Origin of the sequence: Microcoleus sp. F4-D5, assembly GCF_036704885.1 — a bacterium.
Lineage (GTDB): Bacteria > Cyanobacteriota > Cyanobacteriia > Cyanobacteriales > Microcoleaceae > Microcoleus.
In genome coordinates this window covers 57,672-115,342 of record NZ_JAUBSX010000011.1, presented here as the reverse complement: position 1 = coordinate 115,342, position 57,671 = coordinate 57,672, and the positions used below count along the sequence as shown (strand labels likewise).

Genomic DNA, 57,671 nt, shown 5'->3' with positions numbered 1-57,671 from the left:
CTCGTAAGGTGCGCCGAAGAGCACCCTACAACTACTCTTGGTAGTTATAGGTGGGTTTTACAGAACGGAAAAATAAAACAATGGCAAAACGGCAGGGAAAGAGCATAAAATCAAAAATTTACCGCTACTTGTGGCTGCTTTTTTTGTGTGTGAGCTTTCTGTTAGTTCCGCTCATCAAAATAATCGCTGCCGATACGCCATTTCCCCCACCCGCCCCTATTGAAAATAATGCTACTTTTGGAGCAAGAATTCAAAGGACAATGGGGCTACTTGCGACTAGCACTCCAACAGAACGCCGGCAAGTGCGTATCCTATTCTACGGTCAATCCATCACTCAGCAAGATTGGTGGAAAGATGTAGCGAAGGATTTGAGACAGCGATTTCCCTATGCAGATTTGATTGTGGAAAATCGGGCGATCGGAGGATTTTATGCCCCTATTTTAATCCGTCCCAGCGAACACGATTTGTATCCTTTTTATCCAGATTTGCTAATTTTTCACGTCTACGGAGGCGGTGAAGATTACGAAGCCATAATTGCCAATGTCCGCAGCCGCACTGCTAGCGAAATACTCTTGCACTCAGACCACATCGATTGGATGCCGACAGGCAGCAGCGACGACCCAGAACAAGTAAACAGATACGAATGGCACAACACTCATTCTACTCAATGGCTGCCTGAGTTGGCCGATAAATACGGCTGCGAAATCGCCGAAATTCGCGAACCTTGGCGCAGGTATTTGAAAGATAATCGCTTGCAGCCAAAACAGCTATTGAGCGATGAAATTCACCTCAACGATTGGGGAAATTTTCTGCTAGCTGCTTTGATAAAACCGCACCTGCGATACAACCCAAATTCTCCTCAACCGCAGCACGATTTAGTGAAAACCTATACAGTTGGCAGCGATGTTAAGTGGCAAGATGGGAAGTTGGTTTTAGAATTTGAAGGAAATAAAATAGATGCGATCGCCGATCCAACCTTCAACGGCAACGCAATTTCTGCTAGAATTGCGATCGACGGCAAAAAACCCTCAGAATTCCCTGAACTTTACAGCATCACCAGACCTAGCGTTAGTCTTGGCGTCGCTTGGCCGGCTATTCTCCAAGTATCCAGCCAAAAACCGCTAATCGTCGAAGATTGGAAAGCCGTAATTACTGAGATTAACAGCGACGCCAGCAAGTTTAAATTTGACGTTGTAGGTTCTAAAACAGGTTACGACGGCAGCGGTACAAACGGCGAACTTTTTATCTCAAACTCTGGCCGCGTCGTGATTGAAGCGAGAAACTGGTGGCTGAAAAATGCCTATGAATACTCTAAAAAACAGACGCCTAAAGGCTTTGAGATTTCCTGGCAGGTGCGGCCGATGTTTGTTGATTCATACGTTCCGCCAAAGATTGCAGATTCAAGCCGCGAATACCCTACAACATTAGCTCAGAATTTGAGCAACTCCAAACACATCCTCGAAATCGTCCCCGAAACTGACGGGAAAGTTCCAATTAAAGCAATTCGAGTGTATCGCCCTCCTTTCTCCAATCTAAAGTCTCAAGTTGAGAGTTTTAAACCGCAGATATCAGCGGATGAACGCTGATGAACGCTGATGCAAATTTATCAGAGTTTATTTGCGTTCATCTGCTGTTAAAAAAATCTTCATATTATTTTATAGCAATCCTGGTAGCAATCGGGTTGATGATTGTTCAAACCCTTAATATTTAAGCATCTTGAACGAAAGCATCCAGGATACAAGCCCGCGGATTCATCCGTCCAGAAATAAAAAACCTGTATCCCAATACGCTTGGGTTAGCGCTTTCAGACGAATTTCATTTCACGCATTTATGAGAGTTCCCGACTTGTGAAAGGAAATCAGATTATTCTTATCTGAACCGTATTGACGTGTATCCGATGAAACTTGCCCCCCGAGTTTACCCCTGGGGTCAATGCTTCAATTCTTTAATCTAAAATCTAAAATCTAAAATCTAAAATCGATTGACTCCGGCTATAATCGCCAAGATTATCAACTTTTCGGAATCCCCAACTCGTGAAATATCAACAGCGATAAAAACAAATCCGCGACAAAAATAAACACCCAAGAAGTTACCACCGCCGCCGTTGCAGCTTTGCCTACTCCTTTACCTCCGCCCGTCGTCGTCAAGCCCCAACCGCAACCGACAAGGGCAATTATCAACCCAAAAATAAAACTTTTAATCGCCACAGTTACTAAATCCCAAGGCCCCAAAAAAGTCCGCACCGATTCCAAAAATACCGACGGTTCCAAATTGTAAAAATTAACCGCCACAAACAGCCCGCCCAAAATCCCCACCGCTACCGCAAAAATTGTTAAAATCGGCAGCATGATGCAGCAAGCTATCACCCTCGGCACTACTAAATAATCAACCGGATTTGTTCTCAACATATACAGGGCGTCTATTTGTTCCGTCACCTGCATTTCTCCAATCTCCGCCGCAAAGGCAGAACCTACTTGTCCCGCCACCACGCCCGCCGTTAAAAGTGGTGCTAATTCGCCGCAAAATGCCATAGCAAAAGCACCTCCCACCGCCCCAACCGCCCCAAAGCGAACCAATTCTCTGCCGGATTGAATGGTAAAAATCATACCGGCAAAAAGGGCTATTAGCAGCACGGAATGCAAAGAACCCAGGCCTACTGTTACTAAATGTTCCATGATTTGGCGGCGGTCAATTTTGCCTTGGAGTATGCGCAGCAGCACTTGGCCGCCCAGGAACAGCGTCACTAAAAACCGCTGAAACCACCTGTTATTGAAGGTTTCATCTAGAGGTCGATCGTGTTCTTGGTATTTTTTAACCAATGACTGAGGGCTCGCGATTAATTGCAAACAGGGCGAAGAACCGCCACCTACAGATTTTTGGCAATCCTACAGCAATTATTCCACGATTTGTCAACATATATTTTCAGTCTGCCTGCCCTGCAGTTGGTACGCTATACTTTTTTAGATTTGAGATTGGCACTGATTGATTCTGCGGTAATCATCACTAATTTCCAAATCTCAAATCTCAAATCTCAAATATTATGACTATTCGGCAAGCAACAAGTCGATAAACTTATCCAACTGTTCATTATATTTTTCGGCTTGATCCTTGCCAATTCTCAGCAGTTCCGATATCTTCTCTTCCGAGGCATCATCCATCGGCAGCGGTTGTTCGCGGTTCAAATCTGGACTAATTCTCAAATATTGATTCGGTCTTTCAACCGCATCATAAATTTGGATTATTTGATAATTTACAGTTTCAGCAACTCCGGTCATCATGATATTAATCAAAGGCTCAACCCACTCAACTTGACCCCAATTTTTCACTTCTTCGTAGGGGAATTTTTTCTGAGCTTCTCCCGTCCCCAAGGATAAAATTACCATATCTTTTGCTGTCGGGCCTTTGTCGCGGCGATCGTCTGGAATTCTGAATTTATTTCTAACTTCTGCATAGGCACAAAGTGCCGGATTGTTTGCGAATACTCCCCCGTCAATTAAAGCGTAGCGTTCGTTAGTCAAAGAGTAGATTTTTGGAACTTCAAAATAAGAGGGAGCGGCAGATGTGGCTCTGGCTATATCTCTGATAAAATAGTCTTCTGCTGGATATTGTTGAGCATCTATTCGATCGAAAAAGTGAGCTTTTCTCCTTTCGATGTCGTAACTGGAAATTAAACAAGGTTTTAGCAGTTCGCTGAGTTTGCAATCTCTAAAGTTTTCCCAAAATAATTTTTCTAAGCGATCGCTCGCATATTTCTCATCTATCAAACCGTCTATAGATCTGAGTTTTTGCCAAAATGAACTCTTAAAAACGTCGCGGCCGCTTTTAATCGAAAAATTAACGGCGTCTTGGGCAGACCACCGAGGTCTGCTGGGATTTTCAGGATCGGGACACAAATAGATGCAAGTTAAAATTCCTCCCGCACTCGTGCCGGCGATTAAATCAAAATAGTCAGCTATTCTCGCATCTGGGTTGCCGCTTTTCTGTTGCAGCTTTGACTCAATGGTAACTCCTACTTGCGCGGGGATAATTCCTCTAATTCCGCCTCCATCTATGGATAAAATTCTGGTATATTTAGCCATAATAGTTGTCTGTATTGTTGTCTATTCTCGATGTTTGGTCGCTTCCTAATTTCAAATCCCTAAGCCTCGCAATTCCTGCACCGCTCAATCTCTACTCTCAAATCTCAAATCTAAATTTAATTGGCGGGCTGCGATCGTATAGCGAAAAATGTATTCTACAATTTCTACGTAATTGTAGGCAGCCGCTGGCGAGTCTGCCCAGACTGTGATCCCGTGATCGCGAATTAACAAAGCGGGTACAGAGGGCGCACAAATAGCAAAAAATTCGCAAATTTCCTTGGCTATTTTAGGGACTTCCAAATAATTTGCAAATAGGGGTATCGCCACCTGCGGGTTTTCCTCCCATACCCCCAAACCTTTCAGCATTTCGATCGCGGGTAAAGGCACTGCATCTCCTGTTGTTAGGCGAGAAACTAAATTTGCCTCGATGGAGTGCACGTGATAGCAAGCTTTAGCGTCTGGAAAACAATTGTAAACGGCTAAATGAATGCTGGTTTCGGCCGAAGGGCGGCTGTCGGGAACAGGTTGCTCGACAATTGCGCCGTCTGAGCTCATTCTGATAAAATCTTCTTCAGTTAACTGCCCTTTCGCGCGACCGCTAGCAGTAATCCAAAAACTGCCATCTGGTAAGCGGGCTGAAAGATTGCCAGCAGTACCAACCATCCAACCGCGATCGTAAAAATGTTTTGCTGCTGCTATTAAATCCGATCTCAAATCGCCGCTCATTCTTTACAAATCCTCAGCTTTTAATCTACTTTTTACGTTAATTAGGAATTGCGCTGGCTTATCTAAACGCAGGGTGCGCGCTGCAGACCTTATATAAAATCCGGTAGCATCGGACTTATATGCACGGGGGCGGGTTTATTATATTGTCTGTTACGGGCAATTATTGTTGGTGAACCCGACCCTACAAAATTTAACATCATACAATACCGATGCAAACGGAATTTATATTACCTGAGAAAGGCGATAGTTTCATTTCCATTTCTCGGACAAACTTTCCAACACATCAAAAAAATTATCCCATTTAGTATAAGGCTTTTGTTGTTCGTCTAGATACTGGGCAAGCCGATCGCGCGCAAACACCGACGAAGCCTGCAAAGCCATATTAAAATCCGTCAGCGAATCTCCGATTGCCACCTGTTCCTCGGCGGGGTGCTGCCCCATCACCCGCACCTTAGACACCAATTCCTCATCTCCTTCAAACTTAGAATTGACTTGCAAGTGAGGGCCGCTAGCGTCCACATCCACAGCGTAAATAACCCTCGCCCGGTGTACCAAATCGCCCATTACCGTCTCTACCATGACCCGAAGACCGCCGGACACGATCGCAAAATCTACCTTTTTCTCGTCCAAAAAATCCAGCAATTCCAACAATCCCGGCCGCATCAGCCTTCCCCTAGAAAACTCCACAATTTCCCCGTAACATTCCGAGGGAATAGACTCTAGTATTTGCCGCACTCCCGATCGCAAACTCAGCCTTCTAGCGTATATTTCAGGCATCAGTTGAGACGACAATTCCGGTGCGAAATGCTTGAGCATTGCCACAAAAGTTTCTTCAACGGTTATCGTCCCGTCAAAGTCGCAGAATACCACCCGTTGCTGACTGTTCGGGATAGTAGATTTTTGCTTGTTATCGGTCATTGCCAGTCGCACCTTTCGAGAACGGGAAAAGTTTACACAATTCATCGTACACTGTCGAGCGACTGAGCGCGACGGCTAACAACTAATAGCGACACCCTGTTTGTTGGCAATTGCCCGCAGGATTTTATGCAGTTTCTTCGAGAGAATCGTCGAGGGAATCTTCGAGAGAATCGTCGTCGAGAGAATCGTCGTCGAGAGAATCTTCGTCGTCGAGAGAATCTTCGAGGAATGCTTCTACATCCTCCTTTGGGTTTTTTGTCTTTTGAGGGTTAGACTTAGCCGGCAAACAGATTAAATTATCATCCTCAGTATTAATCAAACCTTTGGATCGCAACTTACCCATCAGCCGCGTCACCGTCACCCGCGTTGAGCCGATTGCGCTGCCAATTTGAGCGTGAGTCAATGTCCAAGGCAGCCGGTAGCCCCGAACCACATCCGGTTCGCCCTCACCTACGTAAGGTTCGCCGAACTCTTCGATTAACAAAGTGAGAAATCCCAGCAGTCGGTCGATCGTCCGGCGCTGCCCCAAAGTGCTCAGCCAGAGAAGTTTCCGCTGGTGCTGGTAGCGAAACGCATCCAAAATTTCCCTGCGAAAGTGAGGCCAATTATCCAAGTCGTGCCAGTACATCCACACTACGTGAGTTTGATCGGCATGGGCGTAAGCTTGGAGAGTAAACGGAGACTGAGCAACCAGTTCAAAAGGCTGACCGGCGCCGACGAAGCCCAAAAAAGCTTCTTCTGTAGTTTTGTCAGCAGATTTTGACTTCGCCCCTGCGGCGCTAACTTGAGCGCTGCCTACGAGCCGCACAGAACCTTTCTGGACTAAATACAGCAGTCCGGGTCTTGCGGGAATCCGCTCGTCTTTGCTAAAAGTCCGGCAGCGGTAGTGTTCCTGGGCCCAGTCGATAATTCGCTGCCAAGTGATAAAAGGTCGATCGATAGTCTCTAGAGGTGTGGAAGTTGATTGCATAGGTGAGGCTCTGGGATATATTTAATCAGTGAGAAAAACGGTTTTTGCTAGCAGCGCGATACAAAGTGAGACAGCCAACCCCCGATCAAGCTTGCACGCTTCTTAACTGTGCTGATTTTTCTTTGTTTTACCGAAACATTCAATGTAACAAAAAATACATCAAAATGGTATAGATCGGCAAAAAATTTGTCGTAAATTTATTGTAGTATTTAGCCCAAAAATCGCTATAGAGCAGATTAATTCGATGTAGCCCCGTCCGAGGGAGTCGATCGAGCATCTCTGACATCAGCGGTTTAACGTACAACAACAGTGCAAGCGGTAACAGTCAACCGCCCCTGTTACCGCAGGATCGGCCGATATGGATACAGCAAATATCTCGCAGTGCCCAGAACTTACAGTGAAGTGTTTCTTGTTTTCAAGGTTCCAAAGGGCGATCGCCCAGCAAGAAACACTAGGGAAAATTCCGTTAAATCTCATAGGTGGCACCATTCTCAAGAACAGGCAAGATGCCTGTTTTACAACAAGTGAATTTGATTGTGGGGTGGGCATCGAGCCCGCCCAAGATGCCTGTGAACCGAAGAGTGAATTTGATTGTGGAACAGGCATCCAGCCCGCCCATAACAAACTGATTGAGAATGGTGCAATATTTCCGTTAAATCGGAGTAAAGATAGCGCGCGGGTGCTGTACGTGTCTGCGATCGCCCTGAAATTGGCTAAAACTTGGCAGCAGACACCGCAGACAATCGCGGCACAGTTGGCCGAAACTCTCAAACCGCTGTGCTACCCAGATTTCGCCGTTAAAGTCGCGCCGGCGGGAATTATTGAGTTGGAGTTGACTGATGCAGGTTTAGCCGTCTGGTTGCAGCGTTTAGCTCAAACCAACCTCCCAGTTCCAGAATCTAGAATATTATCTCCTGTTGTGTCAGCCGATCGGCTGTTTCCCATTCAGTACAGCCACGCGCGCTGCTGTTCACTGCTGCGAATGGCCCACCGCGATCGGATAATTGCGATCGCCCAGCCCGATCTCGCTACAGCGCCGCAAATTTGGTTGCTGGCGAGTCCAAATCCTATCCCTTGGATTGACGAGGGCGATCGACTGCGGTTAGTGCATCCAGCAGAACGCAGTTTAATATCGCAACTGTTAACAGTGTTAGATAATTTATATCCTAATTTTGACGTAAAAAAACTCGAAAAACCAGTAAATTATTTCAAATTAGCCAATAGTTTGAGCGAAGCCTTTCAGATTTTTTACAGCCAGTGCCGAATTTGGGGAGAAGTTAAAACAGAACAGCCAAAACTCGCCCAAGCCCGATTGGGTTTAATCTTAGCAAGTCAATCTTTGTTGCGCTCGATGCTCGAAAATTTATTTAACGCTATTGCTCCTTTAGAACTTTGAATTAGTCCGAATCAAAAAATACTAATCCCAAAAATAGACTATTTTACTGTATTTTTGGCGCTGGTTACTGACTATTTTAACTTGGGAAATCGCACCGATCGAGGTGTTATTTTTTTCAGCTTAAATGAATCTCAAACAAATCGCGAGAGCCAGTAACTCTTTGACCGAGAAATCGCAGCAGGGCGATGCAGTTTAAAAATGTGTGAATTTTTCGCCAGCGCAGCGATAAATCCCGATCGATTTCCGGCGTAATTGCCCAGGAAAAACCTTTAACAGTGCCGCAGTGATGCCGTAATAAAAATGAGAAACCAGCCATTCATCCTCCCTGCGAAAAATCGCCTCTTGAAATCCGCAAACTACCAAACTGGCACCATTCAAAGCGGGAAATACTCCCCGGCAAAGTTTCTCTCTTGCTCGATTGAAAAATCCCAAACAAGCAATTTTTCCGGCAAAGATTAGTATAATGTTTGCCCCTTGCATCGGCGATTGGCTCCACAAATCCTTCTCCACAATACTGTTAAAATAAATAGAGTAGGCAAGGGCAATTAAGGTAACTTCGACGATCGCACCAGTGAGCAATCTGCCCAATTTTAGGTGTTCCGGGGCGACAACCGGGGGAATTTTGCTTTTGCTACCGCCAGCGGTTTGCAGCCGCTGGCGAGTCTGTCACGCGCCATTCACAACAGTGCCAATAATAGGGAACGCTACCGCTACTGCGAGGGCTGAATGGACGAGTGCCATTACATCTTCAAGTTCCAAATTGAATTGCTTGTTTATAATGCCTACTATAGTTTAATCCCTTGCAGGGAATACTTGCTCGCTGCTAACTTCTGCGATCGGCAATGTTACTGTAAATTTGCTACCGACTCCTTCGGTACTGGTAAATGTAATTTCGCCACCATGCAAATCAACGCATTTTTTGACAATGCTCAGCCCTAGTCCAGTACCGGGAATTTTAGTGACATTTTTAGCCCGGTAAAAAAAGTCAAATAGCCGTTCTTGGTCTTCAACAGGAATACCAATGCCTGCGTCTTCTACCGAGAAAGCTACCTCGGTTTTGGTGACTTTCATTTCAAGAGTTACTTGACTATTTGGGAGGGAATACTTAATAGCATTAGATACCAAATTCATCAAAATCCGCCGGAGCAAGCTTGGCTCCAAACACGCAGTCGCAAAGGGGCTGTGATTGACAAAAATCAGCCCCACCTGAGAATTTTCAGGTTTCAATTTCTGGCTGTTCTGAAACTCTTCTACTACCTCATTACAAAAGCTTCCTAAGTCTAGCGGGATGATGCAAAACGCCACTTTCCCAGACTCAACTCGGTTGATGAGCAGAACATCGTCTAATAACAAATTTATGCCTTTTGCTGCTGCTTGAGTTTTGTCTATAAGTTCTTGTTTTTTATCGTCAGTGAATTTCAATTTATACTTAGTAAGAAGTTGTGTAGTACCAATGATGAAGTTCAAAGGATTGCGAACGTCATGGGATATCATGTACAATAAAGATGTTTTGCTCTGGTTAAGTTCTTGGGCTGTTTGCAGGGAGCGATCGAGTTGGTCGTGAGACAATTTTAGGGTTAAAGATAACTGCCGCGATCGCAACAAAATTTCCACCCGCGCTTGCAATTCTATCTTCTCAATCGGAGCTAGAATTAAATCATCTACTGTCTGCCAGAGAAATTGCGTTGCCATCCCCACATCCGACCGCGATGTAATTAAAAGAAAAGGCAGAATAACCGGATGTTCGGCTTGTTTTTTTTGGGCCACCCACTGCCAGTGGCGTTTGAGGGCAAGACCGTCAATAATACCCATGCCAAAGGATTGATTGAATTGCGATAAATCGTCAATTTCATTAGTTGAATTGGGCAGCAATACCACGTAATTAACTGCTAACCATTCTAACAAGAGGCGGCGATTTTCTTTTTGTTCGACAAGCAATAAAATTTGACTCACGGAGGTTCTCCTAGCAAGCTGTGAACAAGGCTTAGTAACTGTCTAACGGCCAAAGGTTTTATTAGTATACTGCGAGCACCGTGGTGTAAGCTTTCCTGCTGAATCACAGCGCTTTGTTTGGGCGAAAGTATTAAAAAAGGGATTTGGTGACTTCGCAGTTGTTCGCAGCAATCCCAAATCCGGCGGTCGAAACCAGAAATATCTACTAAAGCTATCCCAATGTTATGAGGCGGGTCGATCGCCAGTGCAAACTCCTCAAAGCTGGAAGCCATCATTGTCTGGTATCCTTCTTTGTGCAGAAATTGCGACAGCAGTTCCAAATTGCGCTGGTTGCGATCTACCGCCAGAATTTTTGAATTGCTAATCATCCATCGATTTTAGATTTTAGATTTTAGATTTTAGATTTTAGATAGAAGTAGGGCGCTTGTGGGCGCACCGTTCCCGTCAACTTAAGGTTAAACGTAGTATCTTCTGTTTGAATCACAATCGTCTCCCTCCCCCATACCCCCCTTAAAAATAGGGGGACAAGAGATATCAAAGCCCTCTTTTTAAGGGGGATGCGAGGGGGAGCGAGACTGCGATACAAATGAGAGAGACAGATTCTACTAATAAATTAACATTAAATTATGCAATAAACTAACTATTTCAAAATTAGCCTGGATCAGCCCAAAAAAAGCAGAAATAGCCCCGCTTCAATCTTCACTTTCTACATCCATCCAGAGCGGCGCAGCGCTCAAAATGCCGCGCACTCGCCGTATTGGTTTGCTGACTTTGATACCGTAGCGAGTAATATCGAGTTCTCGCAAACTTTTCTCGAAATTGCTGACTCGTTTTTTAATGACTCCGATCGCCTTGCAGATTTCTGTTCCAGCCGACAACTGATGTTCCAGGTAGCGTATAAACACGAGACTATCCGCCAAATAGCTAATCCCGACCTCGGTCATTCGGAAATCTCCAGCAAGAGTTTCTATTTCATTAATGAGAATTACCGTGACTCCCATATTCTTCAAATATTTGCACAAAGCGTGCAAATTGCTAACCAAATCTTGCCCCCGCATCGAAAGCTGATAGCCAGAAATACTGTCAATCATCACAATCCGCGTCTGACGATCCTCCACCTCTATGCGTACCATATTGGCAAACTCATCAGGCGAGTACAGCAAAGGTTCCACAGGTATCACCGAAAGACTTCCTTGCTCGATCATCTGCTGAACCGGTATGTTAACTGATTCGCAGCGGTGCAGCAGAGTAGAAGTTGACTCCTCAAAAATGTAAACTACCGATCGCTCTCCCCTTGCGGCTGCTTCCTTCATAAACTGAATGCCCACCGTGGTTTTTCCCACACCGCTAGGCCCGCTAATCACCGACACAGTACCCCGTTCCAATCCACCGTGCAGCATTTCGTCCATTTCAGGAATCCCCGAAGAAATCGGCTCCGAGATAAAATCCTGTTGATAATTATCCGGCAGCAGTCGCGGAAATACCTGCATTCCTGTCTCGCTCAAACGCAGCGAATGGCGGCCGTCCCGGAAGTTGGAACCCCGAAACTTGGTGACAGACACGGTGCGCCCTTCAGGCAGCAGTTCTAAATAAATTACTCCGTCGCTGATGAATTGTAAATCATCATCCGGAGCACTTGATGTGCCTTCGGAGGTGAAGACTACCGTCGCCCCCCCTTCTACTAAAAAGCGCAGAAAAGATAGAACTTGTTTGCGGAATTGGAACTCGTCTGTAGCTAAGTAGCGGAATTGAGTAATCGCATCCAAAAACACCCGCTGCGGTTTGACAGCTTGTACCTGTTCGATAATTTTTTGCGTAGTCGGTTCTCGTTCTACCTCGGAGGCGGAAAAAATGTCGTAGGTTTGAACTTCGGTAAAAAATTCTGAGGAGGGGCTCAAATCGAGGAACGGCATCGCTTCGATTTCAAAACCGAGCCATTGAGCATTGGCGCGCAGTTGGGCTTCCGGTTCTCCTAAAGTAATGAACAGCACCTTTTCTCCCAGAGCCACACCTGCAGCCAAAAAGTGAAAGCCCAGTGTAGTCTTGCCAGTACCCGGGCCGCCGCGCACCAGATAAGAGCGCTGAGGTATTAGGCCGCCGCCAATCACTTCGTTGAGACCGGTAATTCCTACTGATAATCGGTTTTCTGACATTTGTTTCTTCATGCTTACAATATCGCGCCCTTCTTAATATTTAATAGTTTTAGGCAGTCATTTGATTATTTGTTTTACCGGGCGTCTGATAACCTGAATGAATTTTTTTTCTACCGAAAATTACGTTAGCACACAAGAATTAGAAAGCCTTGTCGGCGCTTCTGGCATCTGTCTGTGGCAAGATACAGAGCTATTTTGGCAAGAACGCATACAAAAAGCTGTTGCCGCCGACAGAAAAGTAGATTGTACCCTTTATCCGAATACTCAGGAAGAACTCGCGGCTGTCATTGCTTGGGCTGTGCAAAATCGCTGTGCCGTCTTGCCTTGTGGCAGCGGCAGCAAACTTGATTGGGGCGGTTTAGTTAAATTAGACTTCCCTAGAGAGAATTCACTCCCAGTGGGTCTTTTTAAGGGAGATTTAGGGGGTTCTTCTGATGCAGCGGGGCTTGTGGCTGTCAGCACTTCGCGCCTCAATCGACTTGTACAACACGCTGTGGGCGATTTAACGGTGACTGCAGAAGCCGGGATGAAGTTTGCCGACTTGCAGAAAATTTTAGCCGGAGCAAATCAATTTTTGGCGATCGACCCAGCTTATCCACAAGAAGCAACCTTGGGCGGCATTGTCGCTGCTGCTGACGCGGGTTCCCTGCGCCACCGCTATCGGGGCGTTCGCGATATGCTGTTGGGAATTAGCTTTGTGCGATCGGACGGTAAAATTTCTGTAGCCGGAGGTCGAGTTGTTAAAAATGTCGCCGGCTACGATTTGATGAAACTGTTTACCGGTGCTTACGGCACATTGGGCATGATCGGTCAAGTAACTTTCCGAGTTTATCCGCTGCCGGAAGCGTCGAAAACCGTAGTGCTCGCAGGAGAAACTAATGCTTTAGCTCAAGCAGCTCAAATCTTATTGTCTTCTGCTTTGACTCCGACAGCCGTTGATTTGCTGTCACCTGATTTAGTAGCAAAATTAGGTTTAGGAAAGGGCAAAGGATTGATAGTAAGATTTCAAAGTATCGCAGAGAGCGTTAAAGAACAATCAGCCCGCTTGCTGCAAGTTGCCGAAAAGTTGGGTTTGCAAGCAAATATCTGTCGCGACAATGATGAGAATCAATTATGGCAAAGATTGCCAGAAACAGTCTGGAATAGAGCCAACTACTCAGCCATTATTTGCAAAATAGGAGTTAGACCGTCGGAAGCTGTCAAACTACTTGAGGAATTCCCCGTACAAGACGCTTTGATTCATGCAGGTAGCGGTTTGGGGGTTTTGCGGTTTGAGACTGCGACGGCCGAAACACTGCTGCAAATACGCAGAGGCTGCGAAGCGAAAGGCGGTTTTCTGACTGTTTTAGCTGCGTCGAACGAGATCAAGGAACAGTTAGATGTTTGGGGTTATACTGGAAGTGCGATCGCTTTAATGCAGCGGATTAAACAGCAGTTTGACCCGGAAAATCTTTGGAGTCCCCATCGTTTTATATGCGGTATTTAGTTTAAAGTTTTTAGTAAGGAGTTCAGTTTTTATTCAATCCGGGTCTAATTCATTTGTCAACTAAATTTTTTTTACGAACCGCTTTCGTCGCGTTAGCGCTAGACCGCGAAGGAAGAGAAATGAAGGGAAGTGTTTGTTTGTTTGACGGATCTGTGCTTGCTATGAATAGCAACCGCGCCCTACCGTTAGGATATTCTTGATTGTTGAAACATAGGCAGTCGATTGCTTCTAACTTCTCGACTGATAACCAGGCTTTATTACTTTTTCCTTGTTCTTTCTTTCTGTCATATATGCAAACTTCAGAAAAATCTCAAGTTCCCAGCGACGATTTAAGACCTGCCAAATCCAGCAATTTTTTAGCACAAAATCCCCACTTAGAAACCCTTGAAATCCCGGGTTTCGATGCCAAAAATCCGCCCGACCCGAAATTAATCGATACTTGCGTTCACTGCGGCTTTTGCTTGTCAACTTGTCCGAGTTATCGCGTACTCGGCAAAGAAATGGATTCCCCCAGAGGCCGCATTTATTTAATGGATGCAATTAACGAAGGCGACGCACCTTTAAACAAAGCAACGTCACAGCATTTCGATACTTGTTTGGGCTGTTTAGCTTGCGTTACAGCTTGTCCGTCTGGAGTTCAATACGACAAATTAATTTCTGCAACTCGCCACCAAGTTGCCAGAAATCAGGAACGCACTTTTTCCGACAATGTAATTCGGACTCTGATTTTTAATCTGTTTCCTTATCCTCACAGATTGCGGCCTTTGCTTGTACCCCTGTTTATTTATCAAAAATTAGGACTGCCAAAACTTGTCCGCAAAACAGGTTTGCTGAAAAAAGTATTTCCCCGATTGGCGGCTATGGAATCTATTTTGCCGAAAGTTACTGTTGATTCTTTCCGCGATAATTTGCCAGAGGTAATTCCGGCACAAGGGGAGAAACGCTATCGAGTCGGCGTGATTTTAGGCTGCATCCAGCGGCTGTTATTTTCGCCAGTTAATGAAGCTACGGTGCGAGTTTTGACGGCTAACGGTTGTGAGGTTGTGATTCCTAAAAGTCAGGGATGCTGTGCTGCTTTGCCAGAACACCAAGGCCAAGCGGAACAGGCGAAATCTTTGGCGAGACAAATGATTGATAGCTTTGAAAATACTGGCGTTGATGTGGTGATTATCAACGCTGCTGGGTGCGGTCACACTTTGAAAGAATACGGTCACATTTTAGCAGATGACCCGGATTATCGGGAGAAAGCTGATAAATTTGCTGCTAATGTGAAGGACGTGCAAGAGTTTTTGGCAAGTGCGGGAATTACGGCGAAACTCAATCCTTTGATCGAGGGAGATTTGACAATAGTTTATCAGGATGCTTGTCATTTGTTGCACGGGCAAAAGATTAGTTTGCAGCCGCGTCAGTTGCTGCAACAAATCCCTGGGCTGAAGTTAAAAGAACCTGTGGATGCGGCTTTGTGCTGCGGGAGTGCGGGGGTTTACAATATGCTTCAGCCGGAGGTTGCTGATGAATTGGGACAGCAAAAGGTGGAGAATTTGCTGAATACTGGGGCGGAGTTGATTGCTTCTTCTAATCCGGGTTGTTCTTTGCAAATTAAGAAGCATTTGGAGTTGCAGGGAAAGCAAGTTACTTTAATGCACCCAATTGAGCTTTTGGATTATTCGATTCGCGGGGTGAAGTTGCTGAGGAAGTAGTTTTGTAGGGCGGGCGGTGTCTGCCCTATTTTCGATGCTGAGTGAGATTTTTTTTAATGAACCGCAGAAATTCACAGGCGTCCCGCCTGTTCCACAGAGGGGCCAGAAGAATGAGAAAGAGGAAGAGGTTATTGTATTGAGAAAGGTCGTGAAGCTTAGCTATCCTCCAGGGCATCGCACTTCTCACCTTTCCCACAAGCTTAAATTAAATTCAACAGTTATTCACTCCGGACAACAGTTATGGTAACTCAACTCAAGTCCCCTCAAAAACCTGATGTAATTTAGCCCGACAGCGACGGCAAACCTCTGTCAGATAATACTAAATAATTTCGCTGGATACTGATCATCCAACAAAATTTAGCGCGGCTATTTGCCGATGACCCGAATGTATTTGTCGCGGGCGATTTGCTGTGGTATCCCGTCGAAGGAGATAACAAGATTCGCGTCGGCCCGGATGTGATGGTAGTCTTGGGCAGACCGAAAGGAGATAGGGGTTCTTACAAGCAGTGGGAAGAAGAAAATATCGCGCCGCAAGTAGTGTTTGAAATTCTTTATCCCGGTAACAGGCTAACAGAAATGAATAAAAAACAGGTATTTTACGATCGCCACGGGGTAGAGGAATATTACCTGTACGACCCGGAACGCAACGATTGCAGCGGTTGGATTCGTTCACGGGGGCGTTTGGACGTAATTGATGCGATCGAAAATTGGGCCAGCCCCCGACTCGGCATTCGCTTTGATTTGTCGGGTGAAGAGTTGCAAATTTATCGCCCTGACGGCGAACCGTTTGCAAGTTATGAGGAGGTTTCTCGCAGGTTGGAACAAGCCGAACAGCAGGCACAACAAGAACGGCTGCGGGCCGAACAAGCCGAACAGCGGGCTGCTGTCCTAGCAGAAAGACTGCGATCGATGGGGATCGATCCGGAACAATTGTAAACTAGATGGGGGAAAAGAGCGATCGGGCTACATTAAGCCGTAACGTGCAGACTGTGCACCCTCATAATTAATATCAAACTCGGTTAATTTCACATTATATTTGTAAGGACGCGGCATTGCCGTGTCCCTACCCGTAGGTTATTTTTTCCCCTCTTCTAACCTCAAAAAATGCACCTGTCCAGAAGCTTCCGCCGCCACAATTGTCACTCCATCCGGTGCAATAGCACAAGATTTCAAAGCACTATCTCCCCTGAAACTAGCAATTACTTCTCGACTTAACAAATCCCAAACTTTGAGAGTATTGTCATCCGAAACAGAAATCACCTTATTTCCCACAGTCGCCAGAGATGTTACGGCATCGTCATGACCTACCAAAGTAAAAATTTCTTTTCTACTTGACAAATCCCAAACTTTCAGATGGTTTTCCCGCCCGCCAGAAATCGTCCATTTGCCGTCTGCGGTAACTGCCACAGCATTCACAAAACTCTCATGACCTTTGAGAGTGAAAAGTAGATTTTTGACGGCTAAATTCCAGAAATGTGCCAAAATATTCTTTTCTTTCCCCAAACTCCAAACTTTCAGAGTTTGGTCGCCGGAAGCCGAAATAATCCGCTTGCTGTCGGGAGTAACTACCACAGCTTTTATCCCGTCCTCATGACCTAAAAAACTAAAAAGTTCCTCTCCTGTTTCTAAACTCCAAACTTTAATAGTTTTGTCTCCCGAACCCGAAATTGCCATCGTTCCGTCGGCCGTAACTGCCACAGAATTTACCCAGTCTGTATGACCCATGAAAGTAAAGATTTCCTTTCCGGTTTCAAGATTCCAAACTTTCACAGTTTTGTCGCCCGAACCCGAAACTACTCGCTTGCTATCTGCTGTTACGGCGATCGCTTTTACCCAATCTTCATGTCCGGGAATTGTAAAAAGTTCCTGTCCGTTTTTGAGATTCCAGACTTTAATGCTGTTGTCTCCTGAACCGGAAATCGCTTTCGTACCGTCCGCCGTCACTGCTACAGCGTTTACCCAGTCATCGTGACCTGCCAATGATAAATTTTGTTTTCCTATTTCTAAGTGCCAAACTTTGAGAGTTTTGTCCGACGAACCAGAAACTATCCGCTTGCCGTCGGGGGTAACAGCTACAGCATTCACGGGGGCGATGTGATTGGTAAAAGTGAAAAGTTCTTCTTTTGTTTCCAAATTCCACACTTTCAGCGTTTTGTCGCCTGCTGCCGAAATTACTCGTTTGCCATCGGGACTGACGGCCACATCTTGAACGAAACTGCTGTGTTTTCCTAAAGTAAAAAGTTTCTTTTTTTCTGACAGACTCCAGACTTTAACAGTTCCGTCGTAACTCCCTGAAATTATTTTTTCGCCGTCGGGAGTAACTGCTACACTTTTTACCCAGTCTGCATGACCTGTGAGAGTAAAAAGTTCTTTTCCCGTTTCTAGGTTCCAGACTTTAATGCTATTGTCGCCAGACCCAGAAATCAAGTGTTTGCTATCAGGAGTTACTGCTACGGACTGGACAAAACTGCTGTGACTTTTGAAGTTAAAGATTACTTCCGTGGTTCTCAAGTCCCAAACTTTAATACTGCCATCCCAAGAACCAGAAATTACTCGATTGCCTTCGGGAGTAACCGCTACAGCTTCTACGGCAAAAGTATCGCCGGCAAAGGTAAATATTTCTTGTCCAGTTTCTACATCCCAAATTTTAATAGTATTGTCCCAAGAACCGGAAATTACTTTAGTGCCGTCGGGGGTGACAGCTACAGCATTGACGTAGGTAAGATGACCTTTGAGGGTGGCAAGTTCTTCTCCTGTTTCTAAGTGCCAAATTTTGAGGGTGTGGTCGGAGGAGGCAGAAATTGCCCGCTTGCCGTCGGGGGTGATTGCTACAGCTTGTACCCAATCTGTATGTCCGGTGAGGGTGCGTAGCAATCTCCCGCCAGGAGGAGTAAAGCTGGGGGTTAGCGGCAGCAGCCAGGGTTTTTTTTGGTGTTTTGCTTGTGCTAGCAGTTCTTGAATTTCTGGACTTTCAAAGCCCATCAAGCGCGCAATTAGTTGAGTGGCTAGTTGGGTGTTGTCTTTAGCTAGAATATGGGCAGACAGCCGAATTGCTTCTTGGATTAATTTGAGTTGGTCGGCTTTTTGGTCTGAGGTTATCATATCGGGACTGGTTGCTAAATCGTAATCTTCTATTAGCGACTGGACTCCCGATGCTGACAGCTTGGCTTCAATAAAATTGTAATCTGTTAGTAAGCTGTATAATTTTTCTGAGTCTGAACTCGCTGCTAGCTGATTTGGCAGGATTCCCAGGTAGTGCGTCTTTTCTGCGGGCTGCATTCGATCCAGCCGTTCTGTAAACTCGCTCATAAATTTACGGATGTCTTTTTTAAATGTATACGATCGCTAGCTGCACCCTGCTGGAAACCGGATCGAGAATCTTTTCTCTTGATTTAGTTCTTGACTTAGCATGACATATTTCAATGCTATTTGCTACTAGGGTGCTGCCCTCGGTTTGGTGATGGTTCGATGAATTGCTCGTTTTTTAGTCTGAGTCTGCTTTGATAATTTTTAAGGAGTGCGATTCAAGTAAACCGCAGCTAATATCATTCAACTCAACAGCGCAAAATTTACCGACCGACAAAAGCTGACATATATCGTTGTTTTTCTTAACATAGCCGATCTTTGGGGAATGATTGTCGATCGATCCACACTGTCAAAGCTAAAAATTTTGATATGTGGTAATCCTATTTGATGTGGGAACAAGGCTTTTTTTAACCAGTCCTGGACGCACTCGACCAAAAAACCCGGTTTCTGGTTGTCACCTGCGAGCGAAGATGACAAAATTACCTGAAGAAACCGGGTTTTTGCCTCCAGGACTGTTAACGAAACATGATGCCGGATGCTCTTATTTTCTGTCCATTCCTTTGCATCAGCGAAGCAGATGTCCCCTGATTGGGCTCCGTAACTCAACCGCACCTGCAATCTGCTTCGCCCACAGCTCTCGGAAAGTTTTGCAGGCGCGCCCCATTCCTTTAAAATATAGAACAGGACTTGCACTCTTAAACCGGGTTTACAGACAAAATCATTGGTTTGACCGCTAGGTACGCAGGAAGAAACCTGGTTTCTGACTCCATAGGGCGCAAGTCGCGATCGAAAATAGAGCAGTATTGAGTTTAGAGACTAATTTCATGGATGTTATCGAGTTTTTCGAGTTAAGTGCAGGCAAATGGTTTTCCCAGCGCACCGTACACAATCTCAATTCTGGGGAATTGCAGGCGGGTAAATCCGACCTCAAAATAGAAATACTGACGGCTAGCGATGCAGCAGTCGTCAAACTTTGCCAACAACACTCGATTAACCCAGCCTCAACTGGGCTAACCAGTCTTCGGGTTTCTTGGGACGGTATTCCCGATCGCAACCAAGCTAAACAAATCGGTTCTACAATACTAGCAATCGTACCCAATCCGGATAATCCCAGCGAAGGCAAAGTGTTGCAAGACAAGGGTAACGGCCGCTACGTGATGGGCAGCGACGATGTGCTGACATTGATTACAGAATCAGACACCCTCCATGCCGAAGAAAGGCTGTGGTATCTCATGCCCAACCTGCGGCTGCGGACTAGCGTTGTCAAGCAAGCTAACGGTACTGAACAAGCTTCTTTTTGTTCGGAAATTCGGATGGGAGCAAGTCCGAAAACTTAACTGTCACAAACAACTATGTAATTCCCAAAAATTACACCGCTTCCCAAAAAGAATGAACTGCAGGCACGATCGAAAGCACGATCTTCATCAGTCATTCGTAATTCTTGAATCGAAAATCGAAATGGTATTATACCTTATTTCTGCTTTCTCCCTTTTTTCTGCGGCCTTCTCGGGCAATGGCTTTTAACTTAGTGTGAAAATCAGTGTGTTTGACAACTGGGAATGATTTTGCCACAGGTGTGTCCGCTAATTTGCGATCGGCTTCGGCTCGATCGGCGAGGGCAGTAACATTCACATCTTCATATACTACAACTTCTGTATTCTCTTTTGTGCGATCGGCTGCGGGCAATTTTTCTGTTTCCTGCGCCTCTGTTGTCGGGACTTCTGCATCTGGCGCCAGATGGATTTCTGACTCTGACGGCCCAAGCAAATCTAACTGTGCGACACCGCTTTCCGATTCCTGGTTCGATACAAGTATATCTTCCTGTGGCAGTCGATCGTCACTTTCAAGGGTTAAATTTTGAGGGAAATTGTTGCAGACCAAGCGTTCAAACTCGCGATTGAAATGATAGAGAGGTTGGCCTATCCGGTGCCACATACTTAATAGCTGTCCGACAGAAACAGCCTTGTAGCGCCCTTGATAAAGCGCTTCAATCACTGCTAAACGCAGCCAATAGCCGGGATACTTAGTCAGCCATTCACCCGCCAATTTCTCTGCTTTTTTGCCACCTAGGTCAAAACCGTAGTGAACCAGCAGAGCCGCTGCTTGTGCAGATATTGCGGTCACTTCTGTCATGGGAACTTGGGAATTGGGATTTTGAAGGAAGAAGGAAGAAGGAAGAAGGAAGAAGGAAGAGGGAAGAGGGAAGTTCGGCAACGGATTGTTTAACCGATGCAACGGATTTAACGGATGGGTTTTCGGCAACGAGCAGTGTACGGGATTTAATGGATGTAACCGATAGAAGGAAGAATTACCAATTACCAACTACCAATTACCCATTACCCCTTATCCATTATCCTTTATCCTTTATCCTTTATCCATTATCCTCGATCCATTTCCAATTGAATTAATCGGATAAACGCACGCCTCCTTCTACAGTTCGCGCGTCCCCGGAAAAAGGTTGGGGAGTCCCATTCCAGTTGAAGTCGCTAATTCTAAAAGTCAGGCTGCCGACTTGACGCTCAGGATTAAAACGCAAAATAATTGCGTAGCTGCGGCGGCTGTATTCTAGAGTGTAATTCGTACTGATTGTCTCCCCGCTTTCTAAATTAATAGCACTTTGAAATCCAACTCGAAAGCCTCCGTAAACTTGCTGGACAAGTCCAAAAGACAGGACTCTCAAATCTACTAAGCGATCGAATAAAAACGGCGATATACCGTCCCGCCCCACCTGGGTATAAGTCACGTTAAACCCAGTGTAATCGAGGAAAGGGCGGGAGAAATGACCGAACTGCCCTTGAATGCCGACACTGCCGGCGAGCGAATTTTGTCGATCGCCGCTGCTGTAATAAGTACCAACTCCCCGGAGTCCCAAGGCCAGTTGCAAGAAAGGAACCACCGGCGTCCGCGTATACCTCAAACCCTGGGTGGGAGTGCGGGGCAGCGGTTCGCCCTCCCACAGGCTGAAGCCGCGGCTCAAAGCGAAGCTAACTTGGGAACGGCCCAGATCGACGCGGTTGTTTTCCCGCACTGGTTCGAGCAAGTCTGCTCGATCGGTGTCAGCATTGATAAATTGATACCCTGCTTGGTAGCTGAGATTGATGCCCGTGTCTCCGAGTGGGATGACTGGGGAAGTGAGGACTGCCCCGAGGCTGCTTTGCACGGTTTGATAGCCCAGAGAACCGTTAAACAGCCGATCGCGATAACTGTATTCTGCTGCCAGAGTGTGAGTGCCGATCGACTGCCGCAGGCGCAAATTTCCCCGAAAGCTGTCTTCCGGCAAATTCGGGAAATTTTCAAAACTCAGAAATATTGCCGATCCGTCCAGCCTGGTGCGCGGGCCCAGAGTAGCGCCCAACCTCGCTTTCAGCCCGTAGCTGTCGGGAGAAAACGGATTGCCGCCGTTCTCTGCCACCAGCCGCTGCAGGTAAATTTGGGGCGTCAGAGTCAGCCGCACCGGCCCGTTTTGCAACACCTCAAAACCGCACTCGGCATACAAACCGCCTCTTTCTCCCCCGTCGTAGCCAAAGGTCAAACACGGGCCGTTTTGCTGCCTGCTGTCAAACACTTGCCTGCGGGGATACACGGGGATTTTCACCCGGTTGTCGAACACCAACCGGGGTTTAGTTGTGACCAATTCCTCTGCAGTGGGCGAAATTCTTCTAATCGTCGCCCTCCGGGCCCTGTATTCAAATTCCGGCGGGGAAAACGGGTCGTTAGTAATCCGAATGTTGGTTGCTACCCTCGCGCCGTCTGGCAGGAGTTCGATGCGTTCTGCTTCAAAGCGGATGCGGTTGACCGCGCCGACCACTTGGGGGGCTGCTAGCTGTCCGCCGCCGCCGATAGTGACTGTAGCGGCGCCGGGGGATTTGACTCCGCGCAGGGGCTGCTGGCTGGTAATTCGATCGCTCAGCGGCTGTTCGAGAATCGTCCCGGCACTAATGTCTGTAGGCAGTGTGGGGGTCAATTCGCTACCTGCTGCGGGCAGGAATATTTCGCCGCTGGCTTGTTCGACTGCGCCGGTGTTGAGGCCGAGATTGAACTCCATCTGCTGGCCGCGCACTACTTGTTGGCCGCGGGTATAGGCGACATTGCCGGATGCTACCACTTGGCGGGTGACTAAGTTGACGATCGCCCGATCGGCATCAATCACAGTTTGCCGGAACCGCACGACGACATTACCAACCGCCGTCACAATTTGCTGCTTGTCGTCGAATTCTTGGCTGTCGGCCTTAACTTCAATAGTATCGGCCGGAGTCACGGGAAAAGGCACCGTCCGCCCACCAGGCGCAGTGCGGACTCCCGGCGCTGCTGGTTTAGGCTTCGGTTTCGGCGCAGGGGGTGTTTTGGGTGCGGGGGCAGTTTCTGGTGCGGGAATGTCGAACTGCTGTTGCCCGCTGGGTGCTGGTTCCGGCGCGGGTTCTGGAACGGGAATTTCAGCAGGTTCGGGAGAGTTATTTTCTAACTGCCGGCCTTGGGCCTGATACCAACTTTCCTGCTTTCCGGCAATATTTCTCTCCTGTTTTCTCTGCGCCTCTGCGGTTCGTTTCCGATTGCGAACGGCAATGGCATTTTCTACCGAGCCCAATTGGTAAGCCGTAAACGAGGAATCTTGCTGAGTTTCCGCAGTTTCGGGTTCTACCGCAGGGGCCTGACGCTGAAATCCCACCACTGCCTCGCCGCTTTCCACTTCCGCTAGGGGGTCGGCGATTTCTGGAGGCCGGTCGGTGGCTGGGGTGGTGCCGAGGAGTGTGGCTGCGGGTTCTGCTGGGGCCGGTGTGGGTTCGGGCTCAACGATATCTGGGCTTGGTTCCGGTATTTCTGCGGGGTTGCTGCGGGTGTCTCCATCGCCGGCCGCGACAGTGAGGGCGACTTTTTTTGGCTTTGCGATGTAGATGATGCCAGGGGGTTCTGGCGGCGGTACCGGATAGGGCATAGTTAAAACAGGTGAGTCATCCGATTTTAGATTTTAGATTTTAGATTTTAGATTTTAGATTTTATAGGGTGCAAATTATTGAAAATTTTTGCATCTAAAAGGCAATTGTTTAGACATTAATCTGACATCTAAAATTTGCAGTGGCTTTGGCGCGCCGAAATATGGCTGATTTGAGAACTTGCTTTCGCCACAAGATAACCTCGCTGCTGGTGCGAGGTCAAGTTTTGTTCGACTAATTTTTGCCAGTTTGCCCGCTAGCTGCGGGGGCTGCGGTGGCGTACCCCGCAGCTAGCGGGCGAGATAACTTGTTTATTCCATGTCTCTGCGGTTGGGGTTCCGGGCTGGGTCATTGGACAAAAATCCAAATATGAACAGGGAAACAAAAAATAAAACAACTACATTAACTACGATTTTGAGGGTTAGCACTGTGGGAGTCTCCAAAGATGGCATAATACTGAGCTCATTTGCTGCTGTTGCAGCAACTTTTTTATCATAAGCTAAAGATTAGTCAATTTTATCTTTGCTTTTGAGGATTTTTGGCAAGTTGATTTTTGCCCAATTCCAGAGTTGCTCGGCGATGTTTTCTAGTCGCAGCATAACTCGATCGAGCCATTCGAGCACTTGTTCTAGCGGGTGCTTAATGTATCCCATCGATTCTGCTTTTGTTTCTAAGTAGTCGTCTTCTGCCGGGACGCCTGGGTTCTGTTTTTTTTGTTGTGCGGCGGTGTATCTGCTGGTTTGCTCGGTTATCGCTGCTGGGGTTTGACTGTTTTGTGGGGTGTTCGGGTTTGTGTTTTTTGGCACTTCGGTTTCCTGCGCGCGCCCTGGGGTTGATTCTGCTGCGAGTGCAGAGCTATTTTTTTGACTAACTGCTAAATCAGATGCTGTTTGGGGTTTACTTTTTGGGCTTTTTCCTAGCAAGCTCTGTTTTAGCTGCCCCAGCAGGCGTTGAAGTGCTTCTGGGTAAGGGGAGATTGAGACTGCGGTCGATCGACCTTCGGGCGTTTCTCCTAATTCGGCAATTTTTTCCTTGACTTTTGGGCTGCTTTGTGATATTGGGATTTGAACTGCCACCTCGGAACTGCCCTCGATTAAATGCGGCGGTGGTGCTTCCCCGAATAAGTCTTGCCAGTTCAGCCACGGTCGATCGGTCTCCGGGCTGTTTTGCGTGTTTTCTTGTTCTTGTCGCTGTTTCAAATAATACTTAATTGCGACTGATTTTTCCGTATTATCACTTGCTGCCGTTTCTTTGCCCAAAAGGTGGTCTACTGACGACCAAATCATTTGTTCGATGTTGCGAGCGTATTTTTCGAGGATGTCGCGGGCGGACAATTCTAAATTGGTTTCGGTGCCGGATGTATTAATTTTGACTCCCGGTTTTTCTGTGGTTTGGGCGATGGTTTTTGCCGGTGGCGGCAGGGTAAATTCTTCGAGGTTAACGGCGGCGCGATCGAGTAATGTAACAAAGGAGAGAGGATTAGCGGGTCGATCGAACTTGCTGTTAAAATTAGTTTCTAGTTTTGGGGTATTGCGGTCGATCGAATTCGATGCGGCAATTGACTGCTGTGCGGTTTTTGCTTCGATCTGCGCGCGGGCTTTTTGGACTAGGATTGAATTGCGGTCGATCGCTTTTTTAACTGCGAGGATTGATTCTCCAAACTGATTTCTTTTCAGAGCAACCGGACTCGTCTGAATCCATGCCATCAATTCCCAAAAACGACGCACCGGCGGCAACTGCGCTTTTTTTGCCGCCAACTCCAAACCGAGATTAAATTTTAATTCTTTTTGGGTAATTTCCCGCCGTTCGGACCCGCAGTTGGCAATTTCCCAAGTTATGCGACCTTCGAGAATTTCCTGCTGTTCGGGTGTCAAAATATCTAATATGTGATTTTCTTTTCCCACCAATACTAAAGTGCGGGCTGGGATAAAACTGGCGATTCCCTCAACTTTCGGTTGCGGTTTTAATTCAGTTTTAGCAAGCGGGTGTTCTAAAACGGAAGTGGTTTGATGGTTGGCGCTTTGTCCGCTAAAATTGATAGCCGGAGGTAAATCGTTAACAGCATTTCCCCGATCGATTAACAGCGGGAAGCTGGCTAAAGTTTTCGCAGTTTGCGACGAGTTTAGCAAATTTTCGGCGAGGTGCAAAATTTCGGCGATCGAATTTTCCTCGGAAACTTCCCCCTGATACCAATTTTGCAGCAAATCGGGGTTTTCGTCGCCGCCAAATTCTTGCAGTTCGGGTAAATCTACTTTTTGACTTGATTCCCGCAACTGTCGGCCCAGCATTCGGGAACTTTGCACCAGCAAATAAGCTGGATAAAGCAGAATTTGGGTGGCGGTGAGAGTTGCTTCTTTTATTTGACGCCAAGTTCGATCGCAATTGTCGGCGACTTGGCGGGACTGTTTCGATATAAAATTTAATAATCGGCTTTGGTATGGGCCGTAGTAACCGTTGGACATAAGTTTAATTATTGAATTCAGATTTTTGATTCGCGCCGGAATTGCTGAATATTGCTGTAAAATCAAAGCGAGATCTTAATCGCAGCTTCAAACCCTCTGAAACCTTTATTTCTTCGCGTCCTTGGCGTCGGGGCGTTTCAATCCGATTTTTGATTAATACACAAGTTTTATTTTAGCGAAATATGAGCGCTTCTGTGTCACCTGCTAGCAACAATATTTCTGCCACTGTCGAAAAGTTGCGCCGCCTCAGTCAAGTGGAAGTTCAGTCTGGTTGGAGGTACTGCGATTCTGACTCTGCTGTCTCTTCGGTAAATATTTGTAACAGCCCTGTTGCCGAACTTAACGAAAAAGGACATATTGCTTGGCCGTCGGGGAAGCAAGTTTTGTATCTGGGCCAGCAATTTGTAATTCCTGACAATTTGCACGGCTATCCTGTGGTTGGTTTGCGGTTGCTGCTGGGATTGACTTGGTGGGCAGAAGATGCTCAAATTTTTGTGAACGGCGAGTTAGTCGGACGGGGAGATTTATTTGATTTTGCCGATCGAGTTTTGTTGAGTTCGTCGGCCAATCCCGGAGATGAATTTTTAGTAATTTTGCGGTTGGTAAGTCCGGGTCACGATAGCGGTGCTTTAGTGCGATCGATTTGTGTGTACGAAGCTGCGGACTCTTGTTGTTTCGATCCGGGTTTTGTAGCTGCCGAATTAGAGATTTTGCAAAATTCGCTAACTCGAAATTTAGATTTTATAAATTCCCAATACCTCTCCACCGAAACAATAGCAAATAACCCCATGTTTGTCAAGGGGGAAACGCTGAAATCTGAGATTGATTTGGCGCTTGGTTCGATCGATTGGTCGGCGGTGTGCGATCGCCAAAAGTTCGATCGATCGCTGTCGGTTTTGCGGCACAATTTACTGGGATATTTGCGGGCTTTTTCCGAGGATTTAGATGAGGGAACCGCAGAGGGCGCAGAGGCTGCAGAGGGAGGAAGAAGAGAGGAAGTTTCGGAGGTTGGAGAAAATAGCAACGCTACATCTATATATATAGGAGAAAGCGGCGAACTGACATCTATATATAGAGGTAAAATCTATTTGGTGGGTCACGCTCATTTAGACTTAGCTTGGCTGTGGCCTGTCCCGGAAACTTGGGAAGCGGCAAAGCGAACTTTTGAGTCGGTATTGAAATTGCAATCGGAGTTTCCCGATTTGATTTTCTGTCATTCTACTCCGGCGCTTTATGCTTGGATGGAAGAACATCGGCCGGACTTATTTGCTGCGATTAAAAAACAGGTGGCGGCGGGTTATTGGGAAGTTGTCGGCGGGATGTGGGTAGAACCGGATTTAAACTTGATTTCCGCTGAATCAATGGTGCGGCAAGTTTTTTACGGACAGCGTTATGCAAAAGAAAATTTTGGGGAATTGATGCGGGTGGCTTGGCTACCGGATACTTTCGGTTTTGGGTGGCAGTTACCTCAGATTTTGCGGCAAGGTGGAGTTGATTATTTTGTGACGCAAAAGTTGCGGTGGAACGATACAACGGAATTTCCCCACGGTGTGTTTTGGTGGGAAGGGTTGGACGGTACTAAAATATTTAGCATGATGTCTGCTCCAATTGGTGAAGGCATAGAATCTGTAAAAATGGCAAGTTATGCTTTTGACTGGCAAGTTAAGACGGGTTTGCAAGATGCTCTTTGGTTGCCTGGAGTTGGCGACCACGGCGGCGGCCCGACTCGTGATATGTTGGAGGTGGCGAAACGCTGGAAAATGTCGCCTTTTTTCCCGAAGTTGGAGTTTGCGAAAGCGGTTGATTATTTGTCTTTGATTGAGAGTCAGTTTTTGCCTGCAGTTGCGACAACTAGGCCAGAAAGTGATGTTCCAGAATCGGACAATCAGGAGAATTTGCGGGCGCTAGAATTTTCAAACTTGTCGGCAATTTCGGATGCAAATCCTCCCATCTCACAACTCAAAACTATTCCCCGCACTCTCCCGATTTGGAAAGACGAACTTTATTTAGAATTCCACCGGGGTTGCTACACGACTCGCGCCGACCAAAAACGCCAAAACCGCCGCTGCGAAGAATTGCTCTACCAAGCGGAGTTGCTGTCTTCGCTGGCCACGATTTGTACTGGTGCGGTTTATCCGAAATCCGAGTTAGAATCTGCTTGGAAACAAATTTTGTTTAACCAGTTTCACGATATTTTGCCGGGTTCTGCGATCGCCCAAGTTTACACGGATGCTAATCTAGCCTTTGCGGAGGTCGATCGCACTTGTCGCGAAATCCTGCTAAAATCTTTGGATGCCATCTCGGCTCAAATTTCTCTGCCGAATCCTCCGCAGCCCGACGCTCAACCGATTTTGATTTTCAATACTCTCAATTGGTCGCGCTCTGAGGTTGTCGCCGTACCGCTTCCCGATTCCGCTGATTCAGCTTGGCAAATTTACGATTTTTCCCGACGGCGACTGGCTTCGCAGATTGTCAGGGGCGATCGACCGCAATCGCAATCTACACTGTTATTCTGGGCAAATAATCTCCCCGCCGTTGGCTACCAAGTGTTTTGGCTGTGTCGCCAAGACGCTCAAATTGTGGATAATGCGTCCGAGAGTCCCGAAACCGACAAAAAGACAGAGTTATCAAAACTTACATACGGTATAGCACAAAAAAACACACCTTGTCAAGAAACGCATTTTGCAGCCGCACAAATGGTTTTAGAAAATGAATTTATTCGGGCAACAGTAGACGGACAAACTGGGGATTTATCCAGCATTTGGGATAAAGTAAATAACCGAGAAGTCCTGAATGCAGCAGGCGGCAATCAACTGCAAGCATTTCAAGACAGCGGCCAATATTGGGATGCTTGGAACATTGACCCAAATTATGAAAAACATCAACTAGCAGCGCCGATACTGAAAGATATTTCCTGGATAGCACAGGGAGAAATACGGCAGAGTTTGCGGGTAGTCCGACAAATTGGCAAATCGGAGTTTTGCCAAGATTATATAGTAGAAATAGGTTCGCCGCTGCTGAAAATCAAGACAGTTGCAGATTGGCAGGAAAATCACGTTTTAGTAAAAGCAGCCTTCGGGTTAAATGTAGAAGCAGATTTGGCAACTTGCGAAATTCCCGGCGGTGCGATCGATCGCACAACTAAACCGCAAACACCCGCCGAAAAAGCCAAATGGGAAGTGCCGATTTTGCGCTGGACTGATATCAGCAATGACGGTTTTGGAGTGAGTTTGCTCAACGATTGCAAATACGGTTGCGACCTTCAACCGAATCGAATTCGGCTGACATTGCTTCGGGGTTCGACTTGGCCGGATGAACAAGCAGATGTAGGAGTTTCCGAATTTACTTGTGCAGTGTATCCCCACAGCGGAAATTGGCAGGATGCCGGCACAGTTAGGCGCGGCTGCGAGTTGAATTTGCCGCTGCTAGTAAAGGTGTTGCCGCAGTTGGGAGAAAATCGAAACAAGAGTTTACCTGCTGTTGGTAAATTCTTGGATTTGTCCGCCGAAAATTTAGTTTTGATGGCTTTCAAACCATCGGAAGACGATTCTAACGTGTGGATTTTGCGGTGTTGCGAATCCGAGGGGAAGGAGGCTGTGCTAGAATTCAAGAGTGATTTGGGATTAGAGATTGTAGAGCCAGTAGATTTGTTAGAAAGGCCTGCCAATTTGTCTGAAAAGTTGCCCGAAGGACGAGGATTTAAGATAGAACCTTGGAAAATCGCGAATTTTGCAGTTGTCCCCAAAACAGACACCTAAAGACTTTATACCGAAATCTGTGCTCGGTTATAAACCTACATTTTTTCCTCTCATTTATTCTCTTCTCATCTCCCCTCTGCGCCCTCTGCGCCCTCTGCGGTTCATGAAAAAAAATTCAGTTGGCACAGGTAAAAGCCCAAAGCTAAAATTTAATTGTACGAGCACGATCGTGCAATAATTATAGCCTTTTAGTACAGCCAAAAATAAGCTATTCCCAAAGTAACGAAAGTCAGCGGCAGCCCGAACCGCAAATGTTCTTTAAAAGTCAGCCGATCGCCTGATTGTCCTGCAACTTCAGCTACAATTAAATTAGCCACAGAACCCAACAAAGTTAAATTCCCCGCCAGGGTAGAACCCGCCGCCAACAACAGCCAAGCTTGCGTATCTGTTTTGACAATCACCGATTGCAGAACTAACACTGCGGGTACGTTAGAAATTAAGTTAGAAAGAATAACCGTTACTCCCAACAAACTCAGCGGCGTACCCGTCACATTAGTTAAATTGTCCAACAAACCGAGTTGTTGAGTTGCTTTAGTCACCACAAACAATCCCGCAAACATTACTAGCAAATTCCAGTCAACGCCTTGCAAAATGCGATCGGACTTGACGCGCCTAGTAATTAACAATATACTGGCAGCTATCCAGGCAGATTCTGCTAAAGGTGCACCGGCTAAAAAAGCTACTAAAAGTCCTGCTGTCACCCACAAACTTTTTGCCAGTAAAGGCTTGAATAAGCGATACCGGACTTGGGGAACCTCCGGCAAAGATTTGCAAGAACGCACTTCTGGATAAAGCAAGTACAGCCAAGCTACTTGAACCAGCAAACAAATTAAAGCTACTGGTGCGAGAGACCTGGCAAATTCTAAATAACTAATTCCCGAAAAAGAACCGACGAGAATATTTTGCGGGTTGCCACTCACAGTCGCCACTGAACCTAAATTAGTACCTCCGGCTAAAGCTAAAAGATAAGGGATAGGATTGAGAGACAAAGAGCGAGTCAGACTCAGCGTTAAAGGGGCCAGCAAAATAGCTGTAGTGTCGTTGAGAAAAAATGCCGATAGGATGCCGCTGCCAAAAGTAACGGCCACCATAATGCCGAAAGGAGAACGAGTAAAGCGAGTTAAAAACTCCAAAGCGAGTTGAAAAAAACCCGATGCTCCCAAAGCCGAATTAACGACCATCATTCCCAGCAAAAAAACGATCGTATTTGGGTCGATCGCCTCCCAAGCAGTTTTGAGGTTAAGTATTCCCAAAGCCACCGCAAAACCTGACCCGACAATTGCAACCGCCGCCCGATTCATCCGCAGCCCCGGCAAATATCCCAAACCGAATCCCAAGTAGGTCAGTCCCAATACTAGGTATTTGAGTGTTATCATATATACTTAAAACCCTTGATTGCCGCTTTTTTCCATTGTCTGGGATGCTAAAAGTACAGACCGGGTAATTGCAGCTAAACCTGCTGGCATTGCAACTAGCGCTAAATATCGCCGTGGAAAATAGCCAGTTTTGCAGTAAATTTATCATTGCCAATTGAGATATAGTACCCGTCGCAAATTTATCCAACCTTTTGAGACTTTTGGAACTTGGTGCGAACAAAATTTGTAAACCTGCGCCAATTAGCTCTCACAACTTTCTTCCGATCTAAAATATGCAAAATTACGAACGCTAAAAACGTGTACCCAAGCCAAAAATGCAAACTCCTTCCCACCTCAACTATTGCGGAATTCTGCGGAAACATATCCGGCAAAACTATTCCGAAAAATTTCACATTGTTACTTTTGTAAGAGTTAGAAAGTAAGAAACCAGCAACCGGAACTAGCCACATAAAAACGTACAAAGTTGCGTGCAGAGCAAAAGTTTTGTACCATTCCTTTGTAAACTTGGGCAGGCGTTTCGTATATTTTTTCCACCATACACGGAGCAGAGTTAAAATCCGCAAAGTCAGCAAAGCCATTGTCAGTACCCCTAGGGATTTGTGAAAATCGTAAAGGGGACCTCGAACAAACAATTCTCTCGGCAATCGAGCCATAGACGTACCGCTAATAAACAGCACTAAATAGCAAGCTGACATGACCCAGTGTAAGGACATCAGTTGTTTGAATGCAGAATTAAGTCTGGGTTTCGCAGCGGGTTTTAGGGTACTCACTCTTTCTTACCTCCTTAGCGTTTGCTGCACAAGATTAAGTATAAACTATAGGACTAAAGCCTGTGACAGATCGTGCATTATAAGATATAATTAACTTAATTCTTGCAAATATTTATTCAACAGTCAAATTAACTATATTCACGATCGTCATTCCCAACACAAAACGATCGTATTTGGGTCGATCGCCTCCCAAGCAGTTTTGAGGTTAAGTATTCCCAAAGCCACCGCAAAACCTGACCCGACAATTGCAACCGCCGCCCGGTTCATCCGCAGCCCCGGCAAATATCCCAAACCGAATCCCAAGTAGGTCAGTCCCAATACTAGGTATTTGAGTGTTATCATATATACTTAAAATCCTTGATTGCCGCTTTTTTCCATTGTCTGGGATGCTAAAAGTACAGACCGGGTAATTGCAGCTAAACCTCCTGGCATTGCAATTAGCGCGAAATCTCGCCGGCAGACGGTCTAACAACTACAAACAAACACAGTGGTTGCATTGAGAAGCGAAAACCAGCGCGCTGGACAAGTTGTAATTTTGTTACAACTTGTAACTTTTTTCAAACAACAGGTTTAATTTAGTTTCACAAGAAAGTTAAATTCCAGAAAGTAAAATTTATTACAGTCGAGTTAAGCCAAAAGTGTTTGCTAAAAAAAGTCATTCAAGCAACCCAGAAACCAATAATTCTCGCTCGATAGGCACGGAGGGCGAGCTCGCAGCAGCAAAACTTTCGTGCAGCCAACAAGTCGAACAGGATTGGTATCGAACTCTCTACGACAATTTTCCGGGCATTTACTTTGTTCTAGACGCTGTGGGAAGAGTTTTTTCGCTCAATCAATTCGGCGCGTCTCGACTATCCTACAAATCGCAGGAATTAATTTGTCATTCAATTTTTAACATATTTTACTGCGAAGATCAAGTGAAAATGCAAGCTGAGTTTGCCGGATTGGCACAGTCGGAAAACGGTAAACCAACTCCAAAATTGGCCTGTTGGGAAGGTGGCTTGACTTGCAAAGATGGCAGGATTATCTGGGTAAAAGCCACCGCCCGCACCCTGCCTGCGGTCAACTGGAAAATAGAGGAAAATACCGCTGGTAGATCGCTTGCCAAGTTCCAAGGGCCGAGTGTACTGTTAGTTTGCGAAGAAATTAGGGCCGATGCGCGGCTATCTGCGCCGCCCCACCAGAGAGAAAAATGGCGCAGTCCAACTTTGGCGATCGCAAAATTAGCCAAAAGTCAACTTAAAGAACGCCAAAATCTAGAAGAATTTATCCGCGAAGTAACAGAAACTGCTGTCAGTATTGTCAACTGCGATCGAGCCAGTATTTGGCTGTACGGCGAAGAGCAAACGCAGCTTCACTGCATCGACCTTTACGAACAAACTACTAAACTCCACTCCGTACAAATAATCATTACAGCCGCCGACTGTCCGGCGTATTTTCAAGCTTTAAAATCCGCAAGTACGATCGCAACGGTGGCAGCAGAAAATGACCCCAGAACGCGAGAACTTGCCAGTCTTTATTTTTCCGATCGGGGTACGACTTCCCTGTTAAACGTACCGATAGTGCTAGCAGGTCAACTGGCGGGAATAGTCAGCGCCGAACGCCAGGGTTCCAGCAGTGAGTGGACGGAAGAAGAACACGAATTCACCCAAATATTAGCAGACTTTGTATCGTCTAGTTTGTCTGCTAGCGAAAGGTCTAAATTAGAAGCAATGCGGCGCGAACAGCAGCAAAACTTGGTTGCTCAATACTACAACCAACTAGAAGAAAGAGTAGAAAGACGCACTGCCGAACTTAAAAAAGCCAACAAGAAATTGCAAAAAGAAATAATTAAAAGAAAAAAAGTAGAAGCAGAAATGTGCCGGCAGCACCAAGAACAGCAAATTATTTTTGATTCCGTGCCGGCGATGATTTGGTACAAAGATACCGCAAGCCGCCTGCTGCGAATTAATAAAGCCGCCGCTGCATCAAGAGGTTTGCCTGCCTCTCAATTAGAAGGAAAATCTTTTTATGAAATCTATCCTGACGAAGCAGAGCAATATTATTTAGAAGATTTGGAAGTAATTAATTCCGGCGTTCCCAAACAAGGAAAAGTCGAACTGCTGCCAACTGTCTCGGGTCAAAAATGCTGGGTGCGGACAGATAAAATACCTTACCGCGACGAAACAGGTCAAGTCGCTGGCGTGATAGTTTTTGCAGTCGATATCACCGACTTAATGCGAGTAGAACAAGAATTGCGAGACTATCGCGATCGGCTGGAAGGAAGAGTCGAAAAACGCACCGCCATGTACAGGCAAGCCATGACCGCTTTGTACTCGGCAAATACGCAATTAAAACAGCTAATTAACAACAGCTATTCCGGTAAAAATGGCGGCAGCGCAGCAGCACCGAGATTGCTTGAATCCGAAGCTTATTTTGAAGCAGTTGCCGTGGCTGACCGCGACACAATTTTGAGCGTCAGCAGCACTTTTGCCAAGCTGTTCGGTTACGAACCTGCGGAAATGGTGGGAATGAGCTTGCTGGAACTGCTGTCGCCGAAATCATACAAACAGGCCCCGCAAATGATTTCTGCAGCCAGCAATACAGTCTGTGAAACAATTTTTCTAAGGCGAGACGGAACTGCTTTTCCCGCTGATGTTCGCAGCAAATTCGCGGTTTTGGAAGGTCGTTTAGTGCAGGTGAAAGCAGTGCGAGACCTCACGGAATGCAAGTTAATAGCGGCAGAATTAGAGCGATCGCGCTCTTTGCTGCACGCTACATTGGAAGCAACAGCCGACGGCATTCTCGCCGTTACTACCGCCGGAGAACTGATTAGTTTTAACAAAAAGTTAGTCCAAATGTGGGGAATTCATGAAGAAGTTAGAAACTCCATGGATAGAACGGTGCGGCTGGCATTTCTCACCACGCAAGTTAAAGATCCGAGGGCTTTTTTGCAGAGAGTTAAAGAAATTTACAGCGATGCGGAGTCCGAAGGCTGCGATATTCTTGAATTTAAAGACGGCCGCACTTTTGAGCGCTACACGCAGCCGATTCGAGTCGGACAAAATATTATTGGCAGGGTGTGGCGCTTCCGCGATATTACCTCTCGCGAAAAGGTGACGGCAATGTTGGGAGATTCTCAAAGGCGCTTTCGGGCAATTTTTGATTCTTCGTTCCAATTTGTGAGCTTGTTGAAACCGGACGGCACTCTCCTGGAAGCTAACCAAACTTCTCTAGATTTCGCGGGAATTAAGCTGCGGGATGTGGCAAACCGACCGTTTTGGCTGTTGCCGTGGTGGGGAACTTCCTCAGAAGTTCGGGAACAGTTGCAAGAGGCGATTTCTCGATCGGCAAAAGGCGAATTTGTCCGCTATGAAGTGGAAATTCAAGGTGCAAATCGGACGGCAACTGTTGATTTTTCTCTCAAACCGGTCGCGGATGAAACTGGCAAAATAGTATTGCTGTTGCCGGAAGGTCGGGACATTACTCAAAGCAAGCGAGCCCAAGTCGCGCTGCGGCAACAAATAGAACGGGAACGCCTGATCGCCCAGATTCAATCGCGCATCCGTTCTTCTCTAGATATCCAAGATATTCTCAACACTACAGTAGCTGAAGTGCGGGAGTTTTTGGCAACCGATCGAGTGGTTGTTTTCCGCTTCCGGCCAGATTGGAACGGAGATGTGGTGGTGGAGTCGGTTGGAGAAGGATGGATGCCACTGATGGGGAGGGCATTTGAGGACTGCTGTTTTGCCAATACTTACATCGGACAGTATTTAAAGGGCCGCATTCGCGCCGTAGAGGATATTCATGCTTCTAATTTGACCGAGTGTCACATGAATTTTTTGGCTGGGTGTCAGGTGAAGGCAAATTTGGTAGTGCCGATTGTCCAGCAGGGAATAGAACCTCGGGAAGGTAACGGTTCTTGTCAAGTGCCGAAGTTGTGGGGTTTGCTGATTGCCCACCACTGTTCGGGACCCCGGCAGTGGCAGCAATTTGATATGGATTTGCTGAGTCAGTTGGGTACTCAAGTGGCGATCGCGATCGAACAATCTTTAGTTTACCAGCAGCTAGCTGCTGCCAACCAGCGGTTGGACGGGTTGGCGAATTTGGACAGCCTGACTCAGCTAGCTAACCGCCGCCGATTTGACGAGGTGATCAATCGGGAATGGGAGCGATCGAGCTCTTCGGAACCGCTATCTTTGATTATGTGCGACATTGACTGTTTTAAACTTTACAACGACAATTACGGCCACCAAGCCGGAGATGCTTGTTTGCAGCAAGTGGGCCGGGCGATAGGGGATGCTTGCACTAATGCACCCGCAGAACAGCTCTATTTGGCTGCTAGGTACGGCGGCGAGGAATTTGGGGTAATTTTGCCCAATACGGATATCGCGGCTGCACAGGCTGTTGCTGAGGGAATCCGCCAGCGTGTCAAAGCCTTAGCAATTCCCCACATCAATTCTGTTGTCAGCGATTGCGTGACTCTCAGCATGGGGGTGGCGACGATTTCTGAAAACCAAAATTCGCCGAAAATGTTGATTGAAGCGGCTGATAAGGCGCTTTATCGAGCTAAGTCTGGCGGGCGCGATCGAGTGGCTATTAGTGATTAATCAGCAGTCATGTTATTTTAGATTTTAGATTTTAGATTTTAGATTTTAGATTTTAGATTTGGGAATGACTGATGAAGCTCGTGGTTTGGAGCTTGTCTGCTGTTGCATTATTTTTTGAAACTGGTGTTACTAAAAAAGCGATCGCCCTAACTGGCATAAAGTTAGTGCGATCGCGGTACTATGAATCAGCTATTTATCTATCAGACTCGGCGCGGAATTTTTACGCATTTTCACGGTTTTTTTTTACAAAACTTTACCGAGAGTAGCGTACAAATATCCAGAAACCGCGTTTCTCTACCTGATAGCTCTTTTTTTATTGAACCGCAGAGAACGCAGAGGGCGCAGAGGAAGAGCCGAGAGCAACAGAGGAGTTCGCAACTGATGAGGGATTGCTATAGCAATTCGCCACCTATTTAGCTAACAGTTTTTGAAACACCTCATACATATCCTCAGCCAACTTTTTAGGATTCCACAAAGGTGCGAGATGTTCTGGCTGCTTAGATTTTACTAAATGCTCTTTCACCGCATTTCTGAGACCCGCATCGCGACCAAACTTAACTCCCCATTGCGTGTATTCCTCCCAACTCCAGGCCGCACCAACATCAAGATTTGCACTTTTCAGAAAAGCGTAACCCATACGCGAAAGATATTGGTCGCCGGATCTAGTTACCACTGGCAAATTCGCCCACAAAGCCTCTAAATTGTGAGTCCCTCCGTTGTAAGGATAGGAATCTAAAAGCACGTCTGCTACATAATAAATAGCCCGGTGTTCTTCTTCACTTTTAGTTTGCCCTATAAACTTAATCCGAGCAAAATCTACTCCCTGAATTTCGCATTCTTCGCGGTAAGTGCTGTGAATAACATCGGGGTCGCCTTGACCTTTGCGGATTAACAAACTATCTGGTACTTCCTTGAGGATTTGAACTTGAGCTCGTACCATTTCGGGATTGGTTTTTCTCCCTGGCGCAACGCACAGATAAGTCATTTGCTCTAAGCCAATTCCGAGAGCGTTCCTAATCGCATCTCGATTCACAGGAATGCTTTGCAGTTCGCCAATTGCTACAGAACAAACTGGCAATCTTACTAACTGTTCTAAGTAATTTTTTTCAACACCCGGGGGGTGAGTGTGTTCGTCACAAAGGAAGTAGTGATTATCTGAAATGTAGGGTGCGTCGAATCCCAGCCAAGAAACGCAAATTCCCGCAGGATATTGATACAGCACTTCGACATTTGTTGGCACTGTCATCGAGTCTAAGTCTATTAAAACATCCAAATCGTCTTGCACTACTTCCGCGAAGATTTCGCCGCCGTCAGCAAAGCCGTTTGGATATTTTTTAGGCCAGTAAAACTTCCCCGCCATTTCTTCAAACCGCTGCGTAACTTCATCTCGGTGGAGTTTGCCGGTGACGTAAAGGTGAACGTGAGGGGTGATGCGGCTTAATTCGCGAATTAAAGCTTCGCTGCACCAACCTACCGAGTGGCGGCGGAAGTGTTTGGAAAGGAAGCCGATTTTTAAAGGCTGTTGTTTTGTTTGGTAATTGGCTGGCTTGATTCTGTTAACTTGCTGGCGCAGCGGGACGGCTTTTTTGTAGTATTCTTTGGCAATTAGGCGGTAAAAACTAGCATTTTTTTCGCGGTTGTCTCGCAGGTGAGAAACTGCAAACAGGAAGATTTCGTAGAGCAGTTTTAGCTCGATTACGCTAAAGGTTTCGACCTTTTCGTAGCAGAATTTTTCGATTTCTTCGAGTTTCTGAATTGCCTGTTTGCTGACACCTGATTGCAGGTAGGAAAAGACGTAGGCTGTGGCTGACATGACTGGGGCATTTTCGCCGCACAATTCGCAGTATTTGTCGGCTACGCTGCGGGCTCCTGCAAGGTTGGTGGAATGGCTTAGCAAGTCGCAGAGTTGTTGGTGGGCTTCGCTAAATGTGGGGTTGCATTCGATCGCCTTTTCAAAATATGCGATCGCCTCCAAGGGCTTATCTTGTTTCTGAATGTGTCCCATGCGACAATAAACCTCTGCCCAATTCGGTTTTAATGCCAGGGCTTGCTGATAGCTGGCTAAAGCTTCTTCCAGCCTGCCCAGCATGGAAAAACAACTGCCGAGGTTAGCGTGAGCTTCCGCCCAGTCGGGCTTTATTTTCAGAGTATTTTGATAATTAGTAATCGCTTCTTCGTACTTGTTTTGCTGTAAAAAAGAATTGGCTAAATTGAAGTGCAAAACTTCTAATTGCGGCTTTAAAGCTACAGCTTTCTGATAGTAAGCGATGGCGGCATCGAGATTGCCTCCCTGAGAATGCGCGCTGCCGATGTTACCGTAAGCTTCGGCCCAATCCGGTTTAATGGCGATCGCTTTTTCGTAGCTTTCGATGGCTTCGTCGCGCTTTCCTTGGCTGAAAAGTCGATTACCTAAGTTAAAGTGGAAGTCGGCACCGACTAGCTGCGGGTTGAGTTCAGATGTTCTTTTAAAACAGGCGATCGCTGCTTCGATGTTGCCGTATTTGTGATATACTTTCCCTAAATTCCAATGAGCTCCCGCTAAATCTGGGCTGAGAGCAATCGCTTGCTGGTAATGGGCGATCGCTTCTTCCAAACGCCCCATTTTGAAATACATACTGCCGATATTGGCGCGCACTTCCGCAAAGTTTGGCTGCAATTCTAGGGCTTGAGAATACGATCGAATCGCAGCTTCATTTTTGCCTTCTGCTTGCAAAGCATTGCCTAAAGTGACGTAAGCGTGGATGAAATCCGGTCGAATTTTTAGCGATTGCTGACACGCTGCGATCGCCTCTTTAATTTTACCTTGAACTAAAAACTGTTCTGCCAGTTTTTTGTACGGTTCTACTTCTTCAAAATTGGCAACTTGTCCGCTATCTGGAACATTGATCGAGGTAACTTGTTCGGAAAGTTCGGCGGGGTTTGTAAACGGAGTATTTAAAGTCTCAGTGGTGGGCGCTGGCGGCAAATTGATACTCGAAGGCTGCAAGCCGTAGCCTTCATCTTTGTTGACAGATACTGGTTGCGCTTCGCCTGATTCTGTTTCTAATTCGATAAATTTGCTGTCGGTAGTTTCCCGCTGTTTTTGCGCGATCGAACTCGATAGTTTCTCCGCAGCGCTGGCATTTCCCGGTTGCATTTGCAGCACTTTTTGATAGCAAGCAATTGCTGCATCTAACTTTCCTTGCTGCTGCAAAACGCTGCCCAGCATCAAATTAACCGAGCACAATTCTGGATTAATGGCAAGAGCTTCTTGGTAATAATTGGCCGCCTGTTCCAATTGCCCTAACTTGTAATACATACTGCCGAGGTTCGCGCTAGCTTCGGCAAATTTTGGCTGAATTTCTAAAGCTTGCAAGTAAGTTTGAATTGCCATTTCCAGCTTTTCTTGACTGTGCAGGGCATTGCCCATTGTCAAGTAAGCCGCAGCAAAATTAGGTTTGAATTTAAGAGCGAGATTGCAAGATGCGATCGCCCGTTCAAATTCTCCTTGCAGAGCATAAACTTCCGCCAACTTTTTATGAACTTCCGCATCTTCGGGATTGAACTCTAAAGCTTTCTGATAGTTCTCGATTGCGCCACCGAGATCGCCTCGATCTTTCAGCAAATTTCCCTTTTGAAAATAATCTCTCACTGGCTCTAAACCTACTAAATAATTCCCGATCATTTGCTCTGCCACTCTTACAGGTTTTACACTAATAATATTCAACCATTTTAGCCACTCTCGGGATCGTACAGACCAAGTACAGCATCGATTTATATATTCTACCTGCTGTCTCAGATGATTTTCAGCAGTTGCGCCGCCCGTACCGCTACCCTCATTTAATACTCCGACTACGGCCTCTAAAAACTGCCTTGTATATCCCTCCCAATCTGGTTGGCCCGCACGCTTCCAATTAGTTATCGATGCAAAATTTTCCACCCCTGACATTGAAACTAGACGGGCAAACCCAGCAGTTGTTTCCGGCAAAGCTGCCAATTCACTCGTCACAATCCGGCAACCGCAGGCCATCGCCTCCATCACGGCAATAGATGACGTTTCCAAATAGGTATTCGGGTAAGCTAAAACCGCGACTGAACGCAGTTGCCGGACGAGTTCGGGTTGCGGTACGGAACCGACGTACTCGACGCCTTCTGTTTCCTGACACTGCCGGTAAAGTTGACCGAAAAAAAGCTGGTTCTCATTGTCGTCTATTTGGTGTACTTTCATGCTTGAAAATACTTTTAATCTGGTTCCGGGGACAGCTTGACGAATTTCGGGAAAGACTTTTAACAAAATATCCAGTCCGCGAAATGGAGTGCTGGTGTAAGCTAGAATGGGCGGTCGAGATTTATGAGAGAGGATAGAAAGATTATCGGGGAAAATGTTAGCAAAACAAGGTGCGATCGCATTTCTTAAAACACAACTGCGATTGGAGTCAATCCGAAAACGCCGGTGAAATTGCTCGCGCTGCCAGTGGCTGACAAATACAAAGGCGTCGCAAGCATTGATTTCTTGAGCATTATTAAAATCTTGGAGGAATACAAAGCCGGGTTCGTTATGAATCCACAAAATTAATTGAGTGCGATCGCCCAAAAGCGGCTTAACTTCCAGCGCTTTGCCAACTACATTGACTATAACTAAAAAATCGAGCGATCGCAGCAATTCTAAATTAAATTTGTCCCCCACCCTGCGCCTGCAATCAACGCCGCGCGAAATCCCAGACTCGGAAGTATTGTTAAGCAAAAATACCTCGTTTCCCTGTGCAGCCAACGCCTCAGCTAAGTAACAAATAGCCGACTGAGTGCCGCCCAAAGGTTTGCAGTAAGGAGTTTCAATATTGTAATCCCAAGTATAAGTATCGAGAAATCCGATTTTCATTAAATGGTATAATCTTAAAACTATTGAGGAGTACCGAACATGACCACAGAACAAGATCCCGTAAAATTGATGAAACAGCAAGTCGGCTTTGCAGCAGCCGATCGCGTAAAATCTGGTATGATTGTCGGACTCGGCACCGGGTCAACTACAGCTTATACTATTCAAGCATTGGGCGATCGCATAAAATCCGGTCAACTCAAAGATATCAAGGGAGTGCCGACATCTTTTCAATCAGAAGTGTTAGCCAAACAGTACGGAGTACCGCTGACAACACTCGATGAAATTGACAGAATAGATGTTGCTATTGACGGCGCTGATGAAGTAGATCCCCACCTCAACTTAATTAAAGGTGGCGGCGCAGCCCACACCCGCGAAAAAGTAGTCGATTACCTCGCAACTCAGTTTATTGTAGTAGTTGACAGTTCCAAAATCGTAGATAAATTGGGTTCGACTTTTCGCGTACCCATCGAAGTTATACCGATGGCATTAACACCAGTGATGCACGCCATTGAAAAATTGGGTGGCAAACCCGAACTCCGCATGGGCGTGAAAAAAGCAGGCCCCGTAATTACCGATCAAGGTAATATGGTAATTGATGTCAAATTTGATGAAATTGCCAACCCCGGCGAAATGGAAAAAACCTTGAATAACATTCCCGGTGTGTTAGAAAATGGTTTGTTTGTAGACTGTACAGATTTGGTTTTAGTCGGCGAAATCCAAGACGGAAAACCAGCAGTACGGGAGATTTCTAAATAGTCAAAACTGCCCCAGTCGCGGTCAAAAACTCTTTGTGGAACAGGCATCTTGCCTGTTCAGGAGAATGCGGCAATATGGAAGTTACACGCACAAAAATACCAAAAACAAGGTTTATTACCCGATAGCAACCGCCAAGACTATTAAGAATTTCTTAATCAGTGAAAACCTTGCGATTGTTAAATCGTCCTTCTTGCTTCTCCCTGACATCCGTTACATCCGTTACATTGCTCGTTGCCGAACTTCCTTCTGCTATAGCTTTGACTTTGATTATAATGATGCAATATCGCAGATTCGGTCGCACAGAATTATCCATGCCCGTCTTTTCCTGCGGTGGCATGAGATATCAGTACAAATGGCAAGACGTGCCAGCCAATGAAATTCCCCCAGACAATCAACAAAATCTAGAAGCGACGATTCGCTACTCGGTTGAATGCGGCATCAATCACATAGAAACTGCTCGCGGTTACGGCACTTCTGAGATGCAGTTGGGGCGAATTTTGCCGAACTTTCCCCGCGAAAAATTGATAGTGCAAACGAAAGTTAGCCCCAAACCAAACTCCCAAGAGTTTCGCGAAGACTTTGATAAATCCTTAGCTTATTTGCAACTGGAATACGTCGATTTACTGTCGCTGCACGGCATTAATACGTGGGAATTGCTAGAGGATTCTATGCGTCCGGGCGGCTGCATGGATGTGGCGAAAAAGTTGCAAGCAGAAGGCAAAGTTAGGTTTATTGGTTTTTCCACTCACGGCCCGACGGATGTGATTGTCAAAACAATTGAAACCAATCAATTTGATTATCTTAACTTGCACTGGTACTACATCAATCAAATTAATTGGCCGGCTATTGAAGCTGCTAAACTTCACGATATGGGCGTTTTTATTATCAGTCCTTCCGATAAAGGCGGTCAACTTTACAGCCCGCCGCAAAAATTGGTAGACTTGTGCTATCCGCTGAGTCCGATGGTATTTAACGATTTGTTTTGTCTGTCGCATCCGCAAGTACACACTTTGAGTTTGGGGGCAGCCAAACCTGAAGATTTTAACGAGCATCTGAAAGCTGTAGAATTGTTAGATAGAGCCGATGAAATTTTGCCTCCGATATTAGAAAAGTTAGAAAAAGCAGCAATTGATAAATTAGGAGAAGATTGGTTTAAAACTTGGCACGTCGGTTTACCAACTATAGAAAATACTCCAGGAGGTATTAATATTTATGTAATTCTGTGGCTGTGGAATTTGGCGCAGGCTTACGATACGATCGACTATTGCAAGATGCGCTACAACCTTTTAGGTAATGCGGGCCACTGGTTCCCCGGCCAAAAAGCCGATCGCCTCGATGAATTAGACTTGCGCCGCCCTCTCGCCCACAGTCCCCACGCTGCTAAAATTCCCGGTATTCTTCAAGCAGCCGATCGGCTTTTTGGAGGTGAAGCCATCCAGCGGTTGTCCCAAAAATAATCAAAAAAAAACCCGGTTTCGAGACAGAAACCGGGTTGGTGAACCGGAGCACGTGAGTTAGTTACGCGCACACAATTAGCCTATACTTGAGAAACTCTCACAACCATCGCCCATCCGTCTCATCCATTCGGGCGATACAACTTTTTTTATCAACTCGCTCCCATTTTGCTTTAATCTGAGATAAAACAGTTAATAATTCACTTAGGTACTTTTTATGACTCTCAAACGCCGAGATTTCTTGTATTTGGTGACTGCCACCGTCGGAGCTATTACCGCAGGTGCTTGCCAAGCGTCAGGAAATAATGTATCGCAAGCAAGTCCAATTGCAGAAAGTCCAAAAATCGCCCAAACTCCCGGGCCTTTTACACTCCCGCCTCTGCCTTACGAATACAATGCTTTAGAACCGCACATCGATGCGCGGACAATGCAATTTCACCACGACAAACACCACGCCGCTTACGTTAAAAACCTCAACGATGCTGTCAGTAAATACCCGCAACTCAAAAATATCACTGCGGAAAATATGCTGCGAGATTTGAGCAAAGTGCCGGAAGATATTCGCACAACCGTCCGTAACAATGGCGGGGGACACCTAAATCACAGTATGTTTTGGGAAATCATGAGTCCCAAAGGCGGCGGCGAACCGACAGGGGCAATTGCAACAGCAATCAAGCAAAATTTTGGCAGTGTTGACGATTTTAAAGCAAAATTTAACGATGCCGGCGCCAAGCGTTTTGGCAGCGGTTGGGTTTGGCTAGTCCGCAATAAAGCTGGCAAACTTGAGATTACAACTACGGCAAATCAAGACACGCCTTTGATAGATGGCAACTATCCAATTATGGGTAACGATGTTTGGGAACACGCTTATTATCTCAAATATCAAAACCTGCGCGCCGACTACCTAAAAGCTTGGTGGAATGTTGTTAATTGGGCGGAAATTAACAAGCGCTACGAACAGGCGATCGGGTAGTTTTCGATTAGATGAAATACAGGACAGGGCAGATGAAATACAGGACACGGCAGTGCCGTGTCCCTACTAGCTAGCGCACGGGACGATCGAACTGCCGTGCAACTTTCCGCAAGTAAACGCAGTGCCGCGCCCCCTGACTGGTGGGCGTTGTGAATGCTTCTACTGACTCAACTTTACCGCCCAAATGCTCGATCGCCCTTTGCAACTCGGTCTCTTCCTCCACCGTCCAATTCCCACGGTAAAGTACCGCCAAACCGCCATTTTTTAGCAGGGGCAGCGCGCATTTAGCGCACAGAGGAGCGGCTCCCACTGCTCTGAGAACTGCTAAATCGTAAGCTTGTTTGTGCTGCGGCACTCGGGCAATTTCATCTGCCCTGCCCAACAAAGTCGCCGCATTTTCTATCCCTAAAGACGGCAAAACTGTTTCCAAAAAAGTAATTTTTTTGCGCGTAGAATCGAGCAACGTAACTGATAAATGCGGCAGGGCGATCGCGATCGGCAACCCCGGAAAACCCCCACCCGTCCCAATGTCGATCGCTTTGTGCACCGACTCGGCGGACAATTCGGGATTTTCCGCCGAATTGTGACTAGCTGGCAGCAGTCTGGCAATTCCCCGCAGAGAATCCCACAAATGTTTTTCCCAAAACTCCATCGGCTCAGTAATTCGAGTTAAATTCAAGGAGCGATTTCCCTCGACAATTAACTCGTAAAGTCGCTGAAATTGTTGCTGCTGCGACTCATCCGGCTGCCAATTCAGCGTTTTTTGCCACAACTCGTTCATCTGGGGCAATACAGGCATTTTAATCTCATCGATCATCTAGTTCTATTCTCAATTTTTTCTTTCTGCCCGCGTAGGCGGACTTCGTTTGTACAGACGCGAATTCTATTCGCCCGGGAACCATTGGAAACGCCAAAAAACTCAAACGCAACTCGTTTCCTTAGCTTCTAACTTAGCCCGCTCGACCTCTTGCAAATCCCCGCGGTCTAAAGTCCAAAAGCGATCGGCAACGCTCAGCAAATCGCTAGCATCGTGAGTAACAATTAACAAAGTCCAGTGACTTTTCAACTTGCTCAACAAGCTTACCAACTGCCGCCGCATCGACCAATCCAAACCCGCCGTCGGTTCGTCCAAAAGTAGCAAATGCGGCTGCCGAATTAGCTGTACCGCCAGGGCAACCCTGCGCTGTTGTCCGCCGCTCAAAGCGTGGGGGGAAGCCCGCAGGGGCAAATGTCCGAGTCCCACTTCTGCCATTGCTTTGTTGATTTGTTCTTGTCCCAATTCAGGATGTCCCAGTCGCAATTCTTCTAAAATTGTGCCTCCGCAAAAATGCCTTTCTGGAAACTGGAACACTAAACCTCCTAACTGTTGCAAGTGTTCTGGTGTTAATTCTTGTTCCCGCCAACGGATGTCGCCGCTAGTTTTTTCCGCTAAACCTGCTAATATTTCTAATAGCGTACTTTTGCCAGAACCGCTGCGACCCACAATCAGCCCCATTTGCTGCGAGGGAAGTTCTAAATTAATATTTTTCAGAATAGCATTCGGACAGGCTGTAGGATGATATACTAAGTTTTTTAGATAAAGCATTAACGGCAGTTGTTAGTTGGCAGTTGGCAGTTGGCAGTTGGCAGTTGGCAGTTGGCAGTTGTTAACACTCAACAGTCAACCATCAAAAAAATAGTTATTGTTGGAGCGGGTAACTTCTGGTTGTGCTATTGATAGTTAAGGCTGTTTTTGGCTGGGGTCGATCGCACACAATTATTTTACATAAATCTTAACAAAAAATTCCTTTTTTTCAGGATAGGCGTTTGCTTTTTCAGTTTTTTGGTGGTATATTTTAATAATGGAAATAAGTCCGTTTTTCAATTAAAAGTCATACTTCCATTATTAAAATATACCGCAACAGCTAGAAAAAATCAAGCAAATTTCACTCTTTTTTTGGTCGCGGCCCGAGAGTCTGAAAATTTAACTCTCTTGTTTCTAGTTTACAGTATATTCCATTGAGAGAATTGACGATGACGAAAACCCATTTAGCATCGCTGGGCAAGCAAATGTTAAGTTCTAAACAGACAGTGCGGGCGATCGCCAGTGCAGCAGCGATCGCCCTCAGCATCTGCATTAACTCGGCAGTAGCGGGAGATCCCTTTCGCAGCAGCAATCCGCAGGCGATCGGGCCCAACACCGAAACCGCTTTCAAAACAATGTTTCAGCAAGGAAACTACAAACAAGCAAAAACTCAAATTCAACAAGCACTATCAGCCGAACCAAACGAACCCCTAGCCTATGCGATGGCAGCCTCCCTCTCATACATCGAGCAGGACTTAAACTCGATGAATTCCTACGCGAAAAAAACCCGCGAAGTCGGCGAAAAATTGACTAAAACTAATCCATTGCGCGGCAACATTTATACAGCAGCAGGTCACTTTTTAGAAGGGGCGAACATTATAGCCAAAGAAGGAACAGCCCAAGGCGCGCCCCAAGCTTTGAGTAAATTGCGAGTAGTATTTCAATACCTAGATGCCGCCGACAAAATAGCGCCCAACGACCCCGAACTAAACTTGCTCAAAGGGTACATGGACTTAATGCTAGCTACCAACCTGCCCTTTTCCAACCCCAACGAAGCGATTCAAAGACTCGAACAAAAAGCCTCTCCCCGCTACTTAGCTTATCGCGGCATGGCAGTAGGCTATCGAGACTTGAAAAAGTACGATCGCGCTTTAGAATTTGCCAACAAATCCCTAGCAGAAACGCCAAATAATCCAGAAGTTCTCTATCTAAAAGCACAAATCTTGTTTTCCCAATCCCAGGGGAAAGACGGCAACAAAACCTTACTTGAGGAAGCCAGAAAAAACTTCGACGCAGCCTTAGCAAAACCCGACCAATTGCCGCGCAGTTTAGTAGCCGAAATCTTCTTTCAGCAGTGCAGAACCCGCAACCGTCTCGACAGCAAATCTCGCGCCTGCGACCCGATGCGCGATAAAATTAGAGATGCAGATGGAGTCTGGGGGCCCGCGGCCTTACCACCACTATAAAAACACCAAAAAACTATGCAAGTAGAGTTTCGCGAGTTTAACCCCTTTGACCTCTGGATTTGGCTGAAGTTCAGCAACGTGCCTTCAAACGGTGAAAAACAGTATGTTGAAGAAGTGTTTGACTCTTGGTTTTTCTTGGGAAAACTGGGAGGATTTAATGCGGAAAATTTGCAAGTTCAAGATGAAGGCTTAGATATCAGTCAGATGAATTACGATGTTAATCTAGCCGACCAAAGCATGATGGCTTTGATGCACAATATGGGAGAAATGGAGTATCAAGGTTCTTGGGCTCGCTGCTGGTTTGATTTGGGAACTAGCGATGCAATTGGCCTCGATGTTTTGATTAATGTTTTCCAGCAACTCAGCAAAGAATTCGTAACAATTGAAAAACTCATTATCGGCGGGGAAAATACAGACTGGCCCGTTGACAACAGTCGTCGTCGAGAGGCTTTTGCGGCTGATAATTAGTGATTAGTCATTACTCATTAGGGGCGGATTCTACTCGTTACTAGGCTCTGCCTGGTAACACAGATCCGGAGGCTCTGCCTCCTATGAAAGCTGCTCAGAAAGCGAGGCAGAGCCTCTGGACATTGATTCCCAGGCAGAGCCTAGGAACCAGTTAAACCAGTTAACTAGAGATATTTGCTATAGCTAACAAGATAGATAAACCCGCCTCTACCGCGTTACCTCGATCTACCGTACACTTGGCAGAGTCCGCAACAGCTCGTAGAGCAAAGAGTTGATAAAACCGAGAGTAATAGCCCCCAGCAAAGCACTCCAAATTCCCCACCGCAAGCGAAATCCATCCACTAGCCAAGCCGCCAATCCAAAGATAATCGCGTTGATAACAATTATCCACAAACCAAAAGTTACCAACACCAATGGAAAACCCAAAACCACAAAAAGCGGCCGCACCAAAGCATTCAGCAATCCAAAAACCGCCGCCGAAATCATCGCTTTTCCAAAAGTGTCAATGTCCACCCCGATGGGCAACTTGGAAATGATAAAAAAGCTCACAGAAGTAACCAGCCAAGCAATTGCCAGCGAAACGATATCCATGTGTTCATCTCCTTAAAAAAGCTAAACATTAAATAGGAACAACAGCACATCCCCCTCTTGTACAATATACTCTTTTCCTTCACTGCGAACTAAGCCTTTTTCCTTAGCCGCTTTCATCGCGCCCGCAGCAACCAAATCTTCATAAGCTACAGTTTCTGCCCGGATGAAACCCCGCTCAAAATCTGAGTGAATAACCCCAGCAGCTTGCGGTGCTAACATTCCCGCGATAATCGTCCAAGCGCGAGTTTCTTTCGGCCCGCTAGTAAAATAAGTCCGCAAACCCAATAATTCGTAAGTAGCTCGAATCAAAGATTTTAAGCCCCCTTCTTGCACCCCCAGAGATTCTAGGAAATCCGTTCGTTCTTCCTCGGATAACTCCACTAATTCTGACTCAACTTGCGCCGAAACTATGACAACTTTAGCATTTTCTGCTTCTGCTACTTCCCGCACTTGTTCGACATAGCTATTTCCCGTTGCTAAATCGTCCTCAGACACGTTAGCAGCATAGATAATTGGTTTGTTGGTCAGCAATTCCAAACCTTTAACTAATTCAGCTTCTTCATCTGTGAAATTGTACTGCCGCGCCGGTTTCCCCGCATTCAAAACTGCGACCAATTTTTCGAGCACGTCCACTTCTGCCTGAGCTTCCTTGTTGTTGCGGGCCAGCTTGCGAGTGCGATCGAGGCGGCGTTCAATTTGAGCTAAATCTGCTAGAATTAATTCGAGATTGATAATGTCAATATCTCGGATAGGATCGACAGAACCCGCAACGTGAATGATATCATCATTCTCAAAACAGCGGACAACGTGGACGATCGCATCTACGGCCCGAATGTGAGACAAAAACTGATTTCCCAGCCCTTCCCCCTGACTCGCCCCCTTCACCAAACCCGCAATATCCACAAACTCAATCCGCGTCGGCACAGTTTGCGCGGAATTGCTAATCTTGCTCAGGACGTTCAACCGTTCGTCTGGCACTGCCACGATACCCGTATTTGGCTCGATCGTACAGAAAGGAAAATTAGCAGCAGTCGCCTTGGCATTAGCAACCAGAGCATTAAACAAAGTAGATTTGCCAACATTAGGCAGTCCGACAATTCCGGCAGTAAGCATAGGTATTTAGAAACATATCACTGTTTCAAAATATCATAAGCAATAGCAATATATCTGACTTGTCCCTTCTAACTTCTACAGCTAAGCTTGAATAAATATCGAACTTGAGGTAGATGGCTCAATGGTTAACAAGTGGTTCAGCAAAGTAACGATCGCTGCGGGGCTGTCGCTGCCCCTGTTAGCGCTGACAGCGCCTAGCGTCTTGGCTCAGATGGTCAAAGTTTCGGTGATTAACAACAGCGGCAAGACGATGACAGCCGTTTATATGTCTCCTCCCGATAAGGATACTTGGGGAGAAAACGAGCTAGAGGCCCCGATTGCCGATCGCCAAAAGGCAGATTTTGAGTGGAATCAAGCTGACTACGGCGGCTCGGATGCGGGCTGTATTTTCGATGTCAGGGCCGAATACTCTGACGGCAAATCCACTGATTTGGATGCTGTTGACCTTTGCAAAGAGACTGCGCTCAACTTCAATTAATTGATAATTTAGGCAAAAACCGAGTTTTTTCAAGTCTGATATTCATCAAAAAGATTGGGGACTTTGGAGAAAGCCGGTTTTTGCGATCGACCTGACAAACAATCTTAAATTTCGCGATCGACTAAAACATAATTTATACAGGTTCAGGGATTGTCTGAGGAATAGGCTCCGGCACTGTCTGAGGAATTGGAGAGGGTACAGTTTCCGGCACCGGTTCGGGAATTGGCTGCGGAATTGGTGCAGGTACCGGCTCCGGTACTGGCCCGGGAATCGGTTCGGGAACGGGGCCCGGCACTGGTGGCGATGCGGGTATAGTCGGGAGCCCCGGTTCGGTACTGGGAATCTGCGGGCCGGGAAACGGAGTAGGGTTGGGAAAAATCACGGCAATTCTATTAATAACTCGATACAATCAGCGTATATAAAAAACTAAAAATACGGCATCTATCTAAATAGTGAAAATTTATTAAATTTGATATTTTGCACTATTTTTAATCCGCTTTTTGGAGTAGACAAAAGCAACCGGGTTGATCTGTATTTGATTTTTTATGCCGATCGAAAGCAATTTGGTCACAGCCTCACGGTACAGGTCGTAGACCCTTGAAAAAAGCGTAGCTTACTCATCACGTGCGATCGCTACAGCCCGTGGGAGCAATTCTAAAATCTCAAATCTACAATCTCAAATCGCGCAATCGCCCTCCAAAAAGCCTTGCCCGCCTGTGGTTTGGCACGACACCTAGCCAAAAGTACAGGTTATTCCCTTAATTAAGAGTCAGCTTCATGGCAGGTCTTTTGTATGGGCTGAAAACTCAACTACAGGCTAGCACCTTCCTTGGGTGTATCACCTTACAGTGGGTTTACAGAGGGAATCGCAAGCAGAAATAGTCTACAAGCTTGTTGGTTACTTTCAAATTTGAACAACCTACTCAGTTGAGGCAATTTATGTCTTGTACAGTTGGCCGATCGTACATAGTAAAGCCTGGAAATACGCCTTCTAAGATAGCTCAAGAACAATTGGGTGATGCTAATCGTTGGCGTGAAATTAAAAAACCAGATGGCAGCTCATTGACAGACCATGATGCTAGCAATTTGCCAGTAGGTCAGGAACTCTGCATTCCTAACGGGTCTGTCACTTTGCCAGGAGGTAATGGTTTCGCAAGTATTATATCTTCTGAAACTTATGAAGCCATGTTCCCCAACCGTAACGCTTTGTACGCTTATGACAGTCTGGTGACGGCAACTCAGAAGTACCCGCAGTTTTGCAATGAGGGTTCAGATGAGCAACGCAAACAGGAGGCAGCCGCGTTCCTAGCAAATATTGCCCATGAGACGACGGGAGGTTGGGACGCTGCTCCTGGTGGACGTTTTGCTTGGGGTCTGCACTTTATCGAAGAGCAAAATCCCACAAGTCAATACTGTGACGCATCGAATACCACCTATCCTTGTGCGTCTGGTCGCTCCTATCACGGTCGTGGGCCCATACAACTGTCGTGGAACTACAACTACGGTCAGATGGGCGAAGTCTTGGGCGCGGATTTGCTTAATAACCCTGACCTGGTTAAGTCAGATGGCGTCATCGCCTTCCAAACTGCTCTGTGGTTCTGGATGACCTCACAGCCACCCAAGCCTTCTTGTCACGCAGTAATGACTGGTGGTTGGACACCTTCTCCTGACGATGCCAGCAAGGGACGTGCACCTGGATTTGGCATGACTATCAACATCATCAATGGCGGTCTTGAATGTAGCATCCCTACTAATGACAAGGTTCGCGACAGGGTGGGTTTCTACGAGCGTTTTACCCAGATGTTGGGTGTAAACATGGGTGAGATCATCTTTTGCGAAAACATGGCGCACTACTAAAGATTCTGTTTCAAAAAGTTTTTGGCAAGTGTTCTAGATGCGTCGCACAACTTATCTGGAACCCTTGCACAAAATACATCTCATTGCAAGATGGAAGTATCACTATGTCTGAATTTCTTGGTGTAGCTTTTAGTCCGTATGTTGGCCCCGCGAATCAATTGTGGAACTCATACAGCCAGCAGGATATTGTTCGGATGCTGGAAATCATCGAACCGTATTTCAACAAGATAAGTACCTACAGTATGGGCTATGACGGATACCCGCCCACAACACTCTGGAATCAGGTCAATTCTAACTGTCATATTGTTGGTGCCGCAGCCCAGTTGAATCAACTTCGGGGTAAAATCGCCTTTGAAGTTAGTCAGGGAATTTATCAAAAGACTAACCAGCAACAGCAGATTGACATGGCGCTACAGCAGGCAGAAATCGATGCTGCTTTTGCTGCGGCATCCTTAGCGAACACTTCTTACCCAAACACGGTGACTTCTTTCGTTTTCACCAATGAATACGTCAGCGATGATGACAAAGTAAATGCAGTCACTCAGATGATTGTGACCAACAAGGAAAAAGCCCACAATTTCGGTATAAAAGTAGGTGTTCGCTCGAATACCTTTGGTGAAATTGCCAATACTAACAGCACCTATTACAACGAGCTAAAAGGACTTATTCAGAATTGCGATTTTATCCAATGCAATCTTTATCCACCTTCGCACTCTGTCACACCTCAAGATGGTGTGAATGCAGTAGGTCAGGCTTTTTATCAAATCAAAACAGCCGTTTCAGACGTTAATCCCCAATGCGAGGTGATGATTGGTGAAACTGGCTGGCCATCAGAGGGAGTTAGCTTTAACAACACAGATAACAATGTGGTAAATCTCCTTGCTTATTATGAAGCAATTGATAAGTGGGCATTTGAAAATCAGGTGATAACTTATTTCTTTGAAGCATTTGACGAACCTTGGAAAAGTAATAAGTTACAATTTTCTGCGGAAGGACACTATGGACTTTGGTATCTCAATGACCAAGGGGATCACCAGCAGAAGGTTTAACTGAATTACTGCTTCCGTCAAGTGATGTAAAGTCGAAAACCACATATTGAAGAGGTCATTTCCATGAACGAACAATCGATTTTTCGCGTTGTAGAGATCACTAACGTTGAGCGCTCTAAAGCGGGTTTATCACCATTACAATTCAATCCTGTGTTAGGAGCAGTCGCACAAAAGCATAGTGTAGATATGGCATTAAATGACTTTTTCGATCACACTGGTTCAACTGGTTCTCAGATAGGTGATCGCATTAGCGCAGAAGGCTATAAATCATCATATTATGCCGAAAACATTTCTGCCGGGAGAGCCACGCCAGAGGAAGCAGTAACAGCATGGATGAATAGTGATGGACATCGTACTAATATTCTCAATCCTCAGTTCCAAGAAATTGGTGTTGGTTACTACTTCTTAGGCAACGATACCGGCGAAGTTAACTACACATACTACTGGACACAAGTTTTTGCCACACCACAATAACTTCGTGGGAAAAGCTTTTCAATCAGAAAGTTTAGCTTTTCCCCCCTAATTCCAGCCATTCATTTTTTGAAAAAGGGAACATTATGAAATTTTCATTCACCAATAACACTGGAGGAAAATACTCCTCCGAACAGATCTACTTTGTCATCATCGGCAAAAATTCTACTGGTCAATTTTGTCATGTAGACAAAGATGGTAATTTAGTCCCCTGCAATGATAGTGACAACGATGCGCCCGGTCATCTGACCAAAAATGAACAAAACTGGTGCAATTATTTGCATACAGTTAGTGAAATTTCCGAAATACAAGTTCCTAAGATCGATTCTGGTAGAGCATATATTAGTCTCGGATCGCCAACGTATCTGAAAATTGTCAACAATGGCGCTGGTTTTATGGGCCCAAATCCGGCTAATCCATCTGACCCCAATGCGGACGTTTATTTTGATTGGTTAGAATTTACCATTGATGATGCAGGTTTTCACGGTAATACGACTCAAGTAGATCAGTTTGGTTTCCCAATGACAATTGAGTTGACTGCATCAGATGGATTTTCAAACAAACTGGGAATAACTGAATCCAGAAGTGCCTTGTTCAATCAATACATAGCAAGTGTCCCAACCGAATTTCAATCTCTGGTTCAGGCACCATACAGAATTGTAGCCCCTTTTAAAGGTGGTTTCGCGAGTGGTCAAAATTACCAAAAATACTTCGATGGCTACATTGATGAAATGTGGAAATATTATGCGTCAAACGAATTGGTTTTTACTACGCATGAGGGAAGATTTACTGGAAAAATAGAAAACAGTATCTTTACGTTTACAAAGGATGGCGACCTCAATACAAAATATACGATCGACTATCCCAGCTCTGCGGAAGTTTTTGAGTGTGCGGGGGTATTTGCTAAAGGCAATGCCACTGAAAAGGTCATTCAATCTCAAGTTAGCGCTATGCTCAACAGGCACATATTGGGCAGTCCAGAGAATGGGTATACTCCAGAGGAGTATTATAAAAATTCCCCGGCTAATTACTATGCACAATTCTGGCACCTTCACAGCATAGATAACAAAGCTTATGGATTTCCCTTTGATGATGTCTGCGAGCAAAGTACCTTGCTTGAACATCATAATCCTGAAGAATTGAAGGTAACTATAAGCTGGGATTGAGTGAAGAAATTGGGGCGGTTATGAACAAAGATACACCAAATATTGAGGAATTGCGAGAAAGTTTTGCGAGAGTCTACGATGGTCCAGACCGATTGCAGCGAGAGTATGACTTAGTGTGCGAAGCAAAACGGTTGAATATGGAGATAGACATCTATCGCCGTTTATACGATCTCAGGTCAGAAGAACCTATCGATCCGTACCCTAAGACTAAGAATTGGTGGAACATACATACTACTTGGACTAAGTGGGCACTGCACTTACCTACCAAGAAAAAATTGGCTTTGCTCCGCAAGGGATCTGTGAAATTATTACAGAGTGGGATAGTAATAACTGTTGTAATTGGGTTGGGTCGCTATGTTTGGGAAGCACCAAAACGACAGAAGCAAGCACACTATCAAGCATGGACGGTTATTAATTCAGCGTTGGGTCAAAACGGTAGTGGAGGAAGAATTCAGGCTTTGCAAGACCTGAATAAAGATGGGGTTAGTTTACAAGGATTGAAAGCTCCAGGAGCAAATTTAGAGGGGATCGAACTGGAAAAAGCTCAACTCGGTGGAGCGATCCTCCAAGGTGCTTGGATAAACAAAGCCAACCTCAAAGGTTCTAACCTAAATGGGGCACGCTTCGAGGGTGCTAATCTTAGTCACACCGACCTGAGTGGAGCTTCATTACATGGAGCTCACCTTGAGGATGTTGACTTCAATGGAACTAACTTCAATGGAGCAAATCTCTATGAAGCTCATCTCAATCGAGCTAAAAACCTAGCTCCAGAGCAAGTCAAAACTGCTAAAAACTGGGAAACAGCCCACTATGACCAAGAGTTACGCGATCGACTCTAATTACCTTGAAAGCAGTTAATTGAGCAGCCATAGGAAGCGATCGCCCCCGTTCACTCTAAATCAATCCTGAAATTGCGGATAGCTAATACCTTTCATCCGTTCTTGAGAGAAGCGTTTGGCAGCCAGTAGTTTAGGGCGACACCTAGCCAAAAGTACAGGTTTTTACCCCGACCGAGGATTAGTTATAAACTAACTATTTGGCTAAGTGAAAACTAAACTAAAAGAGAGTATTTTTTTCAACAGGATTATCATAGGATAGAAGTTGTGCAGAGAAGAGAGAATTTCCAAGCTGAATTTGGAGGGTTAATGGGATTATTAAGAGACAGAAAATATGCTCAGGTTGGTTCAAATTTAATTGAGGTGAATTTATCGCCTATTTTGTTTAATCCTGACCTTCGAGTTCTTTTTTCAAAAGGCTTTTTTGAAGTTGAATTGCTAGTCAATAATTCATCTATCAAAAAAGAGAAGATTACTCTGGGAACTTACAAACTAAAAGGGGTAAGCACAGATTACTCTTCCAAGAAGAGCTTAATAGTTATTGTCACTGTTAATGTCAATCCATTAAAATGGAAAAGTTTTGAGTATAAATTAGAAGTAAATGGGCAGGAATATGATTTAATTGATTAGCAATACTTGCGAATTTTTAGTATTGTTTTTTATTGATGTTCGCTAACAGGAGCTATTTAATTTATGGCAAATAATAAGGGTTTTTCAGTTAAAAGACGCAAGTTTCTGACAATATCTGTTAGCGCTGGCATTGGCTTGGCAATTCCTTCTTTAATACATTCCTCCGAAGACAATCAAGCAGAAGCAGCTTCCTTCGTGTTTGGTGTAATAGGTGTGCTGGCAAGCAGTTTGCCTGTACTATCAGGCATCTGTAAGGTCTCTGAACGAATTCTCAAACAAAAACTAGAAGAAGTCAAACAGGAGTATGGAATTAAAGCAAGCAACAAGGGTTCAACAATAGCTATTAGACCTCTCCACAAACTAAGTTTTTATCTGGACACGGCAATGGTTTCAGATTCTTTTTTGGAGAGGTCTATTGAAAAAAAACTGTTACAGAAAAAAACAAATATAGCTAATGCTCCACCTTTTCAAGAATGGAGTCAAGCACAAGCTGAAGTTTATATCAATGGGTCGTTTGGTCAAAAAGTTAATCGATCGGCAAAACCTAAACTGAAACTTTGGGCGCTGAATGCGGACTATAAAGTAGGCGAGGAAATAGCATTTCAGAATAAAAAATACAGATGCAGACAGTCACATACGGTTCATGCAGACAACTGGATTCCACCGAATACTCCTGCCTTGTGGGAATCAATCCCTCTTGAATAGCATATCGCTAATCTTGTAGGTTGGGTTGACGTGAGAAAACCCAACCTCTACTTACACTATCGCTTAATCATTAAGGATGTGAACTATGAGTGATAATCAGCAGAAACAAGAAGCAACTGGTAGCCGTAACCAGATTATATTGGCAGTGATATCTGTCGTCGGTGTTCTTGGTGGGGCTATGTTTGCAAATTGGGATAAAATACACCCTTCCTCTTCTAAAACTCCGTTAACCAATTCGGATAAAGTAATCCCTTCCTCTTCTACAGATGTTCCAGCAGGAAACTATCTACTTACTTGTCCAAATAGGTCTGTAAAGGACGATATTTTGACGGCTAGTTGTTACAATGTGGAAAATAAATTGCAAGAAAGTAGTTTGGCAAACCCCAAGCGTTGTATATTTGGTATTGAGAACAGCAAGGGTACATTAGTATGCAGAGAAGATCGTTGATTTTGTAGATTGGGTTTCCTCACGTCAACCCAACATCTTCTTCAGTCCTAAACTGCGATCGCCAAAGTCCTAACCCAAGATTCTTATAAACAAAGCCCGATCGCCCTCCAAGACGCGATCGGGCGATCGGGCACAGTTAAGAAAGCAGCCGATATTATCGAACAGCTTGTATTGACTCGAAAGCCAGTCTTGGCTGAAAAATAGCCGCAGACTGT

At 45.8% G+C, this 57,671-nt stretch carries 45 protein-coding genes and 2 pseudogenes (1 of these 47 only partly in view); 23 read left to right on the top strand and 24 right to left on the bottom strand.

Annotation, left to right across the window (positions count from 1 at the left end; translation table 11 throughout):
* Nucleotides 1-80 precede the first annotated feature (80 nt).
* Nucleotides 81-1,586 (top strand): SGNH/GDSL hydrolase family protein, encoded by a 1,506-nt coding sequence (locus QUA80_RS08120; protein ID WP_333423058.1) that lies wholly within the window; start codon nucleotides 81-83, stop codon nucleotides 1,584-1,586.
* Nucleotides 1,587-2,009: 423 nt separating this feature from the next.
* Here the strand turns inward: QUA80_RS08120 and QUA80_RS08115 are convergent, their stop codons facing one another.
* The 5 genes from QUA80_RS08115 to QUA80_RS08095 form a co-directional block, all read right to left on the bottom strand.
* Entirely contained in the window at nucleotides 2,010-2,819 is an 810-nt protein-coding gene (locus QUA80_RS08115) for an MlaE family lipid ABC transporter permease subunit (protein WP_333423056.1), read from the bottom strand.
* Between the two features lie 225 nt (nucleotides 2,820-3,044).
* On the bottom strand, nucleotides 3,045-4,079 hold the full coding sequence (locus QUA80_RS08110) for a patatin-like phospholipase family protein (protein ID WP_333423054.1): 1,035 nt from the start codon (nucleotides 4,077-4,079) through the stop codon (nucleotides 3,045-3,047).
* An 84-nt stretch (nucleotides 4,080-4,163) separates the two neighbouring features.
* Complete coding sequence (gene mtnB, locus QUA80_RS08105) at nucleotides 4,164-4,805, bottom strand: methylthioribulose 1-phosphate dehydratase (protein ID WP_333423052.1); 642 nt, start codon at nucleotides 4,803-4,805, stop codon at nucleotides 4,164-4,166.
* A 249-nt stretch (nucleotides 4,806-5,054) separates the two neighbouring features.
* Nucleotides 5,055-5,723 carry an HAD-IB family phosphatase gene (locus QUA80_RS08100; protein ID WP_333423051.1) on the bottom strand — a complete coding sequence of 223 codons (669 nt, stop codon included), beginning with the start codon at nucleotides 5,721-5,723 and terminating at the stop codon, nucleotides 5,055-5,057.
* Between the two features lie 124 nt (nucleotides 5,724-5,847).
* Nucleotides 5,848-6,693, bottom strand: coding sequence for a Crp/Fnr family transcriptional regulator (locus tag QUA80_RS08095; RefSeq protein ID WP_445302216.1), 846 nt, complete (start codon nucleotides 6,691-6,693; stop codon nucleotides 5,848-5,850).
* 358 nt (nucleotides 6,694-7,051) lie between these two features.
* Here QUA80_RS08095 and QUA80_RS08090 point away from each other — a divergent pair, with 358 nt between their 5' ends.
* Complete coding sequence (locus tag QUA80_RS08090; protein ID WP_333423049.1) at nucleotides 7,052-8,089, top strand: DALR anticodon-binding domain-containing protein; 1,038 nt, start codon at nucleotides 7,052-7,054, stop codon at nucleotides 8,087-8,089.
* 115 nt (nucleotides 8,090-8,204) lie between these two features.
* Here the strand turns inward: QUA80_RS08090 and QUA80_RS08085 are convergent.
* From QUA80_RS08085 to QUA80_RS08070, 4 genes and pseudogenes are all read right to left on the bottom strand, one after another.
* Nucleotides 8,205-8,710 (bottom strand): annotated as a pseudogene (locus tag QUA80_RS08085) (DUF4079 domain-containing protein).
* A gap of 171 nt (nucleotides 8,711-8,881) precedes the next feature.
* The gene (locus tag QUA80_RS08080) at nucleotides 8,882-10,042 is read right to left on the bottom strand and encodes a HAMP domain-containing sensor histidine kinase (RefSeq protein ID WP_333423047.1); all 1,161 of its coding nucleotides are present in this window, start codon (nucleotides 10,040-10,042) and stop codon (nucleotides 8,882-8,884) included.
* Nucleotides 10,039-10,410 carry a response regulator gene (locus tag QUA80_RS08075; RefSeq protein ID WP_333423045.1) on the bottom strand — a complete coding sequence of 124 codons (372 nt, stop codon included), beginning with the start codon at nucleotides 10,408-10,410 and terminating at the stop codon, nucleotides 10,039-10,041. The genes QUA80_RS08080 and QUA80_RS08075 overlap by 4 nt, the downstream gene beginning before the upstream one ends.
* A 324-nt stretch (nucleotides 10,411-10,734) precedes the next feature.
* Complete coding sequence (locus QUA80_RS08070; protein ID WP_333423043.1) at nucleotides 10,735-12,195, bottom strand: ATPase domain-containing protein; 1,461 nt, start codon at nucleotides 12,193-12,195, stop codon at nucleotides 10,735-10,737.
* A gap of 97 nt (nucleotides 12,196-12,292) precedes the next feature.
* On the opposite strand from QUA80_RS08070, the gene QUA80_RS08065 reads away from it, so the two are divergent.
* The 3 genes and pseudogenes from QUA80_RS08065 (at nucleotide 12,293) to QUA80_RS08055 (ending at nucleotide 16,317) form a co-directional block, all read left to right on the top strand.
* Complete coding sequence (locus QUA80_RS08065) at nucleotides 12,293-13,681, top strand: FAD-binding oxidoreductase (protein WP_333423041.1); 1,389 nt, start codon at nucleotides 12,293-12,295, stop codon at nucleotides 13,679-13,681.
* A gap of 290 nt (nucleotides 13,682-13,971) precedes the next feature.
* Nucleotides 13,972-15,381 carry a (Fe-S)-binding protein gene (locus QUA80_RS08060; RefSeq protein ID WP_333423039.1) on the top strand — a complete coding sequence of 470 codons (1,410 nt, stop codon included), beginning with the start codon at nucleotides 13,972-13,974 and terminating at the stop codon, nucleotides 15,379-15,381.
* Between the two features lie 306 nt (nucleotides 15,382-15,687).
* Nucleotides 15,688-16,317, top strand: a pseudogene (locus QUA80_RS08055) (Uma2 family endonuclease).
* A 138-nt stretch (nucleotides 16,318-16,455) separates the two neighbouring features.
* Here the strand turns inward: QUA80_RS08055 and QUA80_RS08050 are convergent.
* Entirely contained in the window at nucleotides 16,456-18,690 is a 2,235-nt protein-coding gene (locus tag QUA80_RS08050; protein WP_333423037.1) for a hypothetical protein, read from the bottom strand.
* An 821-nt stretch (nucleotides 18,691-19,511) separates the two neighbouring features.
* Between QUA80_RS08050 and QUA80_RS08045 the strand changes: the two genes are divergently transcribed.
* Nucleotides 19,512-20,024 carry a phycobiliprotein lyase gene (locus tag QUA80_RS08045; RefSeq protein WP_333423036.1) on the top strand — a complete coding sequence of 171 codons (513 nt, stop codon included), beginning with the start codon at nucleotides 19,512-19,514 and terminating at the stop codon, nucleotides 20,022-20,024.
* Nucleotides 20,025-20,151: 127 nt separating this feature from the next.
* Here QUA80_RS08045 and QUA80_RS08040 read toward each other — a convergent pair whose 3' ends face one another.
* From QUA80_RS08040 to QUA80_RS08025, 4 genes are all read right to left on the bottom strand, one after another.
* Nucleotides 20,152-20,820, bottom strand: coding sequence for a hypothetical protein (locus tag QUA80_RS08040; RefSeq protein ID WP_333423034.1), 669 nt, complete (start codon nucleotides 20,818-20,820; stop codon nucleotides 20,152-20,154).
* Between the two features lie 271 nt (nucleotides 20,821-21,091).
* Entirely contained in the window at nucleotides 21,092-23,620 is a 2,529-nt protein-coding gene (locus tag QUA80_RS08035) for a DUF3769 domain-containing protein (protein WP_333423032.1), read from the bottom strand.
* 309 nt (nucleotides 23,621-23,929) lie between these two features.
* Complete coding sequence (locus tag QUA80_RS08030; protein WP_039887172.1) at nucleotides 23,930-24,046, bottom strand: photosystem II reaction center protein I; 117 nt, start codon at nucleotides 24,044-24,046, stop codon at nucleotides 23,930-23,932.
* Between the two features lie 78 nt (nucleotides 24,047-24,124).
* A complete protein-coding gene (locus tag QUA80_RS08025) occupies nucleotides 24,125-26,080 on the bottom strand; it encodes a hypothetical protein (RefSeq protein WP_333423030.1) in 1,956 nt (651 codons plus the stop codon).
* Nucleotides 26,081-26,262: 182 nt separating this feature from the next.
* Here QUA80_RS08025 and QUA80_RS08020 point away from each other — a divergent pair, with 182 nt between their 5' ends.
* Nucleotides 26,263-29,838, top strand: coding sequence for an alpha-mannosidase (locus tag QUA80_RS08020; RefSeq protein WP_333423028.1), 3,576 nt, complete (start codon nucleotides 26,263-26,265; stop codon nucleotides 29,836-29,838).
* Between the two features lie 188 nt (nucleotides 29,839-30,026).
* Here QUA80_RS08020 and QUA80_RS08015 read toward each other — a convergent pair whose 3' ends face one another.
* The 3 genes from QUA80_RS08015 to QUA80_RS08005 form a co-directional block, all read right to left on the bottom strand.
* A complete protein-coding gene (locus QUA80_RS08015; protein WP_333423026.1) occupies nucleotides 30,027-31,214 on the bottom strand; it encodes an anion transporter in 1,188 nt (395 codons plus the stop codon).
* A gap of 179 nt (nucleotides 31,215-31,393) precedes the next feature.
* Nucleotides 31,394-31,984, bottom strand: a complete 591-nt coding sequence (locus QUA80_RS08010; RefSeq protein ID WP_333423024.1) for a cytochrome b/b6 domain-containing protein — start codon at nucleotides 31,982-31,984, stop codon at nucleotides 31,394-31,396.
* A gap of 147 nt (nucleotides 31,985-32,131) precedes the next feature.
* Nucleotides 32,132-32,326 (bottom strand): hypothetical protein, encoded by a 195-nt coding sequence (locus QUA80_RS08005; RefSeq protein ID WP_333423022.1) that lies wholly within the window; start codon nucleotides 32,324-32,326, stop codon nucleotides 32,132-32,134.
* 296 nt (nucleotides 32,327-32,622) lie between these two features.
* On the opposite strand from QUA80_RS08005, the gene QUA80_RS08000 reads away from it, so the two are divergent.
* Nucleotides 32,623-36,573 carry a PAS domain S-box protein gene (locus tag QUA80_RS08000; RefSeq protein WP_333423020.1) on the top strand — a complete coding sequence of 1,317 codons (3,951 nt, stop codon included), beginning with the start codon at nucleotides 32,623-32,625 and terminating at the stop codon, nucleotides 36,571-36,573.
* A gap of 71 nt (nucleotides 36,574-36,644) precedes the next feature.
* Nucleotides 36,645-36,839, top strand: a complete 195-nt coding sequence (locus QUA80_RS07995; protein ID WP_333423018.1) for a hypothetical protein — start codon at nucleotides 36,645-36,647, stop codon at nucleotides 36,837-36,839.
* 143 nt (nucleotides 36,840-36,982) lie between these two features.
* Here the strand turns inward: QUA80_RS07995 and QUA80_RS07990 are convergent, their stop codons facing one another.
* Entirely contained in the window at nucleotides 36,983-41,431 is a 4,449-nt protein-coding gene (locus tag QUA80_RS07990) for a tetratricopeptide repeat protein (RefSeq protein ID WP_333423016.1), read from the bottom strand.
* Nucleotides 41,432-41,470: 39 nt separating this feature from the next.
* Here QUA80_RS07990 and rpiA point away from each other — a divergent pair, with 39 nt between their 5' ends.
* From rpiA to QUA80_RS07975, 3 genes are all read left to right on the top strand, one after another.
* Complete coding sequence (gene rpiA, locus QUA80_RS07985) at nucleotides 41,471-42,187, top strand: ribose-5-phosphate isomerase RpiA (protein WP_333423014.1); 717 nt, start codon at nucleotides 41,471-41,473, stop codon at nucleotides 42,185-42,187.
* A gap of 272 nt (nucleotides 42,188-42,459) precedes the next feature.
* Complete coding sequence (locus QUA80_RS07980; protein WP_445302220.1) at nucleotides 42,460-43,644, top strand: aldo/keto reductase; 1,185 nt, start codon at nucleotides 42,460-42,462, stop codon at nucleotides 43,642-43,644.
* 214 nt (nucleotides 43,645-43,858) lie between these two features.
* Nucleotides 43,859-44,614 carry a Fe-Mn family superoxide dismutase gene (locus QUA80_RS07975; protein WP_333423012.1) on the top strand — a complete coding sequence of 252 codons (756 nt, stop codon included), beginning with the start codon at nucleotides 43,859-43,861 and terminating at the stop codon, nucleotides 44,612-44,614.
* Nucleotides 44,615-44,684: 70 nt separating this feature from the next.
* Here QUA80_RS07975 and rsmG read toward each other — a convergent pair whose 3' ends face one another.
* Both rsmG and QUA80_RS07965 read right to left on the bottom strand, forming a co-directional pair.
* Nucleotides 44,685-45,413, bottom strand: coding sequence for a 16S rRNA (guanine(527)-N(7))-methyltransferase RsmG (gene rsmG / locus QUA80_RS07970; RefSeq protein WP_333423011.1), 729 nt, complete (start codon nucleotides 45,411-45,413; stop codon nucleotides 44,685-44,687).
* Between the two features lie 120 nt (nucleotides 45,414-45,533).
* The gene (locus tag QUA80_RS07965) at nucleotides 45,534-46,199 is read right to left on the bottom strand and encodes an energy-coupling factor ABC transporter ATP-binding protein (protein WP_333423010.1); all 666 of its coding nucleotides are present in this window, start codon (nucleotides 46,197-46,199) and stop codon (nucleotides 45,534-45,536) included.
* A gap of 428 nt (nucleotides 46,200-46,627) precedes the next feature.
* Here QUA80_RS07965 and QUA80_RS07960 point away from each other — a divergent pair, with 428 nt between their 5' ends.
* Together QUA80_RS07960 and QUA80_RS07955 are read left to right on the top strand one after the other, a co-directional pair.
* Nucleotides 46,628-47,644 (top strand): Sll0314/Alr1548 family TPR repeat-containing protein, encoded by a 1,017-nt coding sequence (locus tag QUA80_RS07960; RefSeq protein ID WP_333423008.1) that lies wholly within the window; start codon nucleotides 46,628-46,630, stop codon nucleotides 47,642-47,644.
* 15 nt (nucleotides 47,645-47,659) lie between these two features.
* Complete coding sequence (locus tag QUA80_RS07955) at nucleotides 47,660-48,112, top strand: DUF3531 family protein (RefSeq protein ID WP_015174552.1); 453 nt, start codon at nucleotides 47,660-47,662, stop codon at nucleotides 48,110-48,112.
* A 225-nt stretch (nucleotides 48,113-48,337) separates the two neighbouring features.
* Here the strand turns inward: QUA80_RS07955 and QUA80_RS07950 are convergent, their stop codons facing one another.
* Together QUA80_RS07950 and ychF are read right to left on the bottom strand one after the other, a co-directional pair.
* Entirely contained in the window at nucleotides 48,338-48,703 is a 366-nt protein-coding gene (locus QUA80_RS07950) for a phage holin family protein (protein ID WP_333423005.1), read from the bottom strand.
* 21 nt (nucleotides 48,704-48,724) lie between these two features.
* Nucleotides 48,725-49,816, bottom strand: coding sequence for a redox-regulated ATPase YchF (gene ychF, locus QUA80_RS07945; RefSeq protein ID WP_333423003.1), 1,092 nt, complete (start codon nucleotides 49,814-49,816; stop codon nucleotides 48,725-48,727).
* Nucleotides 49,817-49,937: 121 nt separating this feature from the next.
* Between ychF and QUA80_RS07940 the strand changes: the two genes are divergently transcribed.
* A complete protein-coding gene (locus tag QUA80_RS07940; protein ID WP_333423002.1) occupies nucleotides 49,938-50,294 on the top strand; it encodes a hypothetical protein in 357 nt (118 codons plus the stop codon).
* A gap of 133 nt (nucleotides 50,295-50,427) precedes the next feature.
* On the opposite strand, the gene QUA80_RS07935 is transcribed toward QUA80_RS07940, so the two are convergent.
* Nucleotides 50,428-50,676, bottom strand: a complete 249-nt coding sequence (locus tag QUA80_RS07935; RefSeq protein ID WP_333423000.1) for a gamma-aminobutyric acid A receptor, epsilon-like protein — start codon at nucleotides 50,674-50,676, stop codon at nucleotides 50,428-50,430.
* 557 nt (nucleotides 50,677-51,233) lie between these two features.
* On the opposite strand from QUA80_RS07935, the gene QUA80_RS07930 reads away from it, so the two are divergent.
* From QUA80_RS07930 to QUA80_RS07895, 8 genes are all read left to right on the top strand, one after another.
* Nucleotides 51,234-52,151, top strand: coding sequence for a glycoside hydrolase family 19 protein (locus QUA80_RS07930; protein ID WP_333422998.1), 918 nt, complete (start codon nucleotides 51,234-51,236; stop codon nucleotides 52,149-52,151).
* Nucleotides 52,152-52,255: 104 nt separating this feature from the next.
* Nucleotides 52,256-53,200, top strand: a complete 945-nt coding sequence (locus tag QUA80_RS07925) for a glycosyl hydrolase family 17 protein (protein WP_333422996.1) — start codon at nucleotides 52,256-52,258, stop codon at nucleotides 53,198-53,200.
* A gap of 63 nt (nucleotides 53,201-53,263) precedes the next feature.
* The gene (locus QUA80_RS07920) at nucleotides 53,264-53,674 is read left to right on the top strand and encodes a CAP domain-containing protein (RefSeq protein WP_333422994.1); all 411 of its coding nucleotides are present in this window, start codon (nucleotides 53,264-53,266) and stop codon (nucleotides 53,672-53,674) included.
* 83 nt (nucleotides 53,675-53,757) lie between these two features.
* Complete coding sequence (locus QUA80_RS07915; RefSeq protein WP_333422992.1) at nucleotides 53,758-54,837, top strand: glycoside hydrolase family 64 protein; 1,080 nt, start codon at nucleotides 53,758-53,760, stop codon at nucleotides 54,835-54,837.
* A gap of 20 nt (nucleotides 54,838-54,857) precedes the next feature.
* Nucleotides 54,858-55,676 (top strand): pentapeptide repeat-containing protein, encoded by an 819-nt coding sequence (locus QUA80_RS07910; RefSeq protein ID WP_333422990.1) that lies wholly within the window; start codon nucleotides 54,858-54,860, stop codon nucleotides 55,674-55,676.
* A gap of 264 nt (nucleotides 55,677-55,940) precedes the next feature.
* Nucleotides 55,941-56,303, top strand: coding sequence for a hypothetical protein (locus QUA80_RS07905; protein WP_333422988.1), 363 nt, complete (start codon nucleotides 55,941-55,943; stop codon nucleotides 56,301-56,303).
* 63 nt (nucleotides 56,304-56,366) lie between these two features.
* A complete protein-coding gene (locus tag QUA80_RS07900; RefSeq protein WP_333422987.1) occupies nucleotides 56,367-57,008 on the top strand; it encodes a carbohydrate-binding protein in 642 nt (213 codons plus the stop codon).
* An 85-nt stretch (nucleotides 57,009-57,093) separates the two neighbouring features.
* Nucleotides 57,094-57,456: a hypothetical protein gene (locus tag QUA80_RS07895; protein WP_333422985.1), complete on the top strand. Its 363-nt coding sequence runs from the start codon at nucleotides 57,094-57,096 to the stop codon at nucleotides 57,454-57,456.
* An 83-nt stretch (nucleotides 57,457-57,539) separates the two neighbouring features.
* Here the strand turns inward: QUA80_RS07895 and QUA80_RS07890 are convergent, their stop codons facing one another.
* A protein-coding gene (locus tag QUA80_RS07890) for a hypothetical protein (protein ID WP_333422983.1) crosses the window boundary here: on the bottom strand, nucleotides 57,540-57,671 show its 3' portion. Its footprint extends 105 nt past the window's final position; only the last 132 of its 237 coding nucleotides appear in the window; its start codon lies beyond the right edge, outside the window; the stop codon is at nucleotides 57,540-57,542.

Excerpts from the sequence above, each read along its gene's own strand:
- QUA80_RS08005 (WP_333423022.1), bottom strand. The coding sequence starts at position 32,326 with ATGATAACACTCAAATACCTAGTATTGGGACTGACCTACTTGGGATTC.
- QUA80_RS07920 (WP_333422994.1), top strand. The coding sequence starts at position 53,264 with ATGAACGAACAATCGATTTTTCGCGTTGTAGAGATCACTAACGTTGAG.
- QUA80_RS08070 (WP_333423043.1), bottom strand. The coding sequence starts at position 12,195 with ATGTCAGAAAACCGATTATCAGTAGGAATTACCGGTCTCAACGAAGTG.
- QUA80_RS08025 (WP_333423030.1), bottom strand. The coding sequence starts at position 26,080 with ATGTCCAACGGTTACTACGGCCCATACCAAAGCCGATTATTAAATTTT.
- ychF (WP_333423003.1), bottom strand. The coding sequence starts at position 49,816 with ATGCTTACTGCCGGAATTGTCGGACTGCCTAATGTTGGCAAATCTACT.
- QUA80_RS07895 (WP_333422985.1), top strand. The coding sequence starts at position 57,094 with ATGAGTGATAATCAGCAGAAACAAGAAGCAACTGGTAGCCGTAACCAG.
- QUA80_RS08035 (WP_333423032.1), bottom strand. The coding sequence starts at position 23,620 with ATGCCCTATCCGGTACCGCCGCCAGAACCCCCTGGCATCATCTACATC.
- QUA80_RS07990 (WP_333423016.1), bottom strand. The coding sequence starts at position 41,431 with ATGAAAATCGGATTTCTCGATACTTATACTTGGGATTACAATATTGAA.
- QUA80_RS07900 (WP_333422987.1), top strand. The coding sequence starts at position 56,367 with ATGGCAAATAATAAGGGTTTTTCAGTTAAAAGACGCAAGTTTCTGACA.
- QUA80_RS07940 (WP_333423002.1), top strand. The coding sequence starts at position 49,938 with ATGGTTAACAAGTGGTTCAGCAAAGTAACGATCGCTGCGGGGCTGTCG.
- QUA80_RS07975 (WP_333423012.1), top strand. The coding sequence starts at position 43,859 with ATGACTCTCAAACGCCGAGATTTCTTGTATTTGGTGACTGCCACCGTC.
- rpiA (WP_333423014.1), top strand. The coding sequence starts at position 41,471 with ATGACCACAGAACAAGATCCCGTAAAATTGATGAAACAGCAAGTCGGC.
- QUA80_RS07910 (WP_333422990.1), top strand. The coding sequence starts at position 54,858 with ATGAACAAAGATACACCAAATATTGAGGAATTGCGAGAAAGTTTTGCG.
- QUA80_RS08120 (WP_333423058.1), top strand. The coding sequence starts at position 81 with ATGGCAAAACGGCAGGGAAAGAGCATAAAATCAAAAATTTACCGCTAC.
- QUA80_RS08060 (WP_333423039.1), top strand. The coding sequence starts at position 13,972 with ATGCAAACTTCAGAAAAATCTCAAGTTCCCAGCGACGATTTAAGACCT.
- QUA80_RS07925 (WP_333422996.1), top strand. The coding sequence starts at position 52,256 with ATGTCTGAATTTCTTGGTGTAGCTTTTAGTCCGTATGTTGGCCCCGCG.
- QUA80_RS08050 (WP_333423037.1), bottom strand. The coding sequence starts at position 18,690 with ATGAGCGAGTTTACAGAACGGCTGGATCGAATGCAGCCCGCAGAAAAG.
- QUA80_RS07965 (WP_333423010.1), bottom strand. The coding sequence starts at position 46,199 with ATGCTTTATCTAAAAAACTTAGTATATCATCCTACAGCCTGTCCGAAT.
- QUA80_RS08020 (WP_333423028.1), top strand. The coding sequence starts at position 26,263 with ATGAGCGCTTCTGTGTCACCTGCTAGCAACAATATTTCTGCCACTGTC.
- QUA80_RS08110 (WP_333423054.1), bottom strand. The coding sequence starts at position 4,079 with ATGGCTAAATATACCAGAATTTTATCCATAGATGGAGGCGGAATTAGA.
- QUA80_RS08095 (WP_445302216.1), bottom strand. The coding sequence starts at position 6,693 with ATGCAATCAACTTCCACACCTCTAGAGACTATCGATCGACCTTTTATC.
- QUA80_RS07955 (WP_015174552.1), top strand. The coding sequence starts at position 47,660 with ATGCAAGTAGAGTTTCGCGAGTTTAACCCCTTTGACCTCTGGATTTGG.
- QUA80_RS07930 (WP_333422998.1), top strand. The coding sequence starts at position 51,234 with ATGTCTTGTACAGTTGGCCGATCGTACATAGTAAAGCCTGGAAATACG.
- QUA80_RS08075 (WP_333423045.1), bottom strand. The coding sequence starts at position 10,410 with ATGATTAGCAATTCAAAAATTCTGGCGGTAGATCGCAACCAGCGCAAT.
- QUA80_RS08015 (WP_333423026.1), bottom strand. The coding sequence starts at position 31,214 with ATGATAACACTCAAATACCTAGTATTGGGACTGACCTACTTGGGATTC.
- QUA80_RS08040 (WP_333423034.1), bottom strand. The coding sequence starts at position 20,820 with ATGACAGAAGTGACCGCAATATCTGCACAAGCAGCGGCTCTGCTGGTT.
- QUA80_RS07980 (WP_445302220.1), top strand. The coding sequence starts at position 42,460 with ATGATGCAATATCGCAGATTCGGTCGCACAGAATTATCCATGCCCGTC.
- QUA80_RS07915 (WP_333422992.1), top strand. The coding sequence starts at position 53,758 with ATGAAATTTTCATTCACCAATAACACTGGAGGAAAATACTCCTCCGAA.
- QUA80_RS08045 (WP_333423036.1), top strand. The coding sequence starts at position 19,512 with ATGGATGTTATCGAGTTTTTCGAGTTAAGTGCAGGCAAATGGTTTTCC.
- mtnB (WP_333423052.1), bottom strand. The coding sequence starts at position 4,805 with ATGAGCGGCGATTTGAGATCGGATTTAATAGCAGCAGCAAAACATTTT.
- QUA80_RS08065 (WP_333423041.1), top strand. The coding sequence starts at position 12,293 with ATGAATTTTTTTTCTACCGAAAATTACGTTAGCACACAAGAATTAGAA.
- rsmG (WP_333423011.1), bottom strand. The coding sequence starts at position 45,413 with ATGCCTGTATTGCCCCAGATGAACGAGTTGTGGCAAAAAACGCTGAAT.
- QUA80_RS08100 (WP_333423051.1), bottom strand. The coding sequence starts at position 5,723 with ATGACCGATAACAAGCAAAAATCTACTATCCCGAACAGTCAGCAACGG.
- QUA80_RS07950 (WP_333423005.1), bottom strand. The coding sequence starts at position 48,703 with ATGGATATCGTTTCGCTGGCAATTGCTTGGCTGGTTACTTCTGTGAGC.
- QUA80_RS07995 (WP_333423018.1), top strand. The coding sequence starts at position 36,645 with ATGAAGCTCGTGGTTTGGAGCTTGTCTGCTGTTGCATTATTTTTTGAA.
- QUA80_RS08090 (WP_333423049.1), top strand. The coding sequence starts at position 7,052 with ATGGATACAGCAAATATCTCGCAGTGCCCAGAACTTACAGTGAAGTGT.
- QUA80_RS07960 (WP_333423008.1), top strand. The coding sequence starts at position 46,628 with ATGACGAAAACCCATTTAGCATCGCTGGGCAAGCAAATGTTAAGTTCT.